Raw genomic sequence first — 57,671 nt, 5'->3', positions numbered from 1 at the left:
GGACGACCTCGTCGGCATGTTCGTCAACACCTTGGCATTGCGCCTCGACGTCGACCCGGACGCAACGTTCGGTGATCTCGTCGCCGCCGCGCGCAGCGTGGACCTCGCGGCGTTCGGGCACGCGGACGTTCCGTTCGAGCAGCTCGTCGAAGCGGTCGATCCCCGTCGCTCGACGGCCTACCACCCGATCTTCCAGGTCGGGTTCTCGTTCCAGAACCTCGCTCCGGTGAGCTTCGAGCTGCCCGACCTCACCATTGGTGACGTCGGCATCGAAGCTGCTGTGTCGCAGTTCGATCTGCACCTGATCGTCAGCGAAGACGCGAATACCGGAACCATGCAGGGTGTTCTGACGTTCGCGGAGGCGCTGTTCGACCGGTCGACCGCGGAGACCTTCGCGGAGCGTTTCGTGCGGGTCGTCGACGCTGTGGTCGCCGACCCGTCGGCTCGCGTTCGCGACATCGACGTGCTCGACTCCGACGAGCGGCGCTCGATCCTGCAGGGACGCAACGACACTGCGGTGTCCGGCTTCCCGGCCCGCCTGACCGACATGGTCGACGCCCGCGTGGCCGCGGCACCGGACACGACCGCCCTGGTGTTCGGCGACGAGTCCCTCACCTACGGCGAGTTCGGATCACGGGTGAACTCTCTCGCCCGCCACCTCATCGCGTCGGGCGTCGGTCCGGGTGATCTCGCCGCGGTGAAGATCGCGCGCTCGTTCGATCTGATGGTCGCGATGTACGCGGTGGTGACCGCCGGTGCGGCGTACCTGCCGATCGACCTCGATCACCCCGCCGAGCGCACCGAGTACGTCATGGGTGACGCAAAGCCGTCGCTGGTGCTCGACGCCGACTACCTTGCCGCGCTCGATCTCTCGGGTGTCTCGGGCGATCCCGTCACCGACGACGAGCGCACCCGCGCTCTCCTCGCCGACGACCTCGCGTACGTCATCTACACGTCCGGATCGACCGGTCGACCCAAGGGTGTGGCCCTCCCGCATCGTGCCGTCGCCAACCAGATGGCGTGGATCCAGGGCGAATTCGCGCTCACCGCAGACGATTCGATGATCCAGAAGACGCCGGCGACGTTCGACCTGTCGGTGTGGGAACTGTGGTGGCCGCTCACGTCCGGAGCGCGGCTGGTGCTCGCGACGCCCGAGGGCAACCGTGACCCCGCGTATCTCGCGCAGCTCACCCGCGAGCAGAACATCACCGTCGCGGACTTCGTCCCGTCGCTCCTCGGCGCCTTCACCTCGGTCGCGCAACCCGGCGACCTCGGCTCGCTGCGCGCGATCCTCTGCATCGGCGAGGCGCTTCCGCGCGAGACCGTCGAGGCTTTCGGCCGAGTCTGCGATGCGCCGGTCTTCAACCTCTACGGCCCCACCGAGGCGGCCGTCTCCGTCACGACGCACAAGACGGTGCTCGGCTCCCACGGGCCGGTGCCGATCGGTGCTCCCGAGGCCAACGTTCAGGTGTACGTGCTCGATTCCCGGTTGCGGCCCGTACCCGCCGGTGTCGCCGGCGAGCTGTACCTGGCCGGAACCCAGTTGGCGCGTGGTTACTTCGGCAACGCGGCGCTGACCGCCGAACGCTTCGTGGCCAATCCCTTCCCTGTGTCCGACACCCACAGCGGGGCACGCTTGTACCGCACCGGCGACGTCGTTCGCTGGAACTCCGACGGCGACCTGGTCTACCTCGACCGCTCCGATTCGCAGGTCAAGGTCCGCGGCTTCCGCATCGAGCTCGGCGAGGTCGAGGCTGCGCTGACCGCCGCCACCGGCGTCGGCTCGGCAGCGGCTGCGGTCGTGAAGACGGCGGGCGGTGAACTCCTCGTCGGTTACGTTGTCGCGGAAGCTGACTCGGTCGTCGACGTGGATACCGTCCGCGCCGAGGCCGGCGCGTCGGTCCCCGCGTACATGGTCCCGTCCCGCATCGTCGTGCTCGATGCGCTGCCGCTCAACGCGAACGGCAAGCTCGATCGGCGCGCGCTCCCGTCCGTCGATCTCGGCCCGGCGCGCGAGTACCGCGCGCCGTCGACGCCGGTCGAGGAAATCGTGGCCGACGCGTTCGCGTCCGTGCTCGGTGTCGACCGCGTCGGCATCGACGACGACTTCTTCGAACTCGGCGGCAACTCGCTGTCCGCCACCCAGGTCGTCGCCCGCGTCAACGCCCGGCTGGGAACGCGCATCGGTATTCGCGAGATGTTCGAGTCCGCGAACGTCGCGGCCTTCGCCGCGCACGCAGAATCGGCGACGCAGGACGGCCCGCGGGCACCGCTCGTTCCCGTCGAGCGGCCCGAGACCATCCCGCTGTCGCTTGCGCAGCAACGCATGTGGTTCCTCAACCAGTTCGACACCGCATCGCCGGCGTACAACGTTCCGCTCGCGGTCCGGCTCGAAGGAACGCTCGACGTGGCCGCGCTCGAACTGGCCGTGCGCGACGTCCTCGAACGCCACGAGTCGCTGCGCACCGTCTACCCGACCACCGACGACGGCCCGCACCAGGTCATCGTCCCCGCCCGCGACGTCCCGCTCGACCTGACCGTGGAACCCGTTGCGGCTGAAGGTGTCGCCGCGCGCCTGTTCGGGTTCGTCTCCGAGGGATTCGACGTGACCGCCGCGGTGCCCGTCCGCGGTCTCCTCCTGGAGATCACTCCGACTGATCCGGCCGGCCTCCGGCCTTCCCGCAGCCACCACGTGCTCGGCATCGTCATCCACCACGTCTCCGCCGACGGCTTCTCGCAGGGACCGCTGGCCCGCGACGTGATGGTCGCCTACACCGCTCGCGTTCGCGGAGAGAACCCGCAGTGGGCTCCGCTGCCCGTCCAGTACGCCGATTTCGCGCTGTGGCAGCGCACCGTGCTCGGCACACTGGACGATCCGTCGTCCGTCGTCAGTCGCCAGGTGTCGTTCTGGCGCAGCACACTTGCCGGGCTCGGCGATGCGCTCACGCTCCCGACCGACCGTCCGCGTCCGGCCGTGCAGTCGCTGCAGGGCGGGTCCGTCCGGTTCGAGATCTCACCCGAGCTCACCGACGCACTGACCGACCTGGCCAAGGATCGCCGCGCGACGCTGTTCATGGCGATGCACGCCGCCTGGGCCGTGCTGCTGGCCAAGCTCGGTGGCACGCGCGACATCGCGGTCGGCACACCGATCGCGGGCCGCGGCGAGCAGGAACTCGACGACATGGTCGGCATGTTCGTGAACACGCTGGCTCTGCGCCTGGACGTGAACCCGAACCTGACCTTCGCCGATCTGGTGGAATCCGCTCGATCGGTGGACCTCGCCGCCTTCGGCAACGCCGACGTCCCGTTCGAACAGTTGGTGGAAGCTCTGAACCCGGTGCGCTCCACGGCGTATCACCCGCTGTTCCAGGTGGGCTTCTCGTTCCAGAACCTGTCACCGGTGTCGTTCGAGTTGCCCGACCTCACCGTCGGCGACGTCGGTTTCGACTTCGACGTCTCGCAGTTCGATCTGCACCTCATCGTCAGCGAGCAGGCCGGCCACGGTCAGATCGCGATGCTCACCTACGCCACGTCCCTGTTCGACCGGGCGACGGCCGAGATCTTCGTCGAGCGTTTCCTGCGCGTGCTCGAAACCGTTGCGGCGCAACCGGCCACACCCGTGCGTCAGATCGACATGCTGTCCACGTCTGAGCGCACCGCGATCCTCGCCGAGCGCAACGCCACCGAATGGGTCGGCGTCCCGCGGACTCTGACGTCGATGTTCGACGAGCAGGTTACGGCGCACCCCGAGACGATCGCGTTGACGTCCGGCGACGAGAGTCTGACCTACGCCGAATTCGGTTCACGCGTGGCACGTCTCGCGCGTCACCTCGTGAGCCGAGGAGTCGGCACCGACAGCCTCGTGGCGCTGGCCCTTCCGCGCTCGGTCGACATGATGGTCGCGATGTACGCGGTCGTCACCGCCGGTGGCGCCTACCTGCCCATCGATCTCGACCACCCGGCCGAACGCACGCAGTACGTCCTGGACGACGCCAAGCCGGCGCTGACGCTCACCGCCGAGGAACTCAGCGGCCTCGATCTGAGCGGCTACTCCGACGCTCCGCTCACCGACGACGACCGATCGGGACCGCTCCGCGAGGAGAACCTGGCGTACGTCATCTACACGTCCGGCTCGACCGGTCGGCCGAAGGGCGTCGGTGTTCCGCACCGCGCCGTCGCCAACCAGATGGCGTGGATCCAGAGCGAATTCGCGCTCACCGCAGACGATTCGATGATCCAGAAGACGCCGGCGACGTTCGACCTGTCGGTGTGGGAGCTGTGGTGGCCGCTCACCGCGGGTGCGCGCCTGGTGCTCGCGAGCCCCGAGGGCAACCGCGACCCGGCGTACCTCGCGAAGCTCACGCGCGAGCAGAACGTCACCGTCGCGGACTTCGTACCGTCGCTGCTCGGAGCTTTTGTCTCCGTCGCCGAGCGGGACGATCTGCAGTCGCTGCGCGCGGTCCTGTGCATCGGCGAGGCGTTGCCGCGCGACGTCGTCGACTCGTTCGCCCGTGTCTCGGACGCTCCCGTGTTCAACCTGTACGGACCCACCGAGGCGGCCGTCAGTGTCACCTCGCATCGCACCGAGCGCGGCGGCGCCGGACCGGTCCCGATCGGCGTTCCGGAGTGGAACAGCCGGGTCTACGTGCTCGACGAGAGCATGAACCCGGTCCCTGCCGGCGTCGGCGGCGAGCTGTACATCGGGGGAGAACAGTTGGCGCGCGGCTACTTCGGGCGCGGCGGCTTGACTGCCGAACGCTTCGTGGCCGATCCGTTCTCCGCCGTCCCCGGTGCGCGTCTGTACCGAAGCGGTGACGCGGTGCGGTGGAACGCGAACGGCGAGTTGGTGTTCCTCGACCGCACCGACACCCAGGTCAAGGTGCGCGGTTTCCGAATCGAGCTCGGTGAAATCGAGTCCGTTCTCGCCGCACACGAGTCCGTCGCATCGGCAGCAGCTGCTGTCTCGTCGTCGGTCGGCGGCGAGATGCTCGTCGGCTACGTTGTCCCGGAACCGGATTCGACCGTCGACGTCGACGCCGTCCGAGACTTCGCCGGCACCCGTCTGCCCTCGTACATGGTGCCCTCGCGCATCGTGATCCTGGACGAGCTCCCGCTCAGCGTGAACGGGAAGCTCGACCGCCGCGCCCTGCCGAGCGTCGGATTCGAATCGGCCCGCGAGTACCGCGCACCGTCGACTCCGGTGGAAGAAATCGTCGCGGACGCGTTCGCCTCTGTGCTCGGCATGGAACGGGTCGGCGTCGACGACGACTTCTTCGCACTGGGCGGTAACTCGCTCTCGGCGACTCAGGTTGTCGCGCGGGTCAATTCACGACTGTCCGCACGGGTGGGGATCCGTGCGATCTTCGAGGCCCCGACGGTCAAGGAGCTGGCCGCTCGCGCCGAGAACGCCGACGGCGACAACCGGCCGCCGCTGGTTCCGCAGGATCGCCCCGCGCACATTCCGCTCTCGCTCGCACAGCAGAGAATGTGGTTCCTCAACCAATTCGACACCTCGTCGGCGGCGTACAACATGCCGCTGGGTATCCGTCTCACCGGCGACCTCGATGTCGAGGCGCTGACGACGGCCATCGCCGACGTGGTCGATCGGCACGAGACGCTGCGCACGATGTATCCCACCGTCGACGGCATCCCACATCAGCTGATCCTGAAGGGATCCGACGTTCCTCTCGCGGTCACCGTCGACGACGTCGAGCCCGAGAAGGTCGTGGGAACCCTGTTCGCCGCGGCGGCACGGGGATTCGACGTCACCGAGGCGGTGCCGCTGCGAGTCAGGTTGCTGCGCCAGTCACCCACCGAGCACGTTCTCATGATGGTCGTGCATCACGTGTCGGCGGACGGCTTCTCGTTGGCGCCGTTGGCGCGCGACGTCATGACCGCCTACACCTCCCGCACGGCCGGCAACGCTCCCGTGTGGACCCCGCTGACGGTGCAGTACGCCGATTTCGCGATCTGGCAGCGCCGCCTTCTCGGCGACGCGTCCGACAGCGAGTCCCTGCTCGCGCGCCAACTCGACTACTGGAAGAGCACACTCGCCGGGCTCGACGGACCACTGGACCTGCCGTTCGATCGACCGCGCGCCGACGTGCAGTCGATGACCGGCGCCAACGTGAAGTTCACGATTCCCGAGTCCGTGGCGCGGGCCGCGACAGCGGTGGGCGCACCGCGCTCGGCGACCCAGTTCATGGTGATCCATGCGGCGTTCTCCACGCTGCTCGCCGGCCTCGGCGCCACCCGCGACATCGTGGTGGCGACACCCATCGCGGGTCGCGGTGAGCCGGAGCTCGATCCGCTGGTGGGTCAGTTCGCGGGCACACTCGCCCTCCGGCTCGACATCGATCCGGCACTGACATTCGGCGAGCTCGTCGCGCAGGCGCGTTCGGTGGACCTCGACGCGTTCGCGCACTCGGACGTCCCCTTCGAGCAGGTCGTCGAAGCGGTCGATCCGCCTCGCTCCACTGCCTACTCGGCCATCGCGCAGGTCGGGTTCTCGTTCCAGAACCTCGAATCGACCTCGTTCGAGCTGCCCGGGCTCAGCGTCACCGATCTGGACGTCGATCCCGGAACGTCGCAGTACGACCTGCATCTCATCGTCGGGGCCGATCAGCAAGGCGCTCTCGACTGCGTTGTCACCTACTCGACCGCACTGTTCGACGAAGCGACGGTGACGTCGATCGTCGGCCGCTTCACCAGGCTGCTGACCGCCGTGGTGACGGACCCGGAGACCGCCGTCGGCGACGTCGATCTGCTGTCCGCACGCGAACGTGAACTCCTCGTCGCCACGCGCAACGACACGTCGGTGGCGGGTGCCCCCTCGACGCTCGTCGAGATGTTCGACGACGCGGTGTCCGCGAATGCCGATGCAATCGCACTCGTCGACGCCGACGGCGGCGAGATCACCTACGCGGACTTCGACGCCCGGGTCTCGGCCCTCGCCGGTGCGTTGATCGACGACGGCGTTGCGGTGGGCGACGTTGTAGGCGTGGCCATTCGGCGCTCGGTCGATCTGATGGTGGCCCTGTACGCCGTCGTGAAGTCCGGTGCCGCGTACCTTCCGATCGATCTCGACCACCCGGCCGAGCGCACCGAGTACGTGCTCGGCAGCGCGCAGCCGACGTTGGTTCTGACTGCGGGAGAACCGCTGTCGGTCGACACCGAGGTCCGGGTGCGCGACTTGTCGGACCTGTCCGACGCGTCGACTGCTACGCCTGCCCGGCAGCCTCGACCGGACGACATCGCGTACATCATCTACACGTCCGGATCGACGGGTCGGCCCAAGGGTGTCGCCGTTCCGCATCGCGCCGTCGCGAACCAGATGTGGTGGATGCAAAGCCGATTCGCACTGGCGAACGGCAGTTCGGCAAAACAGGACGCGATGATCCTCAAGACATCGGCGACGTTCGACCTGTCGGTGTGGGAACTGTGGTGGCCGCTGACCGCAGGTGCACGACTCGTGCTCGCGAGCGCGGAGGGTCACGGCGATCCCGAGTACCTCGCACGGCTGACCCGCGAACGCGGCGTGACGGTCGCGGACTTCGTTCCGTCGCTCCTGTCCGTGTTCGCCTCGGTGGCAACGGAAGACGACGTCGCCTCCCTGCGCCTGGTGCTGTGCATCGGTGAGGCGCTCCCGCGCGACGCCGTCACCGCGTTCGAGCGTGTGTCCGACGCACCGGTGTGGAACCTTTACGGGCCCACCGAAGCTGCGGTGTCGGTGACGGCACACCGAGTGTCGAGCGGCGGATCCGGACCGGTGGCGATCGGTACTCCCGAATCCAACGTTCGGGTCTACGTACTCGACGAGCGGCTGCGGCCGGTGCCTCCGGGCGTCCCGGGTGAGCTCTATCTTGGCGGAATTCAGTTGGCGCACGGCTACTTCGGACGCAGCGCGCTCAGCGCCGAACGGTTCGTCGCCGATCCGTACAGCACCGGCGACCGTCTGTACCGCACCGGTGACAGCGTGCGCTGGACCACGGACGGTGAGCTCGAGTTCGTGACCCGACTCGACGATCAGGTCAAGGTGCGCGGATTCCGCATCGAACTCGGCGAGGTGGCCGCCGCACTGTCCGCGTCGCCGTCGGTCGCGGCCGCCGCGGCTGCGGTGACGAACGACATGCTGGTCGGCTACGTGGTCCTCGAGGACAGCGTCGAACTCGACACCGACGCGATTCTGCGCACCGCAGCGGAACACGTGCCTGCCTACATGGTCCCGTCCACCGTCGTGGCGCTCGACGTGCTGCCGCTCAACGCCAACGGCAAGCTCGATCGTCGCGCGCTGCCGGCAGTCGATCTCGTCGGCGCGGCGGGTGCGCAGTATCGCGCTCCCTCGACGCCGGTGGAAGAGATCGTGGCCGGCGCGTTCGCCGCGGTCCTCGGAGTCGAACGAGTCGGCGTCGACGACAACTTCTTCGCTTTCGGCGGCAACTCGTTGTCGGCCACGCAGGTGATCGCGCGGGTCAATGCCGAACTGTCGGTGCGCATTCCGCTGCGTGACATCTTCGTCGCACCCACTCCGGCTCAGCTCGCTCAGCGAGCCGAGGTGGCGGAGAAGTCCGTCGAGCGGCCCCCGCTCGTGCGCCAGGAGCTGCCGGATCGGGTTCCGCTGTCGATGGCCCAGGAGCGCTTCTGGACGTTCAACCAGCGTGACACCAACTCGCGGTTCTACAACATCCCGCTGGCCATCCGCATGCGCGGCGAGGTCGACGTGGATGCGCTCGGCGCCGCGGTGAAGGATGTCGTCGGCCGGCACGAAGTTCTGCGGACCGTCTACCCCATGGGTGAGCACGAGCCGTACCAGGTCGTGGTGCCCGTGTCGGACGTCGTCCCGACCCTCGACCTGCGCGAGACCACGACCGCCGACGCCACCGACGTCGTCACCGAGTACGTCGGAGGCGGATTCGACGTCACGGTCGCTCCGCCGACGAGAGTTGCCCTGTTCCGGCTGACCGACACCGCCGACCAGTGGGTGTTCGCCATGTCGGTGCAGCACGTGTCGATCGACGGTGCGTCTCTGGGGATTCTCGCGGAAGACCTGATGGTGGCGTACATTTCGCGCACCCACGGCATGGAGCCGCAGTGGGCACCCGTCGAACTGCGGTACGCCGACTTCGTCGTATGGCAGCGAGCAGTCTTCGGCAGCGCCGACGACGAGAACTCGATCGTCGCGAAGCAACTCGACTACTGGCGCACTCAGCTCGCCGGTGTCAGCGCTCCGATCGAGCTGCCGCACGACCGCCCGCGGCGGGAGAATCAGTCGGTCGAGGCAGGCGTCGTCGAGTTCACCATTCCGGCGTCGCTGGCCACGAACTTGCAGGATGTCGGACAACGCCACGGCGCAACACAATTCATGGTCGTGCACGCTGCACTCGCAGTGCTGCTCGCCAAGCTCAGCGGCGGCCAGGACATCGTGATCGGAACCCCCGCGGCCGGTCGCGGTGAGGACGGTGTCGATCGCATCGTCGGCATGTTCGCGGGCATGTTGGCGCTTCGTCTGCAGGTCGATCCGGACGCCACGTTCGCCGACCTTCTGGCGCACGCACACGACACCGATCTCGAGGCGTTCGCGAACGTCGACGTGTCGCACGATCAGGTGATCGACGCCGTACTGCCGGCTCGACCGACTCGGCACGCGCCGTTGTATCAGGTCAGCCTGGCGTTCCAGAACCTCGGAGCGATGTCGTTCTCGCTGCCCGGCATCGAGATCTCGGGCTTCGACGTCGACCTCGCTGCAGCCCGCTACGACCTGCAGCTCATCATCGGCGGCGCGGTCACCACGGACAACGCCGACAACGCCGAGCTGGCCGCGAACCTGCGCTACTCCGCCGCGCTGTTCGATCGAGACACTGTCGATCGCATCGCCGATCGGTTCCTCGGCGTGCTGGACGCGGTTGCTGCGGATCCGACGATGCGCATCCGCGACATCGGCGTCCTGTTCGACGACGAACGCGCCGCGCTCGTTCGCACTCCGGAGCAGCTGCCCGAAGCCGGAACGTTGCCCGACCTGCTCTCCGGTTCCTACCCCGACGATTCGATCGCGCTGATCGTCCCGGTGCTCGCGCCCGGCGACGACCAGTACGGCCGCTACGCCCCGGGCTCGCGCGTCACCCGGCGTGAATACGACACGTACGTCCGTCGTCTGGCCCGGTTCCTGATCGCGAACGGCGTGAACACCGGTGACCTGGTGGCCGTGGCGATTCCGCGATCCGCCGAGATGGTCATGACCGTGCACGCCGTCGTGACGGCCGGTGCCGCGTTCGTGCCCATCGACCTCGCACACCCGGACGACCGAATCGAGTACGTACTACGGGACGCGAATCCGACTCTCGTCCTGACTCTCGACGGACTGAGTCTGCCCGAGGTCGATGCGCCCGTCATCGCTGTCGACACGGTCGATCTCGACCCGTTCTCCGACGAGCCGATCACCGACGACGACCGCACCCACCCGCTGCGACCGTCCAACCTCGCCTACGTGCTGTACACATCCGGCTCGACCGGACGGCCGAAGGGTGTCGCGGTGCCGCACCGCGCCGTGGTGCGGCACATCGAGAACATGCAGGAGCAGTACCGACTCGGGCAATCGGACGCGATGATCCTGCGGACACCCGTGACGTTCGACGTCTCTGTGTGGGAGGTCTGGTGGCCTCTGACCGTCGGAGCTCGCGTTGTCGTCGCGTCCGTGACCGGGCACCGCGATCCCGCGTACCTGGCGGCGCTGACCCAGCGGTACGCCGTCAGCGTCCTGGTCTTCGTGCCGTCGATGATGAAGGTCTTCGCCACCACCGCGAACCCGTCGCAACTCGACACGGTGCGACACGTACTGGTGGCGGGCGAAGCGCTTCCTCGTGACACGGTGGAGGCCTTCGGCACAGTGAGTTCCGCGGCCGTCGACAACCTCTACGGACCCACCGAGGCTGCGGTCACCGTGACCGCGCACCGCGTGCACGCCGACGCCGAGTCTCGCTCGGTCCCGATCGGGCGCGCGCAACGCGGCGTCGCAACGTACGTCCTGGACAGCCGGCTGGTACCTGTTCCGGACCGTGTGCAGGGCGAGCTCTATCTGAGCGGAGCGCAGCTGGCCGACGGTTACCGCGGTCGCCCCGGCCTGACCGCCGTGCGGTTCGTGGCGTCGCCCTTCGGCCCGCCGGGAGCGCGGATGTATCTGACCGGTGACGCCGTGCGCTGGACCGAGGATCTCGAAATCGATTTCATCGGTCGTGCGGACGATCAGGTGAAGATCCGCGGGTTCCGCATCGAACTCGGCGAGATCGAATCGGTTCTCGCCGCTGCACCCGGCGTCGTCGCCGCTGCGGTGGTACCCACGGCGAACGGTGCGCGACTCGTCGGGTACGTCGTCCCCGAACCGGGAGACTCGGTCGACGTCGATCGGCTGCGAGGCGCCGTCGCCGACGCACTGCCGGAGTACATGGTGCCGGCGTCGATCGTCGTTCTCGATGCTCTTCCGCTCGGAACGAGCGGCAAACTCGACCGCAACGCTCTCCCCGAGCCGGAGATCGACCTGAATCGGCAGATCGATCCGCCGGAGACCGACACCGAAGCCGTGGTGGTCTCGGCCTACGCCACCGCACTCGGATTCGACGCGGTGGGAGTGCAGGAGAACTTCTTCGAACTCGGGGGCACGTCGCTCGTGGCCACCGAGGTCGTCAACCTGCTGGTGAAGACGCACGGTCTGCCGGCCGAATCTGTGCGCCTGCCATGGCTTTTCGCCTACCCGACCGCACGTGAGCTCGCCGCTCGCATCGATCGGGGAGTGGACTCGGAGGACGAGCCCAGCGCTCTCGACGTCGTCCTTCCGCTACGTGCGGCGGGGTCCGCGACGCCGGTGTTCGCCGTGCACCCACTGGTCGGTATCGCAATCAGCTTCGCGGGGCTGGCCACGTACCTGCCCGCGGACGTCCCGCTTTACGGGATTCAGTCGCCGGCCCTGACGCGCGACGAGCCGCTCGCCGAGTCGATCGACGATCTGGCCCGGAAGTACCTGCAGGAGATCCGACGGGTTCAGCCGTCCGGTCCCTACCGGTTGATCGGATGGTCGCTGGGCGGCACCGTCGCGCACGCCATCGCGACGGTTCTCCAGTCCGAGGGCGAGCAGGTGGAACTGTTGGCCATGCTCGACAGCGCAGCCGGCGGCGTCGAGGACATCGACGAGTCGGAGGCGCCGCCGGTGTCACTGCTCGATCTGTTCGGCGCTCTCGGGACCGCTGCGGACGACGTGCCCGCGGCCGAACTGGGGTCCGTCGAGGAGACCGCGGCGTTCATCGCGGGCATCCCGGGGATCTCGGACGTCATCGACGAAGCCGGCGTGCGCCGAATGCTGGTCACCGCCGTGCACAACAACGAGTTGTTGCACCAGCACGTGCCCGGGGTGTTCGACGGGGACCTACTGTTCTTCGCATCCAGCGACGAGACGTCGGCGACCTTCGCGCAGGGCTGGGAGTCGCATGTGACCGGCACGGTCGAGCCGCACCGGATCGAGTCCTCGCACTGGAACATGACGAGCGAGTCGTCACTGACGGTGATCGGGCCGATCCTGGGTGGACGGCTGGAGGACGGCTCCTAGGCGAGACTGTCCATCGCGGCGCGGAGCAGGTCCATGTAGTGCTCGATGTCCGGCATGACCGAACGATTGGACGCCACCGAAATCGAGATGGAACTGCCGACGGAACGGATGGAGTGCGCCAGGTGCACCCCGCGCACGGTGGGGAGAACGCCGAGGCAGCCGACGACCGGGGCACCGCCCAGCTGCAGTGGACCGCGACCGTAGGTGACGTTGCTGATCAGCGTGTTGACGAAGGCCTGCGTCGCGTTCTTGGACGGCCCGCGCAGCGTCTTGCTGATCGGAGGCAGCAGGACGGACGGCAGCGAGTTGAGCGGGTTCGGTGGCTGCTTGTTCCTACCGAGGGTCGCGTCGGCGATGTACGCCTTCTCCACGAGCGCCGAATCGTGAATGGCCTGTAGTCGGGACACCGGATCGGCGATGTCGGTGTGCATGCTCATCACCATGATCGCGAGCTGATTCGCGGTGGTGGCGTCCTTCATGGCGCGGGTGTTCACGGGCATCGACATACGCAGAGATTCGGCCGGAGTCTCTCCGCGTTCGGCCAAATACGCGGAGTAGGCGAGCGACACGGCGGTGAGCATCACGTCGTTGACGGTTCCGCCGTCCACCGCGGTCTTGATCTCGCGAACTCGATCCAGATCGAACCACGCGACGTCCCACACCATGTCGGGTTCGACGTCGACGTTGAACCGGGTGGCCGGGCCCTTCCTGTGCGAGTCGGCACTCATGGGCAGCGGTCCGGTGGGCTGGGTTGCCGAGCGCTTCATGCGCGCGGCGGTCAGGGCAGTCTTGGCCAGGGTGGCGAAGCCGCGCGGCACGCCTCGAAGTGCTTTCGCCACACCGGGAACCGGAACCTCGGGCCGCGGCGGCGACGGTTGCGCCGGCTCGGGGGCCAGCATGCGCGAGACCAGGTCGGAGGCGCCGACACCGTCGATCGCGCTGTGGTGGAACTTGATGACGAAGAGCGACCCACCGTCGGGAACGCCCTCGATGCCGTGCAGATCGACGAGGAAATGAAGTTCCCACGCCGGGCGTGCGTCGAAGTCGAAGAAGGTGCGGGAGATGTCGACGATGGTGCGCCGAACCGCCATCGTGTCCCCCGCGGCCTGGGTGTGCACGAACACGTGCTGCGTCAGGTCGACGTCGGGATCGTGCACCCAATAGGGGAAGTCGAGATCGAGCGGCACGCGGTGCAGGCGTTTGGTGAAGATCGGATCGAGGTGCATCACCGACTTCGCGTAGGCGTACGCGTCGGCCCGGGTGCGCACCGCACCGGGGACGTCTCGCGCATCGAGAACGAACGCGTGCACCAGCAGTGCCGACGTGTGCGTGGACTCGAAATAGAAGTTCAGCGCATCTCGTGGGGACATCGGTTCGCCGCGAATCATGGTCGACCACCTCGTATATCGATCGATCAGAGCCCCGAAGATCAACACTACGCGACGACCCATTCCTGTCGCCTTGTTCGGGTTTTACGACTGTGAAACACTGTGGAATCGGCCTGATGGCATTGTGTGGGGCCACCACCGGTAATTGTTCGGAAGTAATGATTCGAACAAGCCGGACGACAGTTATTCGAGAGGCGGATCGGCTCCGCCCCGCGGGCGAGGGAAGGTTTTCAGTGCACGACACCGAGACGACCTCCCCGGCCGACGTCATTCCTCTGACCGCTGCGCAGCGCGGAATCTGGTTCGCGCAGCAGCTCGCCGGGAACGTTCCCGTCTCGATCGCCCACTACGTAGACCTGCGCGGATACATCGACGCGGATCTGCTCGAACGGGCGATGAAGGCCGTCGGGGCCGAGTTCGGTTCCGGTTACGTGCGGATGGTGGACGAGGCCGGAGTCCCGGCACAGCGGGTCGACACGTCCCTGACCGACACGTTCCGTACCCGCGACTTCCGCGACGCGGACAACCCGGTGGACGCCGCCATCGCCTGGATGCGCGACGAATGCAGTTCGCCCATCGACCTGACGACCGACCGGCTGGTGGTCACCTACCTGATCACCGTCGCCAACGACCGGTACTTCTGGTACAGCCGCATCCACCACATCGTGCTCGACGGCTTCGGCGCCATGACGATGATGCAGCGCGTCGCCGAGTACTACACAGCGCTGGTCGAGGGCCGCGAACCCACACCCTCGCGCGCGGAGAACCTGCGGGCGATCTACGAGGACGACGTCGCCTACCGGGAGTCCTCCCGCTTCGAGAAGGACCGGGAGCACTGGTCGGAAAAGTTCCGGACCTTGCCCGACCCGGTGTCGTTCGTCGATTCCGCGGCGCCGCTGGGTGTGCCCGCCGCGGCGGCCACCGGACCGACTCCGGTCGCCGTGTCCGAACTGCTGGCCAAGCGTGTCGACAGTCTGGGGTCGAGCACCGCGCCACTCGCGATCGCTGCCTTCGCGGCGTTCCTGTCCCGCATGACCGGAACCTCGCAGATCGTTCTCAGCCTGCCCGTGTCGGGTCGTACCAGTGCGGTGCTGCGGCGATCGGGCGGCATGGTGTCCAACGTCGTGCCGCTCGTGATCGACCTCGACGCGGATGTCACGGTCGCGCAGACCGTCGACCGGGTGCAGCGCGAGCTCACCGGCGCCCTGCGCCGCCAGCGCTACCGACACGAGGACATTCGCCGGGACGCGGGCGAGGCCACCAACACCCGCGGACTGTTCGGACCCGCCGTGAACCTGATGTTGTTCCAGAACGAGATCACCCTGGGTTCGGTCTCGGGTTCGTACCACGTCCTCACCACGGGACCCGTCGAAGATCTCGCGATCAATCTTTACCCGGCCGCCGGCGAGGACGAGTTGCGCATCGACTTCGAGGCCAACCCGAACATGTACTCGGCGCAGGACGTCACCGACCTTCGGGACCGGTTCCTCACGTTCATGGGCCGGTTCGCCGAACTCGACATCGACTCTCCGATCCGCGACATCGAACTGCTCAGCGCCGACGAGCGCACGGATCTCGTTCCGGCGACCGGACTTCCGGGTATGCCGCCGCGCCGATTCGTCGACCTCATCGACATGGCCGTCGCTGCTGCGCCCGACGCGATCGCTGTCGACACCATCGACAAGACGGTCACGTACGCCGAGCTCGACGCCGCCGTCAACCAGCTCGCGCGGGTATTGATCGGACACGGTGTCGGGCCCGAATCGGTTGTGGCCATAGCTCTTCCGCGTTCCCTGGAGATGTTGGTCTCGACCTGGGCGGTCGCGAAGACGGGCGCTGCGTTCCTGCCGATCGACCCGAAGTACCCCGAGTCGCGTATCGAATACCTCGTCGAGAACTCCGGTGCGTTCATCGGTCTCACCGACCGCCGGCACCGCGACCTGCTGCCGGATACCTCCGCGTGGCTCGTCGTCGACTCCGCCGAGCTGGACGAGCAGATGTCGGCGCACTCGTCGGCCACGATTCGTGAGGACGAGCGGCTCGAAGGCGTGCACATCGACACCTGTGCGTGGCTCATCTACACCTCCGGGTCCACCGGGCTGCCCAAGGGCGTCATGGTGGGCAGCCGCGGTGTCGTCGACCTCTGGCACCAACTGCCGATCATCATGGACATCGACCGCGACTCGCGCGTTCTCGCGCTGGCGTCCCCGAGCTTCGACGCGTCCATCTTCGAGCAGCTCATGATGCTCAGCCGCTCCGCCACGCTGGTCATCTCACCCGTCGATGTGTTCGGCGGCGAGGACCTCGCGGACTACATGAGCGCCAAGCAGGTCACCCACGCCGTCGTCACGCCCGGTGCGCTCGCGTCGGTGGACCCGACCGGACTCGATCACATTCGCCATGTCGTGACGGCGGGTGAAGCCTGCCCGCCCGATCTCGTCGCACGGTGGGCGCCAGGCCGCAGCATGTACAACGCGTACGGACCCACCGAGTTCACGATGATCTCGCACATGAGCGAAGCACTCGTCCCGGGTGCGCAGATCACCATCGGCGGACCTGTTCGCGGTGCGGCGTGCGTGGTGCTCGACCGACGGCTGCGCCCCGTTCCGGTCGGGGTCGTCGGCGAGCTGTACCTGATCGGCGGATCGCAGGCGCGCGGATACGTCAACGCCGCGGGCGTCACCGCGGCGCGATTCGTTCCGTGTCCCTTCGGCGAGCCCGGTCGGCGTATGTACCGCACCGGCGACCTCGTGCGATGGACCCGCAGCGGCGAGATCTCGTACGTCGGCCGGGCCGACTTCCAGATCAAGATTCGCGGAATCCGCGTCGAACTCGGCGAAATCGACGCGGCGCTGAGCATGCACGAGAGCGTGCGCTCGTCGGTGACCGTCGCACATCGGCAGTCGGCGGGGGTGCTGCTGCTGGCGTCCTACGTCATGCTCGAAGAGGGCCGCACCATCGACCACGAGGAACTGCATCGCTTTGCGGTACAGAATCTTCCGGCGCACATGGTGCCGCAGTCGGTGATGGTTCTCGACAGTCTGCCGCTCACCGTCAACGGCAAGGTCGACCGCGCGCGGCTGCCCGAGCCGGTCATCGAATCGCGCGAATTCCGTGCGCCCACCATGCCCGTCGAAGAGATCGTCGCGTCGGTGTTCGTCGAGCTGCTCGGCGTCGACCGGGTGGGGCGCGACGACGATTTCTTCGCACTCGGTGGCAACTCACTCATCGCGACCCGCGCCGTCTCGCGCCTCGGTGCGGCCCTCGGAACGACCGTCACCGTTCGGACCCTGTTCGAAGCGCCATCCGTCGCGGCACTCGCGGCCCGCCTCCAGGTCAACAGCGGCGGCGCCCGGCGCGCGCTGACGCACCGGCCGAGCGGTGATCCGGCCCCATTGTCATATGCGCAGCGCCGCATGTGGTTCCTCAACCGGTTCGACCCGGACTCGGCCGCGTACAACATCCCCTTCGCCGTGCGGTTGATCGGCGACCTGGACGTGCCGGCGCTCCAGGTGGCCATGCTCGACGTGATCGACCGTCACGAATCGCTCCGGTCGATGTACCCCGAGACCGAGCACGGTCCCGTTCAGGTGCCCATGATGGCCGAGTCCGTCGTACCCGACCTGACGCCCGTGGACATCGACGAAAGCGACCTGCGGTCGGCCGTGTTGGCGCTGGCGGCAACGACTTTCGACGTCACCGAGACCGTCCCGATCGCGTCGCGCCTGTTCCGGACGGCGCCGGGGTCGCACATTCTCGCGGTCGTGGTCCACCACATCTCCGCCGACGGTGCGTCGATGGCGCCGCTCGCGCGCGACCTCATGGCCGCCTACAGCGCGCGCATCTCGTGGTACGCGCCCACCTGGGCGCCTCTTCCGGTGCAGTACTCCGATTACGCGGTGTGGCAACGCGACGTCCTCGGCGACGAGAACGACCCCGAATCCGTTATCGCACAGCAGGAGCGATACTGGCTCAGCGCTCTTGCCGACCTGCCGGACGAACTGCAATTGCCCGCCGACCGGCCTCGCCCGGCGGAGCCCACCCACGCCGGGGCCACGTACGAATTCCACCTCGACGCCGAGCTGCACGAGCGGCTGCTCGAACTCGCCCGGCACAACTCGTCGACGCTGTTCATGGTCATGCACTCGGTGCTGGCCGTCGTGCTCGCTCGATACGGAAACACCGACGACGTCACGCTCGGTACCCCGATAGCGGGCCGCGGCGACGCCGCGATCGACGACATGATCGGCATGTTCGTCAACACGCTCGCCCTACGGACGCGCATCGACAGCAACCAGAACTTCACGTCGTTGCTCGAGCACGTCAGAGAGCAGGACCTCGCCGCCTTCGCGCACGCAGACGTGCCGTTCGAGCGCCTCGTGGAGGTCATCGATCCGCCGCGCTCGCGCTCCCGTCACCCCATCTTTCAGGTCATGCTGGCGTTCCAGAACCTGGAGCAGGCGCACTTCGAGCTCACCGATCTGCGGCTGGAAACTCTCGAATTCGACCTCGGCGTCGCCAAGTTCGACCTGCAGTTCACCCTCGTCGACTCGGTGTCGCCGCTCGGTGCGCCCGACGGGATGTCCGCCTCGATCGGATACGCCACCGATCTGTTCGACCGGAAAACCGTTGCGGCACTGGCGGAGCGATTCCTGATCGTCGCCTCGGAAGTCGCCGAGAATCCGGACAAGCCGGTCGGTGACATCGAGCTGCTCGGGTCGGTCGAGCAGGCGCGCCTGGTGCGGCCCGTGCCGGCCGAGGACGTCACCGACACCTCGCGCACCCTGCTGACCTCGTACGAACGCCAGGTTCTCGCCACACCCGACGCCATCGCAGTGGTCTTCGGCGACACCGCGCTCACCTACCGTGAGTTCGACTCCCGCGCAAACCGTCTCGCGCGTGCGCTGATCGACGCGGGGGTCGGCCCGGAGAAGTCCGTCGCCACCTCGCTGCCCCGGTCGATCGACGCCGTGGTCGCGGTGTACGCCGTTCTGAAGGCCGGGGGAGCGTACGTTCCGCTCGATCCGGATCAGCCGGCCGAGCGCAACCAGTTCATTCTCGACACCGCCCAGCCGGTCTACGTGTTGTCGGATCGCGCCGCCCTGGACGCACTGGACCCCGACGCGTACTCGGACGCGCCCCTGTCGAGCGGCGAGCTGCGCGGCCCCGTCCGCAGCGGAAACGCCGCGTACGTGATCTTCACGTCCGGGTCGACAGGAAAGCCGAAGGGCGTCAACGTCTCGCACGGCGCGATCGCGTCGCAGATCGAGTGGTTCCACCAGGAGTACGCACTCTCCGCCGACGACACGGTGTTGCTCAAGACTCCGATGACGTTCGACGTCTCGCTGTGGGAACTGTTCGGCGCACTCGCGGCCGGAGCCACGCTGGTGATCGCCGAACCGGACGGCCACCGCGACCCCGACTACCTCGTGCGCGTCATCGAGGAGCACCGCGTCACGGCAGTGTCGTTCGTGCCGTCGATGTTCACGCTCTTCACATCCCATTCCGATGCGCACACGTGCGATTCGCTGCGTGTGGTGTTCCTGGCCGGCGAGGCACTCTCCCGCGCGGTCATCGACGAGTTCCGTGCTCGGGCCCACAACAGCATCGACATCCACAACCTGTACGGACCCACCGAATTCTCCGTGCACGCAACCGAACACACCGTCGGACCGACCGGTGGCCCCGCCGTGCCCATCGGGCTTCCGGTCGGCGACACGATTGCGCTCGTGCTCGATTCGCGACTGCACGCGGTGCCCGACGGCGTCACCGGTGAGCTGTACCTCGCAGGATCGCAGATCGCTCGCGGATACGACGGACGGTCGGCGCTGACGGCGGACCGCTTCGTGGCCCGTCCGTCGGGGCGCGGCGAAAGGATGTATCGCACAGGCGATCTGGCGCGGTGGAACTCGGACGGTGAACTCGAGTTCGTGGGCCGCGCCGACTTCCAGGTCAAGCTGCGCGGCCTGCGCATCGAACTCGGCGAGATCGAGTCGGCCATGCTCGCGTCCGACCGCATCGCACAGGCGGTGGCCGTGGTGCGCGACGAGCGACTGATCGCCTACGTCGTTCCGCGCGAGGGCGCCACCGTCGACACCGACACCGTGCGCGCCGATGCGTCGCGCTTGTTGCCGACGTACATGGTTCCCGTCGTCGTCGTGCTCGAGGCCATCCCGCTGACGGCGAGCGGAAAGATCGACCGCGCAGCTCTCCCGGATCCGGTGGGGGACCCCCGTAGGTTCCGCGAACCTCGCACCGTCGAGCAGCGCGTCGTCGCCGAGGTGTTCGCCGACCTGCTCGGCGTCGAACGAATCGGGTTGGGCGACAACTTCTTCGCGCTCGGTGGCAACTCGCTGGTGGCAACGCAGGCGGCGTCGAGAATCGGCGCGGCGCTCGGCGTACGCGTTCCGTTGCGCTCGGTGTTCGACACGCAGACCGTGGCCGACCTGGCGGCGACACTCGACGCCGGTTCGGCCGGTGGACGGCGTCCCCTCGTCGCCGTCCCGCGGCCGCAGCTCGTTCCGTTGGCCCTTGCGCAGCAACGTATGTGGATCGCGAACCGGCTCGACCCGGCGTCGCCTATGTACAACCTCCCCCTGGGTCTGCGGCTGCAGGGCGAACTCGACATGGACGCCCTCAAAACTGCCGTGCGCGACGTCGTGGAACGCCACGAGACGCTGCGCACCGTCTACCCGGACGTCGACGGTGTGGGTCACCAGCAGATCCTCGACGCCGCGGACGTCCCTCTCGATCTCGACCCGATCGACGTGACGGAGGAGTCCCTGTACGGCGCCTTCGTCGAGATGGCGCTGCAGGGATTCGACGTCACCACGCAGGTTCCGTTGCGCGTGCGGCTCTTCCGGATCGCGCCCTCGGACTCTGCGCCCTCGGACTCTGCGCCCTCGGACTACGCACTGGGCGTCGTCGTGCATCACATTGCGGCCGACGGATTCTCGTTCGCCCCTCTCACGGGTGACGTGATGACGGCGTTCGCGTCCCGCGCCGGCGGAGCACTGCCGGCCTGGCAGCCGCTGAAGTTCCAGTACGCCGACTATGCACTCTGGCAGCGCGACGTCCTGGGGTCGTTCGAGGACTCGGACTCGCTCGCGAGCCGTCAACTCGACTACTGGCGGCAGACGTTGGCCGGCGTGCCGGACGAGATCGACCTGCCCCGGGACCGCCCGCGTCCGGCGGTCCCGTCGCGCCGAGGGGCGTCGCTGTCGTTCGAGATGCCCGCTGCGCGGTACGACAAGGTCCGGACCATCGCGCGTGAGCACCGAGCGACACCCTTCATGGTGATGCACGCAGCTCTGGCGGTCGGCCTGTCCCGACTCACCGGATCACAGGACGTTCCCATCGGTACCGCCGTGGCCGGTCGCGGCAACGCCGAACTCGACCCGATGGTCGGCATGTTGGTGAACACCCTCGTGCTGCGGTTGACGATCGACGAGGACGACAGTTTCGCCGACCTCGTCGATTCCGCTCGCGAGGTGGACCTGTCGGCGTTCGCCCACGCCGAGATTCCGTTCGAAGCGGTGGTCGACGCGGTGGCACCGACTCGGTCGACCAGCAGACCACCTCTGTTCCAGACGGCACTGGCGTACCAGAACACCGACCGCATGGACCTGGAGCTGCCCGGCCTTCACGTGCAGCAACTCGAGAACCCGTTCGAACCGGCCAACTTCGACCTGACGCTCACGATCGACGACCGGCCGGACCGGGACAGCGACTCCGCGGTCTCGGCCGTGCTGACCTACGCCGTCGACCTGTTCGACGAGGACACCGTGCGCGGCTTCGCGGACGTTCTCGGGTCCGTGGTCGTCGCCGTGACCGACGATCCGTCCAAGTCGTTGGGGTCGATCGCGATCCGGTCGGCTGCGTCGCAGGTCGAGGCACTACCCGCGACGCGTGAGCCTGTGCCGCCCGTGCCCGCGTCGGCAGAGTCGTCGGCCGCCGCTCCGTCGCTGGTCTCGCTGTTGCACACCAGTGTCGAAGCCGATCCGTCGGCGCCGGCGTTCGTCAGCGGCGAGGACGAGACGTCCTACGCACGACTGGACGCCCGATCGAACCAGTTGGCTCGGTTGTTGCTGACGTCGGGAATCGGGACCGGGGATCTGGTCGCGGTCGATGTCTCCGATCCGTTCCTGCGTCTCGCGTCGCTCTGGGGCGTGGTGAAGTCCGGCGCCGGCGTGGCCTCGACGCGCTCCTTGGCGGCTCTGGTGCTCTCGAACGGCCCCGACGCCGTCTCGAACGGACGGCGGGTGATCGACGTCGGCGACGCTGCGCTGGTGTCGTCGATGCCGTCTCGGGCGATCGCGGTGAGCGATCGCGAACGCCCCGTGGACAGAGCAGCGCCGGCGTTCGCGCCGGAGGGAGCGGATCCGGTGAGCTACGCGGACTTCACGGCCTCGATCACGGCCGCGGCAGCGCTGTTGGATACCGACTACGAGTCACGGGTCTACGCCGACCCTTCTCTGGGTACCGGGACCGCGTTCTTCGGTGCAATGGTGGCCGCACACGCCGGCGGCATCGTGGTGGACGGGGGAGCAGCCGCACTCGACGACGTGTTGGCCGACAACTGGGTGTCGCATGCGTTCCTGCCCGCGGAGTCGGTGTCACAGGTGGATCCGGAGGATGCCGCCGATCTTCGGGCGGTGGTGTCCGACGACTTCGGAGGCACCGATCTCGGTTCCGACGTCAAAGCGGTGTCTTCGGCCGATCTCGTTCCCTGGGCTCGAATCTAGCGCGTTCGGCACGACACAACATTCCATTCGAATGTTTACGAGCGTGTCGTAATACAATGGCTTGAAAAGGGCATAATTGCTGCCTTGAATGCCGGAAGAAATGCGCGGTACATTCAGTTCATGAATTCTTTGACGCTGTCCGTCGTCGTCCCGGCGTACAACGAAGAAGACACCGTCGGGGCATGCCTCGATTCGCTGTTCGCGCAGATAGACGATATCGACGAGATCATCGTCGTCGACAACAACAGCACGGACGGCACCGAGCGCATCGTGAAGGAGTACGCGGAGCGGATCGACTGCCTGCGGCTCGTCCACGAGCCTGTCCAGGGGATTCTTGCCGCGCGGAGCGCGGGATTCGGGGCAGCGACCGGCGATGTCATCGGCCGGGTCGACGCCGACTCCGTGGTGCGGCCCGGTTGGGCGCACGCCGTCAAGCGATTTCTCGGCTCGGACGAACGCGGCGATTACGGCGGCGTGACCGGAATATCCATTCCGTACGATTCGCCGTTCGGCGCATTCAAAGAACAGTTCGTGCGGACATTGATGAAGCTGAAGATGGTTGGCAACGATATGCCGATCGACAATTTGGCGGGCGCCAACATGGCCATTCGAAAGTCGACGTGGTTGCAGGTTCAAGGATCGGTGTCCACCCGCAGCGACATCCACGAGGACGTCGACCTGGCGCTCACCATCAACGATCACGGACTGAAGATCGCCTGGCTCGGCGACATGTGGGTCGACACGTCACCGCGCCGCCGGCTGACACCACCCACCGAGTTCACGAAGTACGTGCGCGCCGGCGTCGAGACGTTCGCGCTCCACGGCAAGGCCACCCGCCAGGTCCGCTACATCGTCGCGCCCGTCACGTGGGGAATGCACGCGCTGACCTGGCTGCCCTACCGCGCGTACGACCCCGAACTGGGCCGGCTCTCGCTGCGGGCGCTGCTGCGGTCCGGTGAGGTACGGAGCTCACCGGTGCACAGCAGTTAGACCGGTCAGACCGACTCGGCGGCCTTTCGGTATCCGCGAATGGCCGGCAGGGCGAAGACGAGCATGAGCCCGAAGGCCCAGCACAGAGCCTGAATCAGCGGCCACTGAACCGGCCCACCGAGTGTGAGTCCCTTCATCGCGTCCACGGATACCGAGATCGGGTTGTGCGCGACGACAGGCTGCAACCACGTCGGGTAGGCCTTGGTCGGCACGAAGCCCGAGTTGAAGAACATCAGCAGTGTGAAGAGCATGCCGACGCCTTCGACGATGGGAAACGTGGTCGTGACGACCGCGGCGGCAGTGATGAACACCGCGAAGCCGATGCCGAACGCCAAGGGAATCCCCATCGCTGCGATGCCGGGAGCGACTCCCTGATCGAAGCCGAACCCCAGCAACAGACCCACGACGACCATCAGGATCGTGGTGCCCAGAATGCGCACGGCTTCGGCGAGCAGTCGGCCCACCAGACCTGCCGCCCGGTGCACGGGCAGCGTCTGGAAGCGGGCGAGCAGACCGGCCTGCCGTTCGCGGCGCAGTCCGATGGCGCTGGCGAGCGAGCCGGACATGGCTGCCACCAGCGTCATCAGGGGAACCGTGCCGTAGATGCTGTCGACGCCGGTCGCTGCCGAGATCGAATTGCCCAGCACCGTGCGCAGCATCAGCAGGAACAGCACCGGGTAGACCATCGCCTGGATGATCGTCAGCGGGTCACGCGCCCACCGGCGGAGCAACCGTCCGCAGTGCAGCACGCTCTGGCTGTACAGCGCGACCGGACTGCGCTCGCTGAGGTGACGCGTCGTCTGCGGAAGGGGACGGAGATCGAGTTCGGTCATGATCGCCTCACGCTCGCCCACACGGCCAGGGGTACCAGAACGACGATGAGCCCCACGGCCCACGCCAGCGCCGGCCACAGCGTCGACGGATTGATGCCACCCTCCGCCATGTCACGCATCGCCTTCGAGAACAGCGAGATCGGCTGATTGCGCACGAACGGGCGAATCCACTCCGGAAAACCCGTCTCCGGAACGAACCCGGACGACAACATGCCGAGGATGAGTTGGGGGAGTGTCAGCGCCTGGCTGGTGGCCTCCGGGCTCCGCGACAGCGACCCGATCGCGTCACCGCCCGTCGTGAGGGCTCCGCCGACGAGAAGGGCGAACCCGCAGAAGACCACCGCGTCGACGAAGCCGGCGGTGAAGCGGAACCCGATGATCGAGCCGTAGACGATCGCGGCTATCAGCGACAGCGACGCGTGGACGAAGTTCGCGGTTGCTCTGGCGAGCAGCGGCACCCAGACCACCACCGGCATCGTCTGTAGGCGCGAGGTCATTCCCGACTGGCCTTCGATGGCCGACCTCTGCGCCGCGGAAATGGCGGTGAACGCCATTGCCTGCAAGCAGATGATGGGCATCAGGAATTGCGCGTAGTTGATGCCCTGAAACTGCATGACCAATTTCAGTGGCAGGTAGAAACCGACGGTGTAAACAGCCGGCGCGAGCACCGCGACGAGGAGTCCGCCGGATCGGATCATTCCGCCGAGCGCGCGGCCCGACAGGCTGCTCCACTGCTTGAACGCGGTGGGGGTGGGGGCGCGATGGGACTTGCGGGTGCCGTCCGCGACGGCCGTCATACGGCTTTCACCTCGGCGGCCTCCGTGGCCTCGGCGGACGGGCTGCTCTGTCCGGTGAGGGCCAGGAACACGTCGTCCAGAGACGGCCGTCGCAGGCCGATGTCCGACAGGACGATGCCCGCGTCGTCGAGCCGCTTGAGCGCCTCGGCCAGCACCGCGGGACCGTCGGCGGCCGGGATGGAGATGCTGTCGGCGGTGAGGTCGGCCTTGGAGAACGTCGGCGGAAGGAGGCCGTCGAGCGCGCTCGCGGCCCGCGGAACGTCGGCTGGGTCCTGCGGGACGATGTGGCAGTAGCTGCCGCCGGTGGTCGATTTCAGCTCGTCCGCGGTTCCCTGCGCGATCACCCGGCCGTGGTCGATCACGATGATGCTGTCGCTGAGCACGTCGGCTTCTTCGAGGTACTGGGTGGTCAGCAGCGTCGTGATGCCTTGTGTCCGAAGCGAATCCACGAGCGACCACACGGCCTTGCGGCTGCGCGGGTCCAGACCGGTGGTCGGCTCGTCGAGAAAGACGACGTCCGGCCGGACGACGAGTCCGCACGCGATGTCGATGCGGCGGCGCATGCCGCCCGAGTACCCGCGGACAGGCCGATCGGCCGAGTCCTCGAGGTCGAAGTCGGTGAGGAGGTCGTTCGCGCGCGCCTTCGCGGCCTTCTTCGTCAGCCCCATCAGACGACCGAAGAGAATCAAGTTCTCACGGCCGGTCAGAGCGTCGTCGAGCGCTGCGTACTGGCCGGTCATCAGGATGGACCGTCGGACGGCCGCCGGGTCCTGCGTCACGTCGTGACCGGACACCACCGCGCGACCCTTGTCGGGCCGGATCAGCGTCGAGAGCACCTTGACGGTGGTCGTCTTACCAGCGCCGTTGGGACCGAGAACACCGAGAATGGAGCCGGTCGGGACGCTGAAGCTGACGCCTTGCAGGGCAGCAACCGTCCCGAAGGACTTGTGTACGTCCTCCACGAGTACGGCTGTGTCGTGTGATGGCATGAGTCTCCACGGTCGCAGGGCGTCTTCCTCGTTCGGTCGTACTGTCCGACCGAACGAGAAAGATGTTACGCACCGTTACCTTCGTGGGTTGTGACGCGCCACGGACTCAGGCCGTGTTCTGCGAAGCCTCCGCAAGTCGACGTTCGACGGCGACCGGCTCCACCGCGGCCGTGTCGGACGCGGCTTCGAGGCGGTCCACGGCTCGTCGAAGCAGCTCCACGTACCGCCCGGTGTCCGGCATCAGCGCGCGGTTCGAGGTCACCGAGAGCCACATCGTGGGCCCGTACGACGCGATGCAGTGGGCGAGCTGAATCCCCTCGGCAGTCGGGAGCGGTCCGAAGACGCCGACCATCGGAGCGCCGCGGAACTCGAGCGGGTCCCGGACGTACGACAGGTTGGTGATCATGGTGTTGATCAGCGCTGTGTCCGGGTTCTTCTTGGGATGTTTCATGAACTTCGACAGCAGGGCGAGCAGCGGGGCAGGAGCCGCGAAGAGGGGATTGGTCGGCAGCTGCGTGGTCTGAGTGGTGCCCCGATTCTTCGCCGCCTCGGCCGAGGCGTGAATCGCGCGCAGACGGGCCACCGGGTCGTCGATGTCGGTGTGCAGGCTGAGCATGACGACGGCGATCTGGTTCGCGTTGCCCGCTTCGTTCTTGTTCATCGACCGCGTGCTCATCGGGATGGACGTGCCGAGCGATTCCGCGGGAAGCTCGCCCGCGTCGCGGAGGTAGTCCGACAGTGCCAGGGAGATCACGGTCATCATCACGTCGTTGACCGTGACGTTCCCGAACCCCGACTTGATCCGGCGGATGCGTGCGAGATCGAAGGGCGTCTGGTCGTAGATCATGGCCGGAGGAAGGTTCCGGTTGAACCGCGTCGCCGGACGCTTGACGGGCTTCGACCCACCCGACCCGGCCTTACGGCGGGCACGCATGGCGCGTGAGTGCGTACGGAACGTGGAGACGAAGCGGCGGGCGTCGCCGGGAACCCGTCGCAGTGCCTGCGGTGCGGTGGGTACCGACACCAGCCGAGCGTCGGAGGGTGCGGTGCGAGGCGCGGTGCCGAGGATCTGCGTGCACAGCTTCGCGAGGCCCATTCCGTCGATCGCGCTGTGGTGGGTGTGCATGATCATGAGCATTCCGCCCTCGGGAATGCCGTCGACTCCGTGGACGTCGAGCACGAAATGTATTGCCCACGGCGGGATGTCGAAGCGCGGCTGCGTCGATGCGAGCGCGGCGATCTTGTCGTTGATGTAGCGGCTGTGGTCCGCGATGTCGGGCGTAGTGGTGAACACGTGCCGGTCGAGGTCGACCTCGCAGTCGATCCACACCGGGAACGACAGGTGTCCGGGGACCGTCCGCAACCGGCGCCGGAACATGGGGTCGACGTCGAGGAACTGGGCGACGAACTCCTTGGCGTCCGCGTGAGTGTGGATCGGCGCCGTCGCCTTGGCCGCGTCGATCACCCAGGTCGCGATGACGGCGGCGCTCGTCTTCGGAGACTCGAAGTAGTAGTTCAGGGCGTCGCGACCGGTCATGGGCGTTCCGGACTCAGGGCGCTTCTGTGTAGCGATCAATCGCTTGGAAATCATGGAGATCCTCCCCGGCGCTCGCCGCCCCGAATCGATGAGCGCGCCCGGTACATTCCGATTTCGGATAAAAGTACCGCTAGGGCAACGTCACAACAAGCCTTTTGCCGGTTTTTCATTCGAAACAAGACACTGTGTCATTCGGTCGATTGACGGCGTCGACTAACGGTGTGGTCACCGAAACGACGTTGTTCGGAACGCGTCGAGCGGGCCGTGCGATATTTGTGCGCATGGGCACCCCATTCCCGAGACGTTCTCTGTCCGTCGTGCTGTCGAGCGCGTTGGCGATCGCGACCGCCGCGGTGATCACCGCCGCTCCTGCCGCGGCCGTTCCCGTCTCCTCCGCGCCGGCCACGGGAGTCACCTCCGCCGACGGCACCCGCGTGGTCTCCGTGACCGAGGTCCCCGGCGTACGGCGCTACGACGTCACCGTCTACTCGCCGTCGATGGACCGCACCGTGGACCTGCAGGTGTTCCGTCCCGTCGACACATCCGTTCCGCGGTCGACGGTCTACCTGCTCAACGGCGCCAGCGGCGGCGAGGACTCGGGCAGCAACTGGCCGGATCAGGCCGACGTCCAGGGCTTCTTCGCCGACAAGAACGTCAACGTCGTGATCCCTCGCGCCGGCGCGTTCTCGTATTACACGGACTGGCAGCGCGACGACCCCGAGCTCGGGCGCAACAAGTGGACCACCTTCTTCACCAAGGAGCTGCCGCCGGTTCTGAACGAATCGTTCGGGGCGACCGGGAAGCAGTCGATCGCCGGAATCTCGACGTCGGGCAGCTCGGTGTTCATGCTGGCGGCCAACGCGCCCACGCTGTACTCGTCCGTCGCAGCGTTCAGCGGGTGCGCACGCACCTCCGACGAACTGGGCCAGGCGTACGTGAAGCTGGTCGTCGAGGCCCGCGGGGGCGGCGAGACCGTCAACATGTGGGGCAAGCCCGACGACCCGGACTGGGCAGCGAACGACGCTGTTCTGCAGGCCGATCGGCTCCCGCGGATTCCGTACTACATCACCTCGGGCAACGGCCTTCCCGGCTTCGACGAGAACCTGCAGAGCCCGCGGATCAACGGCAACGTCAGCACGCTGGTCGACCGGATCGTCCTGGGCGGCGGCATCGAAGCCATCACCAACTCGTGCACGCACCAGTTGGCCGACCGGTTCTCCCAGCTCGGGATACCGGCGACCTTCGACTTCCGCCCCAACGGCACCCACTCGTGGGCGTACTGGGAAGAGGATCTGCACAACGCGTGGCCGATGATGCGGGATTCGATCGGCGCCTGAACCCTCTGTCTAGCGGGGCGTCACCCAGATGGTGATGTCGGCGTGCACGACCTCTCGGCCTGTTTTGTCCGCGATCGAGACGGGCACGATCACCTCTTGACCCTCGGACGTCCAGTCCACCCCTGACAGTTCCGCGGTGGCCCGCAGTCCGGTCGTGGCCGGCGCAAGGTAGGCGACGTTCATGCCCTTCGGAATCCACCGATGGGTGGACGGGACCGTCGCCTCGGCCAGCATTCCCATCGCGATCTCGGCGATGTTGCAGGCCGCGATGGCGTGAAACGTCTTCAGATGGTTGTTCACCCCCCACCACTTCGGCGCCGTGACGACGCAGCGGCCGGGCTCGAGTTCGACGACGCGGGGGAGAACGGTCCGGAAGTACGGCACCCGCACGCACATACCGAGTGAGAAGGCGATGCTCTGAACAGGGCCTTTCGGCAGCTTGTTCCACATGGCGTAAGTCGACGATGTCATGAGGCCCTACCTTACTTCTCGGTAAGTTCCCGCGATACGAGGTGGATTTGAACTCGGACCCTCTCGTGGTCCATACTGTTCGGGTTGCCTTGACCAAGGTGAGGGATTCGTGCGGCCTCCGCATGGTTCCACCGAGGCGGGGTTGATGCAGTTGCTCGATGAAGGATGTACAGCAGCGCCTGTGCAAGTAGGCGCATCCGGACAATCATGCGTGGGTTTGAGACACACCCGACCGCGTGGACCGGAGAACCATGACAGATGAACAGTGGCAACGAGATGCGTCAGTGCTTTCGAGCGCGCCCGCACCCCGCCTTGTTCGTTCGTCGTGAACCGCTTACGCCTCCTCGAGTCGAGTGAGTGCAGCGAAGTACCGAAAGAACAGCCGATATTCACCGGGCAAGGAAGAGGACATAAGCGTGGCGGGACAAAAGATCCGCATCAGGCTCAAGGCCTACGACCACGAGGCGATCGACGCGTCAGCGCGCAAGATCGTCGAGACCGTGACCCGCACCGGGGCACGCGTGGTCGGACCTGTGCCGTTGCCCACCGAGAAGAACGTGTACTGCGTCATTCGTTCGCCGCACAAGTACAAGGACTCGCGCGAGCACTTCGAGATGCGTACACACAAGCGGCTCATCGACATCCTGGACCCGACGCCGAAGACGGTCGACGCGCTCATGCGCATCGACCTCCCGGCAAGCGTCGACGTCAACATCCAGTGAGCGCGGAGAAGACATTGACTGACAACAAGAACCGTCCGGCCAAGGGAATTCTGGGCACCAAGCTCGGCATGACCCAGGTCTTCGACGAGAACAACCGCGTCGTTCCGGTCACCGTCATCAAGGCGGACCCGAACGTCGTCACCGCAATCCGCACCGAGGAGCGCGACGGCTACAGCGCCGTGCAGGTCGCCTTCGGCGCCATCGATCCGCGCAAGGTGAACAAGCCGGTCACCGGTCAGTTCGCCAAGGCCGGCGTGACCCCGCGTCGCCACCTCGCCGAACTGCGTGTCGCCGACACGTCCGTGTTCGAGGTCGGCCAGGAGCTCACCGCGTCCGAGTTCGAGGACGGCGCATTCGTCGACGTCACCGGAATCAGCAAGGGCAAGGGCTTCGCCGGAACCATGAAGCGTCACGGCTTCAAGGGTCAGGGCGCGAGCCACGGCGCACAGGCCGTGCACCGTCGTCCCGGTTCCATCGGTGGCTGCGCGACCCCCGGCCGTGTCTTCAAGGGCATGCGCATGTCGGGCCGCATGGGTAGCGACCGCATCACGACGCAGAACCTCTCGGTCCACAAGGTGGACGCCGAGAACGGTCTCCTGCTCATCAAGGGCGCGATCCCGGGCCGCAAGGGCGGCGTCGTGATCGTCAAGAGCGCAGTGAAGGGTGGTGCGCGAGCATGACCAGTCTCGAAAAGAGCAGCACGAAGCTGACTCTCGATGTCAAGGAAGCCGGCGGCAAGACCAACGGCACCGTCGATCTCCCCGCGGAGCTCTTCGACGTCACCGCGAACATCGCGTTGATGCACCAGGTCGTCGTCGCGCAGCTCGCTGCCGCACGGCAGGGCACGCACTCGACCAAGACTCGTGGCGAGGTCCGCGGCGGCGGCAAGAAGCCGTACCGCCAGAAGGGCACCGGCCGCGCACGTCAGGGCTCGACCCGCGCGCCGCAGTTCGTCGGCGGTGGAACCGTCCACGGACCGCAGCCGCGTGACTACAGCCAGCGGACCCCCAAGAAGATGATCGCCGCCGCCCTGCGCGGAGCGCTCTCGGACCGGGCACGCAGCGAGCGCATCCACGTGATCACCGAACTCGTTCCGGGTCAGGTCCCGTCCACCAAGGGCGCGCAGGCCTTCCTGTCCGAGCTGCACGATCGCAAGAAGACGCTTCTGGTCATCGGTCGTGAGGACCTCGCTGCATGGAAGTCCGTGCAGAACCTCGAGGGCATCCACCCGATCGCTCCCGATCAGCTCAACACGTACGACGTGCTCGAAGCCGACGACGTTGTCTTCAGCGTCGAGGCCCTGAACACGTACATCGCCGGCAAGACCGGTAGCAAGGAGGAGGGCAAGTGAGCACCATTGCCGATCCCCGCGACATCCTGCTGGCTCCGGTCATCTCGGAAAAGTCGTACGGACTGATCGAGGAAGGGACCTACACGTTCATCGTGGCGCCCGACTCGAACAAGACGCAGATCAAGATCGCCGTCGAGAAGATCTTCGGTGTGAAGGTGACCAGCGTCAACACGATGAACCGGCAGGGCAAGCGCAAGCGGACCCGTTTCGGCTACGGCACGCGCAAGAGCACCAAGCGCGCGCTCGTGACCCTTTCGGCTGACAGCAAGCCCATCGAGATCTTCGGGGGCCCGGTCGCTTAGGCGGCCGGCGCACCGAGGGTCCTCGAGGATCAAGGGACGAGAAAAACATGGCAATTCGTAAGTACAAGCCGACCACTCCCGGTCGTCGTGGCGCGAGTGTCTCCGATTTCGCGGAGATCACGCGCTCGACACCGGAGAAGTCGCTCATCCGACCGTTGCACGGACGCGGTGGGCGTAATGCCCACGGCCGCATCACCACTCGGCACAAGGGTGGCGGTCACAAGCGCGCATACCGTCTCATCGACTTCCGTCGCAACGACAAAGACGGCGTGCCGGCCAAGGTCGCTCACATCGAGTACGACCCCAACCGCACCGCGAACATCGCCCTCCTGCACTTCGCGGACGGCGAGAAGCGCTACATCGTTGCGCCCAAGGGCATCTCGCAGGGTTCGCCCATCGAGACCGGTCCGACGGCCGATATCAAGCCGGGCAACAACCTGCCGCTGCGCAACATCCCGACGGGTACCACCATCCACGCGATCGAACTGCGTCCGGGTGGCGGAGCCAAGATGGTTCGTTCCGCCGGTGCCGGTGCTCAGCTCCTCGGCAAGGAAGGCACGTACGCCACGCTGCGTCTGCCCTCCGGTGAAATCCGCCGTGTCGACGTGCGCTGCCGCGCCACCGTCGGCGAGGTCGGCAACGCCGAGCAGTCGAACATCAACTGGGGCAAGGCCGGCCGTATGCGCTGGAAGGGCAAGCGCCCCACCGTCCGTGGTGTCGTCATGAACCCGGTCGACCACCCGCACGGTGGTGGTGAGGGCAAGACCTCCGGTGGTCGCCACCCGGTCAGCCCGTGGGGACAGCCGGAAGGCCGCACCCGCAAGAACAAGCCGAGCGATCAGCTCATCGTCCGCCGCCGCCGCACCGGCAAGAACAAGCGATAATCAGGAGGGAGTAGCAGATGCCACGCAGTCTGAAGAAAGGCCCGTTCGTCGACGACCACCTCCTGAAAAAGGTGGACGTTCAGAACGACAAGGGCACCAAGCAGGTCATCAAGACCTGGTCACGCCGTTCGACCATCACCCCCGACTTCATCGGTCACACCTTCGCCGTCCACGACGGTCGCAAGCACGTGCCGGTGTTCGTCTCCGATGCCATGGTCGGACACAAGCTCGGTGAATTCGCACCGACACGGACCTTCAAGGGTCACATCAAGGACGACCGGAAGGCGAAGCGGCGATGACCAACTACACCGAGACCGCGAACCCGACCGCTCGGGCCACGGCCAAGCACGTTCGTGTGACGCCGATGAAGGCGCGACGCGTCGTCGATCTGGTCCGCGGCCGCAGCGTCACCGACGCACTCAACATCCTCAAGTTCGCACCGCAGGCGGCCAGCGAGCCGGTTGCGAAGGTCGTCGCCAGCGCGGCAGCCAACGCGGAGAACAACCTGGACCTCGATCCGAGCACGCTGATCGTTGCTGCTGCCTACGTCGACGAGGGTGCAACCCTCAAGCGTTTCCAGCCGCGTGCACAGGGTCGCGCGTTCCGCATTCGTAAGCGCACGTCTCACATCACGGTCATCGTGGAGAGCATCCCGAAAACGGGCGGCTCGACACGTGGTCGCCGGAAGGGAGCTCAGTAGTGGGCCAGAAGATCAACCCGCACGGCTTCCGCCTCGGCATCACGACCGACTGGAAGTCGCGCTGGTACGCAGACAAGCAGTACTCGGAGTACGTCGGTGAAGACGTCGCCATCCGCAAGCTCCTCGCCACGGGCATGGAGCGGGCCGGCATCGCGAAGGTCGAGATCGAGCGCACGCGTGACCGCGTTCGCGTCGACATCCACACCGCACGCCCCGGCATCGTCATCGGTCGCCGCGGCGCCGAGGCCGATCGCATCCGTTCCGAGCTCGAGAAGCTGACCGGCAAGCAGGTTCAGCTGAACATCCTCGAGGTCAAGAACGCCGAGTCCGAGGCGCAGCTCGTCGCACAGGGTGTGGCCGAGCAGCTCTCGAACCGCGTCGCGTTCCGTCGCGCCATGCGCAAGGCCATCCAGTCGGCCATGCGTCAGCCGAACGTCAAGGGAATCCGAGTCCAGTGCTCGGGTCGTCTGGGCGGCGCGGAAATGTCGCGCTCGGAGTTCTACCGCGAAGGTCGCGTTCCGCTGCACACGCTGCGTGCGGACATCGACTACGGCCTCTACGAGGCGAAGACCACCTTCGGCCGCATCGGTGTGAAGGTCTGGATCTACAAGGGCGACATCGTCGGTGGCAAGCGTGAAGCCGTTGCCGCCGCTGCTCCGGCAGGCGATCGTCCCCGTCGCGAGCGTCCGACCCGTCCGCGTCGCAGCGGTGCCTCGGGCACCACGGCGACCAGCACCGAGGCCGGCCGCGCAGCAACCGCAACAGCTGAGGCTCCTGCTTCGGCCGAGCCCACGAAGGAGGGCTGACGCATGCTGATCCCCCGCCGGGTCAAGCACCGCAAGCAGCACCACCCGGGTCGTAGTGGCGCCGCCAAGGGCGGCACGCAGGTCACGTTCGGCGATTACGGCATCCAGGCTCTCGAGCCCGCCTACATCACCAACCGTCAGATCGAATCGGCTCGTATCGCGATCACCCGCCACATCAAGCGTGGTGGCAAGGTCTGGATCAACATCTACCCGGACCGCCCGCTCACCAAGAAGCCTGCCGAGACCCGCATGGGTTCCGGTAAGGGTTCGCCCGAGTGGTGGATCGCCAACGTCAAGCCGGGACGCGTGCTCTTCGAGCTCAGCTACCCCGACGAGCAGATCGCGCGAGAGGCACTCACTCGCGCAATCCACAAGCTGCCGATCAAGGCACGCATCATCACGAGGGAGGTGCAGTTCTGATGGCTACCGGTACCCCGGCTGCTGAGCTCCGCGAGCTCACAGAAGAAGAACTGATCACCCGCCTTCGTGAATCGAAGGAGGAGCTGTTCAACCTCCGCTTCCAGATGGCCACCGGCCAGCTGGACAACAACCGTCGTCTGCGTGTGGTTCGCCACGAGATCGCGCGGATCTACACAGTGATGCGCGAGCGTGAGCTCGGGCTTGCCGCCGGACCGGCCGAGGACACGGCAGGTGACGCCGCATGAGCGAGGAAACAGTGACCAGCACAGAAGCACGTAACAGCCGCAAGGTTCGTATCGGCTACGTCGTCTCCGACAAGATGGAGAAGACGATCGTCGTCGAGCTCGAGGACCGTGTGAAGCACGCCCTCTACGGCAAGATCATCCGCCGCACCACCAAGGTCAAGGCCCATGACGAGAACGGAGTCGCCGGCGTTGGCGACCGCGTTCAGCTCATGGAGACTCGTCCGCTGTCCGCCACGAAGCACTGGCGGCTCGTCGAGGTCCTCGAAAAGGCCAAGTAATTCTGGTCGTTCCGCAGGCTCTACTCCTGTAGCAACAGTCGAAGCCCCGGTCACTCAGCGTGACCGGGGCTTCGTGCTGTCCGGACCTCGCTACACGTCCACCTTCTCTTTGCCCTTGCGCATCGCCATGTACTCGCGCAGTTCCGTCCGTACCACCGGCAGCAGGATGTACAGCCCGATGATGTTCACGAAGGCAAGTGCGAACAGCGCTGCATCGGCGAAGTCGAGCACCGAACCGAGGGACAGAACGGTGCCGACTACGGTGAAGACGCAGAAGATGACGTTGAAGCTGTGCTTGGCGAGCGCGCTGCGACCGAACAGCGACGTCCACGCCTGCGACCCGTAGTACGCCCACGTGATCGCGGTCGACAGCGCGAACAGCGCCACGGCCAGGGTCAGGATGTAGGGGAACCAGGGGAGCACGGTTTCGAATGCGTCGGAGGTGAGCGTGACGCCTCCCGCGGGGAGCTCCCCGGTGTCGGCGACGATCTGGCGCTGGTCCTGCCAGGTCTGGGTGTTGGCGATGACGATGGTGAGGGCGGTGGCGGTGCAGATGACGACGGTGTCGATGAAGGGCTCGAGCATCGCGACGAAGCCCTCCGTCACCGGGTGCCGCGTCTTGACGGCGGAGTGTGCGATCGACGCGGATCCGAGGCCGGCTTCGTTGGAGAAGGCGGCGCGCTGGATGCCGATGATCATGACGCCGAGGACGCCGCCCGCGACACCGGTGGGGGAGAACGCTCCCTCGACGATTGCGGCGAAGGCACTCGGGACCTGCTCGACGTTCACGCCGATGACGACCGCGCACGCGAGGATGTAGATGATGGCCATCGACGGCACCAGCTTGGCGGTTACCGCGGAGATCGACTTCATGCCGCCGATGATGACGAGCCCGATCACGACGGCGACGACGAGTCCGAAGGCGAACTTCGCTCCGTCGGAGCCGAGGAATCCGTCTTCACCACCGGTGACGCTGCGGACCTGTGCGTAGGTCTGGTTGGCCTGGAACATGTTTCCGCCGGAGATACCGAAGAAGATGATGATGACGGCGTAGACGCCGGCCATGATCTTGCCCAGCCTGCTGAACCCTCGCTCGGCGAGGCCCTTCGTCAGGTACTTCATCGGACCGCCGGACACGGTGCCGTCCTCGTGGACGTCGCGGTACTTGACTCCGAGTGTGCACTCGACGAACTTCGTGGCCATGCCCAGGAAGCCGGCGAGGATCATCCACAACGTCGCTCCGGGCCCGCCCAGCGTCACGGCGACCGCGACGCCGGCGATGTTGCCAAGCCCGACCGTGCCGGACACTGCTGCCGTGAGCGCGCGGAAGTGGCTCACTTCGCCCGGCGCATCCGGGTCGTCGTGCTTGCCGCGGACCAGTTCGAGGGAATGTTTGATCCCGCGGACCTGCAAGAACTTGAACGTGGCGGTGAAGATGATCGCGCCCGCGAGGAGCCAGAGGACGACGAGCGGCACGGAGGCGCCACCGATGTCGATCGAGTAGAAGACGACGGTGGTTGCTGCCTCGGTGATCGGCTCGAACGCGCTGTTGATGGCGTTCTCGAGGGACGTCAGCACTCCACCGTCGGCGGCAAGGTACATCGGTGAGGAGTTCATGGATCAAGGAAAGCCGTAAATCGGACATCGTGCGACCACAATGGCTGCAATTGACCCACGATTTACCAAATATTGACTCGGAAGCTCTGTCCTACGATGGTCTGACGGATCGATCGAGGGGACGTGAATGGATCAGCTGCTCGACTTCGCCGGGAACTACTGGTGGCTGGTGTTCGTGTTCGGCGGCTCGATCGCCGGCGCTGTGAAGGGCATCGGCGCGGCCAACGAGCGTCGCGCCGAGCGCCGGCTCGAGCGCTATCGGATCAAGCAGGAAGCGAAGGTGAAGCGACTCGAGCTGGCCAACGCGACGAAGGTGGACGAGGAGACGCAGCGCCGCGGCATCGAGAAGACGCTCGCCGAGCACGACGACGTGAACACCCGCTGGTTCGCGTACGAGACGGACGTCATCAACCTGCTCGACTTCCCGATGATGACCAACATGCGTGACCCGATGACTCAGGCGTTCCATCGCGCGAAGCTCGAGGCGGATTCCCTGCGGCCCGCCAGAGCCGACGATCTGCTGGGCAAGCTGGAGGCGCAGTCGTCGTATCGTGCTGCGGTGCACGACTTTTCCGTCGCTTTCGCGGCCGCCGAGTCCGAGGCTCGACGCCGCCGGCGCGGTGATTTCAGCGAGGCGGAGCAGAACCGGCTGAACCGCGCGCAATCGCTGCTCCGGATGGCGATGGACGGCGGCGCGACCCCGGCCGAGCGCCAGGCGGCCTACCGTAAGGCACGCGCCGAACTCGAAGGGCTCGTCTCGCTGCCAACGATGGCGTACGCCCAGATCGAGCAGCGCATCGCCGGCGCGCTCGAGGCCTAGTCGGCCCGGGCGATCGCCAGCACTTCCTCTTCGGTCGGCGGGCTCTTCGGGTGGTAAGTCAGGCACAGCGGCGTCGCCGTTCGCCGGAACTCCGATCCCTCCACCGCGGCGTAGAACTGACCCGCGGTGAGACGCCCGACGTCGGGCACCGACCCACCCTTGGCTCGGGCCATCTCCTGCGCCGCCGCAATCTGCGCGGGACTGTTGAGAAGTCCGTAGAACTGAGTCGACGCGTTCCCGGCGATGCGGTTGTGCAGGCCCTTCGGTGCCTGCGTGGCATACACCAGCCCGAGCCCGTACTTGCGTGCCTGCGACGCCAGCGCCAACGTGCTGCGGGTCGCTGCCGTGGTGCGGTCCGACGGCGCGAAGTTCTGCGCCTCGTCCATCACGAAGAGCCCACCGAGTGGACGGTCACCCGCGGGGTTCTTCTTGATCCACGCGAACAGGCCCATCTGCAACTGGTTGACGAAGTTGTGCTTCTGGTCCTCCGTCGTCAGGCCCGACAGGTTCACCACCGACACCCGAGCCTTCTTCCCCGGCGCGGGTGTGAGCAGAACCGCCGGGTCGACGGGTGTTCCCGCTCCCGCGAACATCGGGTCGTTGGTCATCGCGGCCTTGAGGTTCTCGGCGAGGCCCGCGGCGATGCGAATGGCGTCGCGCATCTCCGAGACGTCCTCCGGAAGGTCCTCGAGCAGGTCGACGAACTGATCCAGCGTGCGTCCGCCGGAACGACCGAAACTGTCGACGGCCCTTCGCAGCACCGCTTCTCGGTGCGACGCCTTCTCCGATCCGCCCTTGATGCCCGCTGCGGGGGCCAGTGCGGCCATGGCTGACTCGACCGACTCGTCGAACTCGTCCTTGTCGCCGAGTACCGACGCGAAGTCGGGGAGCGGCTGGAAGCTCAGCGGGCGGCCCGCCGATTTACGGGGCGTCCAGACGACGACGTCCGTATCACGGAGGTATGCAGCCGCTTTGGACTCGTCGCCGGGCGGCCAGGTGCGCTCGTCCTCCGGCCACGCGGTCCCGAGGCGAGCGAGGTCGTTGTTGATGTCCAACACGATCGACGAGACACCGTGCAGCGCAGCCTCTTCGACCAGTCGACGGATCAGGACGGTCTTGCCGGAACCGGAGCCGGCGAAGATGGCAGTGTGCTTGCGCAGCGCTTCGAGTGCGATCTGCACCTCTGCGTTGGTGGTGACGTCGCTGCCGACCACGATGGTCGGTGACGGCGATGTCCCCGAGTGTTGCACGGCTGCCGCGGGTTCGGCGGCGATGAGCGCGGTGTCGTCGTCGACGACGCTGACGGCGGGAAGCACCTCGCGGAACAGTTCGACGTCGTGTGCGGGTTTGCGTGCGAGCAGCCACGAGGTCAGGGCCGGCGAGTTCTCGGACAGCAGCGTGCCGATCGCGGACAGCGACCGCCGGTCGTCGTCGGACAACGATGCCTGCACGCCGCCGGCACGCCGGAACGCTGCCAGAGTCTGCTCGGTCTTGGCGCCGCGGGGCCAGTCGCTGTTGCGGATCAGAATCAGCTTGCGCCGCGGCATGTCGATGTTCAGTCCTGCTGCGGTGACTGCCTTTTCGACGCGCGCGAGTGCGGCGCGGGCGTTCAGGCTGGTGACGGCCCGGAAACACCAGTGCTCTTCGTCGTCGGTGTCGGTGTCGACGGTGTGCCGCAGGCGGGCGTGCAGTGCCGGTTTGCCGCTGGGAGGCGGATCCTGCGCGAGGCTGTCGTCCGAGGACTGGTGTTCGTGGATCCACGCCGTGAGGCCGGCGGCGAGGAGCGCGGGGACAACCGTGTCCTCGGTGAGACCCCTGATCGGCTCGGACAGATCTGCGGCCGCACGGAGTTCGGCGTAGCGACGGTCGAGTTCGTCCGTCTCGGTCTGCGCGATCGGAAGCAGCACGGGCTTCTCGGACGGCCCGCTGCTCTCGCGGAAGTCGACGAGCTCCCGTGCTTCACCGATGTCCAGGCAGTGCCGGATGTGTCGGTCGACCGCGATGAGCAGCTGGCGCGGGGTGAAGTCCGGCGCCTGCTCGAACGCCTCCTTCGCCACCGGCCACGTCGCGTGCGGGGGAACGAAACCGACCTCACGGAAGCATGCCTGCAGGCGCCGTCCGAGCAGAAGTCGTCCCACCTCGGACGACGGGATGCGCTCGAGATCCTGGGTGATGCGGAAGCGATCCTTCACCGGACCCGTACCGCGGGTGGCGATGAGGTCCCATGCGCTGGACAGCGCAGACAACACGGATGCCGTACGCGGCAACGTCTCTCGCAGTGACATCAGTCCGTGAGCGAGATGCTCGACGACCTTGTCCTCCTGTGCGTCGGCAGCAACCTTGTCCGCGCCCGTGCGGGCCTGGGCGACGAGGGTGTCGATCTGGTCGATGGCCAGGATCGTCGGTCCCGTGATCGCGAGCAGCCGCGAGATGTTCTCCGCGATGCCCTGGTGTCCGAGCTCGGCCCGGCGAATTCCCCACGGCTCGAACTCCTCCGGGGAGACGTCGTCGATGGACTGGAGGTACGCGTCGCCGATGTCCTGGACCGTCGGGTCCGGTGCGATGGAGAGTACGAGGGCGCGCAGCGTGTGCTGCGATGTGCGCCTGTGCCGGGGATGGACCTTGTAGACGGCCGTCACGAAGTCGTTGAGCGCGTCGAGGTCGATCATGGACTCGCCCAACACCTTCGCGCGACGGTCACCGTCGATGCCGCCGAGTTCGCACATGCGCGTGAGCATCAGACCGAGCTGGCTGACGCCGGCTCGGCCGGACGGGCGCGTCAGGTCGTCGAGCATGCCCATCAGTGTCGAGCGCCAGAACCCGGCCGCGTCGAGCAGCCTGATCAGGAAGAAGTAGCCTCCGCGATCCTGCACCTCCTCGCGAACCTGTCCGAGCAGGTGTGTCTTGCCCGAGCCGGCCGGTCCGCGGACCACGACACCGAGAGGGCTTGCGTCGTCGGACTTCTCGGCGTCGGCGTACGCGTTCATCACGTCGGAGAAGACTCGATCGTGCAGGCCCGGAACGTGGACGTCGGACTGTGAACGCCACACGTCGTCGGGTGTGGGAGCCCAACTGAGGCGGACGGATTCGAGTGCACGGATCTGTTCGGCAGCGGTGTTCACGACGTTACCTATCACGAGTGGATCGCCAGGAGGTGGTTGTGCTGGTTGCCGACGACGACCGCAGCGTCGCGGTCCTCGTCGGTGAGCGTTTTCTGGTTCTCTTCCGGAATCAGAGTGACGCCGGGCTGTCGTTGCAGAGCGGAGACGGCGGCGTCGAACTCGGCACGGGGGACCGCGTCGAGCGCTGGACGCAGCCGGGAAAGGCGCACGTACGCACCAGGTTCCGACGCCAGCGACGCGTAGGCGTCGCGGACCTGCTGCTCGACATCGACGGTCGGGGCGATGACGATCGGCGCCTGCGCGGGCGGGACCGAGATCACGGCCGGGGTGTCGCGGGGGAAGAACACCTCGGCGGGACGAATGTCGTCGCGGTGGAACCACCGTCCCAGCCCTGCCATGACGGTGAAGAGCGCCTTGCTCGGCCCCGCTGCGCCCTTGGGTGCCTCGGTTCCCATGAGGTCGGCGCAGAACTTCCAACCCTTGTCGGTGAGTTCGAGCGACATCGGACGGTTCCCCACGATCTCGATCAACCCCTTGGCGCGTAAGCGGTCTCGCTGAGGCTTCTTCAGTTCCGGGCCCAACAGGGCCAGGTCGGGGTTGCGCACCGCCCGCGCCTCGGCCATCAGCACCATCAGCACGGCGATCTCCGTACCGGTCAAGTCGTCTGCGCTCATCCGAGTGCCCCCTTCGATCGTTGTGCCACAGCCTTGTGAATTGTCGCCAACACGCGTTCGTGGTCGGCCTGGACGTCCTCGTTGGTGAAGCGCAGAACGATGTACCCGTGCGTCTGCAGGGCGTTGTCGCGCGAGCGGTCGGCGGAGAACTTGTCCCGTGCGCGGTGTTCCGGACCGTCGATCTCCACGACCACTTTCTCCTCGGCCCACAGCACGTCGACGGTGAACGGCTCGGAGAGCTCCGTCAACTTCACGACACGGTTGTGACCGCGGCCCGTGGCCCACTCACGGGCAGAGAGCAGCCGGTGGAGCGTGCCCTCCGCAGCGGACGCCGCGTGAGGCCGACCCTCGACCGGAGGGAAGCTCGACGGACGAAAGCGATCGACGATCGTGGCGGCGTCGGGCGGCGCACTCGGCGCGGCCACCCTGATGCGGGGGAATCGCTCGACTCGGTGTCCGCCGGTCAGCCATACGCCGATGCCGTTGCCACACAACCACTCCGCGGCGGCGGCCACCTCGTCGGGGTCGGCGTCGTCCTGCACGTCGAGGATCAGGACGGTCGACGATCGGCCGTACGCAGCGGCGATCACGCGAGCGACCTCCGTCGCCCTCGTCTCGCGAGCGAACGCGTCGCTGCTCGGAGTCCGCTCGGCCAGTCGGGCGTCGACGAGATGTGCGAGGTACGGGCCGTAGAGCGCCGAGCCGGCCGCGACGTCGTGAGCGCGGACCCGCGCGGCCGCACGCGCCAGCGTCGACCGATCACCGTCGTCGAACCCCGGAAGCCACATCGGCACGAGGTCCGTCGCCGCGTGCTCGAGCGCGTCGAGCACGAAGGTCACCATCTGGGAGGACGGACCGTCGGTGAGCGAGACGAACAACGGAGCGGGGGCGTCGGCAGGAAGGGGATCGACGGATTCGGCGAGGTCGCGCAGCGGCGCACCGTCGAGGCGGATCACCCGGTCCAGCGGTAGCCGCTGCCACCACGGCGGCGCGTCGACACGGACGTCGGTCACAGCGGCGGCACCCCCATTTCGCCCGGTTCCATCCCCCGAAACCGTACGCGGGAGCAATGAGCCGCGTCGGGCGGGTTCACCGTCCGAGCAGACCGCCCAGCGCGCCGCCGACACCGGACTGCTGCCCACCACCGGTTCCGCCGATCATGCCGCCCGGCGGCTCCTCGGACGGCTGCACGACGACGAAGCCCTGACCCGAGAACGACAGGGTGAAGCGCTCGCCGGTGCTCCGGCCGATCAAGGTTCCGAAGTTGAGTTGGTCGTTGCGCTTGACGCCCGTCTGCAGCCTCGACGACCAGCACACTGCTGCCTGGGGATCGGCGAACGTGGGCTGGTCGACGTTCAGCACCACCGGAACGCCGTCGGTGGTGATGGCGATCCGTCCGCGACCGGTGAAGACGCAGTTGAACAGGCCGGCGTTGCTGCCCATGGCCGCGCCCTGCACTCGGCCGATCTTGTAGGACAGCGTCGTGTCGAACGCGAGCACGTTGGCGCCGTTGATCGTGAGCCCGTCACTGCCGTCGAGGTCGATGATGTGCACGTCCTGAGCAGCGTTCGCCAGGAACAGGTCGCCGCGGCCGCTGACCTTCATGAGGGGCACACCCTCGCCGGACAGCTTCTGGCGCACGATGTTTCCGATGCCGCCGGCGCCGAGGGCCTCGAATTTCAGATCGCCCTGATAGGCGACCATCGATCCGGCGCGCGCCATGACCTCGCCGTTCATCCCGACCTTGGCCATCTTGCTGCCCTGCTTCTGAATACCGATCCCGGCGCTGGACTCGGCGTAGTTCGGGGCGAACAGTTCGCTCTGCATGGGTAGCGCTCCCTGGGTCGGTGCCGGCGGTGGTGGGGGTTGGTGAACAGGCTGCGCGGGCGCCGGTTCGTCGTCGATCGAAATTCCGTAAGCCGTTGCGATACCGGCCAATCCGTTGTCGAAGCCCTGCCCGACGGCGCGAATCTTCCACGCTCCGGCGCGGCGGTAGATCTCGAGGCAGACGACGGCCGACTCGGTGCTCAGACCGGTGATGTCGAAGTGCACCAGTTCCTGGCCGCTCGAGTCGGCGACACCGATCGCCAGGAAACCGGCTCCTGCGAAGGTCGCCGGGCCGGTTCCGTCGAGGCTGGCGGTGATGGCGATGGTCTCGACGTCGGGCGGAACCTGCGCGGTCTGTACGTGCACGATCCGGCCGTCATACCGGACTCCGGGGCCGGACGGATTGTTGAAGAACACGAGGTCGGCGTCCGATCGGACCTTGCCGTCGGTGCCGAGCAACAGGGCGGAGACGTCGAGGGCGGATGCCCCTGCCACCGTCACACCGAGGGTGTCCGACGGTGCGGGACAGTTCTCTCCGCGCGCGAGGGTCTTCACGGCGTCCAGTGTGCACGGTTTCCCGGGATGCGGCCAGATCGTGAGCTACCCAGCGGCGCTCACCGCATCGTCGAATCGGGCCCTGACCTCCGACGGCGGAACCAGCCCCCAGGCCTCGAACTGCGCGCGAACCTGCTCGGCCGAATCGATGTTCAGCGGTCCGCTGGTCCACAGCGCGTACGGCAGGTTCAGGAACCGCCGGTCGCGGACGGCGGGAATGGCGGAGATTCCGGGACGTGCTTCGAGCAGCGCCACCTTCTCCTCGAAGGTCTGCGGCGGGTAGTCGACGAAGAGGAAGGCGTCGGGGTTCGCGGCCGCGACTCGCTCCCACGACACTGCCGTCCACGTGTCGTCGAGGTCGGCGAGCGCATTCACTCCGCCCGCGGCGTCGATGATCGCCTGCGGGGCACCGAACTTCCCGCTGGAGTACACGGTGTCGCTGGCACTGTCGAACAGGAACACCACCGGCGGGCGCTCGGCCTTCGGCGCGGACGTGAGGGCGGCCAGTCGAGTGTCGAGGTCGGCGACCACGCGGCCCGCGTCGTCGGTGTGGCCGATGATGGCGCCCAGATTGGTGAGATCGGTACGCAGGGCGTCCCACGGGGCAACGACGCCGCGAGCCCGTTCCCCGTCCTGCTGCCTGCAGCTCTCGGTCAGGATGTAGGGCGCGATGCCGTCCTCCTGCAGCGATGCCGGGGTGAGGTTCTTCTCCTCGCTGTAGCCGTAGTTCCACCCGGCGACCATCACGTCGGGGTCCTGCGCCAGCACCGTTTCACGCGACGGATATTCCGGCGCCACGGACTTCAAGGAGTCGACGGCGTCGCCGTAGTGGCGGCGCAACGTCTCTTCGTCGCGCTGGATGCTCGACACCGCAGCCACGGAATCCTCCGCCTCCAGCGCGAGAACCATCGACACCATGTTCCCGTCGTTGACGAACATTCGCTGGGCCGGCGAGGGGAAGCCGACCTCGGCGCCGCAGTTCTCGAGTGAGATCGACGTGGTGTCGGACGCGGCCGGGGCGGTGCAGCCCGCCAGGCCGAGCACGAGCAGGACGGAGACGAGCTTCTTCATGTGCGGTCCTCGAGGGTGGTGATGAGCAGGTGGGTTTCGCCGGTGTCGGGGTGGATCACGGGCGTTGCCTTGACGCCGAACACGTCGGCGAGAACAGAGGGGGAGAGGGCGTCGGCCGGCGGTGCGACCGGACGGGTGGTGCCGCCCTGCACCACGACGATCCGGTCGCAATGGGTTCGCGCGAGCGCGAGGTCGTGCAGAGCGACGACGACCGTGCGGCCCGAACCGCGGATCAGGTCCATCACGTGCAGCGAGTGCCCGACGTCGAGGTGGTTGGTCGGTTCGTCCAGCAGCAGAATGTCGGTGTCCTGCACCAGGGCTCGCGCGAGCAGAACCCGTCGACGCTCGCCGCCGGACAGTTCCGTGACGCGACGCTCGGCGAAACCGGCCAGGTCGACGCGCGCGAGTGCGTCGCCGATCGCCGCGGACGGAGGTGCACCCCAGGGAGGCAGGTAGGGAGTGCGTCCCAGAGCGACGACCTCGCCGGCCGTGAGGTCCGCGTCGGGGTGCTCGTCCTGGGTGAGAAGCGCGACCGCGCGTGCACGGCGGCGAACCGAGAGCCCGTGCAGGTCACGGTCGCCGACGGTCACTGTTCCCGCTACCGGGCGAGTGAGTCCGGCGAGGGTCCGCAGCAGCGTCGACTTTCCACTGCCGTTGGGTCCGACCAGGCCCAGTACCTCGCCGTCGGTGGTGGCGAGGTCGACGTCTCGCAGGACGGTACGGCGACCGACGCGACACGTCAGGCCCGTCGCGACCAGGCGGGTCACGTCGCTCCGCCGAATCGATAGCGACGACGCCCCATGACGACGAGGAAGATCGGTGCGCCGATCAGTCCCGTCAACACACTGACGGGAATCTCCGCGGGGCGAGCCAGGATTCGCGTTGCGATGTCCACCCACACGAGAAGCAGCGCTCCGCAGAGCGCCGCCGTCGGCAGCAGCACTCTGTGCGTCGGACCGACGAGCAGACGGGCGATGTGGGGAACCACCAGCCCGACGAAGCCGATCCCGCCGGACACCGCGACCAGGACGCCGACGAGTACCGCGAGCAGGAGGAACAGCCCAAGCCGCAGGTACCGCACGGGAACACCGAGCGAGCCGGCCGAGTCGGGGCCCAGCATCAATGCGTCCAGCCACCCCGACGCGGCGAGGAGAACGACTCCGCAGACCAGGACCGTGACAGTCGGTAGCAGCAGGCGACTGCGGTCTGCTCCCGCGAGTGAGCCCAGTAGCCAGAACAGAACGGACTGGGCCGCTGCCGGGTCGCTGCTCCGAAAGACCAGATAGCTGCTCAGCGACGAGAACGACGCTCCCAGAACGGTTCCCGTCAGCACTAGTCGCAGCGGGGTGAGGCCGCCCTGTGCGAGCGCCACGAGAAGGACGAGCGCGCCCGCCGCGAGTGCGCCCACCAGAGCGCCGGCGGACAGCGCCCACACCCCGGCTGCAGCGAATGCGCCCGTGGTCAGTACGGCGGCTGCGCCCACTCCGGCTCCGGAGGAGACGCCGAGCAGATAGGGGTCGGCCAGTGGATTACGCACCAGCGTTTGCATCGCGGCCCCGGCGAGGGCCAGTCCCGCACCGACGACGGCAGCAAGGATCGTGCGCGGCAGTCGCAGTTCCCAGACGATGGTGTCGAGTGATCGAGAGACCGAACCGGCGCCGGTGATCCGCGAGGCGAGAACGTCCAGAACCGTCGCGACCGGAATGGGCTCGGCGCCGAACGCGGTGCCCAGCGCAAGACTCGGAACGAGCAGCGCCGGCAGAATCAGGAGAACGACGGTGGCGGGCGGTCGCCGCCGCGAGGTCAACAGGTGCAGTCGGGTGGACGCGAGGGTGTCGAAACGATCATGCGGCGGCCTCCATACGGGCGGTGCGCGGCCCGTGATCGGTGCGTCGGCGACGAGTGAGGTCTGGCTCCCGTTGCCCACGAATGTCCTTGGGCAACGGTCACAGTGGCGCGACCGCTCCGAATTCGCATCGGATTCTCGGGTTCGTCGCCCGGAATGCGCAGAATGCTAGCCGGTCGACGATTTTGTGTTCCACCGGCGTGTTCCCTACACTTGACCGGTTGCCTGCGGTAGAGGCGTGCTTCGAGCACGCCCCGGTCCGGGCAGCAGACCACGCGTATCGGGTCGGAATCCGCTACGTACTTTCATCCAGGTCTGAGGAGATCAGAGTGATTCAGCAGGAGTCGCGAGTACGCGTCGCTGATAACACTGGTGCAAAGGAAATCCTGTGCATCCGTGTTCTCGGTGGTTCGTCACGCCGCTACGCCGGGATCGGCGACATCATCGTCGCCACCGTCAAGGACGCCATCCCCGGTGGCAACATCAAGAAGGGCGAGGTCGTCAAGGCGGTCATCGTCCGTACCACCAAGGAACGTCGCCGTCCGGACGGTTCGTACATCAAGTTCGACGAGAACGCTGCCGTGCTCATCAAGCCCGACAACGATCCGCGCGGAACCCGCATCTTCGGCCCGGTCGGCCGCGAGCTGCGCGAGAAGAAGTTCATGCGCATCGTGTCGCTTGCTCCGGAGGTGTTGTAAATGAAGGTGCACAAGGGCGACACGGTTCTCGTCATCTCCGGTAAGGACAAGGGCGCGAAGGGCAAGGTCATTCAGGCCTACCCCGACACCTCCAAGGTCCTCGTCGAGGGTGTCAACCGCATCAAGAAGCACACCGCTGTCTCCGCCAACGAGCGCGGCGCATCCTCGGGCGGCATCGTCACCCAGGAAGCTCCCATTCACGTGTCGAACGTGGCCGTGGTGGATTCCGACGGCAACCCCACGCGTATCGGTTACCGCCGCGACGAAGAGTCCGGCAAGAACGTGCGCATCTCCCGTAAGAGCGGGAAGGACATCTGATGACAACCACCGAAGAGAAGACTGCTCCTCGCCTCAAGGCGCGCTACCGCGCCGAGATCAAGGACGCGCTCAACAACGAGTTCGCCTACGACAACGTCATGCAGATCCCCGGCGTCGTCAAGGTCGTCGTGAACATGGGTGTCGGCGACGCCGCCCGTGACGCGAAGCTGATCAACGGTGCGGTCGCAGACCTCGCCGCGATCACCGGCCAGAAGCCGGAAATCCGCAAGGCTCGCAAGTCCATCGCGCAGTTCAAGCTCCGCGAAGGAATGCCCATCGGCGCGCGCGTCACGCTGCGTGGCGACCGTATGTGGGAGTTCCTCGACCGCCTCGTCTCCATCGCGCTTCCCCGCATCAGGGACTTCCGCGGGTTGTCGGGCACCCAGTTCGACGGAAACGGCAACTACACGTTCGGCCTGAACGAGCAGTCGATGTTCCACGAGATCGACGTGGACTCCATCGACCGCCCGCGCGGCATGGACATCACCGTCGTGACCACGGCAACCAACAACGAAGAGGGCCGCGCGTTGCTCAAGCACCTCGGCTTCCCGTTCAAGGAGATCTGAGCGTATGGCAAAGAAGGCACTGATCAACAAGGCCAACAAGAAGCCGAAGTTCGCGGTTCGCGCGTACACGCGCTGCCAGAAGTGCGGCCGTCCGCACGCTGTGTACCGCAAGTTCGGTCTCTGCCGCATCTGCGTCCGTGAAATGGCGCACCGCGGCGAGCTTCCCGGAGTGCACAAGAGCTCCTGGTGATCTGAAGAGTTCGAAAGGCCCGAGTCGTATGGCTCGGGCCTTTCGGCATTTCGTAGGTAGTTTTCTGCACCCAACTCGTTCGGAAATGCGGAAACCCGCCGGTTCGGCCGAGTTGGGTGCAGTTCCGAGGATCATGGTTCACATGACCAGCCCAACCGCCGACATCGATTTCTACTTCGACCCCGTGTGCCCCTTCGCCTGGATGACCAGCAAGTGGGTGCGCATCGTGCAGTCCCAGCGCGACTACTCGGTCGACTGGAAGTTCATCTCGCTGCGATTGATCAACTCGCACATCGATTACGACGCGCATTTCCCGCCCGAGTACGAAGCCGGCCACACCGCTGGGCTTCGACTGCTTCGCGCCGCCGCCAGCGTGCGCGCCGACCGCGGGCGTGAGGACGTCGCGCGTCTGTACTCCGCGTTGGGCGCGCGGATCTTCGACTCGCCGCCGGACCCCGACGAGCACCCCGGCTTCCGCGGCACGGCCGACTTTCTCGCGCCGATCCTGGCCGACCTCGGCATTCCCGACGTCCATCTCGCCGCGCTGGACGACGACAGCTGGGACACCGTGATCCAGGGCGAGACCGACGCCGCGCTGGCGCTGACCGGCAAGGACGTCGGCACGCCGATCCTGCATTTCCAGCCACCCGAGGGCGTCGCATTCTTCGGCCCGGTCATCTCGCGGTTGCCGAGCGAGGACGAGGCGGCAGAGCTCTGGGACCACGTGATCGGGCTGGCGACATTCCCCGGCTTCGCCGAACTCAAACGCAGTCTGCGCGAGCAGCCGCAGCTCAGAGGCCTGGGTGTCGCCGATGACGAGGTGGGAGTGCAGGAGGACTGGCACGGCGGCAGTCGGCGCCAGAAGAAGTAACCCGGCTGTCCTGTTCGCCCGGCATGCGCGGCTCGACGGGTTTACTGTCTCTCCCATGACGGATGTGGCGCACACAGAAAAGACCGAGTCGCCCGAGCTCAAGCGGGTCCTCGGGCCCGGTTTGCTGCTCCTGTTCATCGTCGGCGACATCCTGGGCGCAGGTGTCTACGCCGTCACCGGCGACATGATCGAGAACGTCGGCGGAATGGCGTGGCTGCCATTCATCCTCGCGTTCGTGGTGGCGACGCTCACCGCGTTCTCCTACCTCGAACTCGTGTGCAAGTATCCGCAGGCCGCCGGGGCCGCGCTGTACACGCACAAGGCGTTCGGCATTCACTTCGCGACATTCCTCGTCGCGTTCGCGGTCATCTGCTCCGGAATCACGAGCGCGTCGACGTCGTCGAACGTGGTTGCCGGAAATCTGCTCGCCGGCTTGCACGAAACCTTCTCCAGCGCAGACGGAGTGGGGTGGTTCGACGTTCCGACGGGCGACACCGCGCAGCTCGTCGTCGCCCTGCTCTTCATGTGCCTGCTCGCCGCCATCAACCTTCGCGGTGTCGGAGAATCGGTGAAGTTCAACGTGATCCTGACGATCATCGAGATGGCGGCTCTTGCCATCGTCATCGTGATCGGATTCGTCGCGGTCGGAAGTGGTAGCGCGGAGGGCGATATCGCCAACCTCGTGGTCTTCGAGGACGCGAACGAAAAGGGGTGGTTCCTCGCGGTGACCATCGCGACCACCATCGCGTTCTTCGCCATGGTCGGCTTCGAGGACTCGGTCAACATGGTCGAGGAGACGAAGAACCCCGAGAAGATCTTCCCGAAGATGATGCTGTCGGGCCTTGGAATCGCCTGTCTGATCTACGTTCTGGTGGTCGTGGCGGTGATCGCCGTGCTTCCGCTCGACTACGACTCGGGCAGCGAGGGCATCCTCCTGCACGTGGTGCGGCTCGGAGCGCCCAGCCTGCCGATCGACGAGATCTTCCCGTACCTCACCGTGTTCGCGGTCGCCAACACCGCGCTGATCAACATGCTGATGGCCAGCCGGCTGATCTACGGACTCGGCCGTCAGCGCATCCTGCCCAAGGGGCTCAGTTCCGTTCTGCCCAAACGTCGTTCGCCGTGGGCGGCCATCGCCTTCTCGACGCTGCTCGCGATCGTGCTGATCGTGGTCGTCAACCGGTTGTCGGGCAATTCGGTGGTCAGCGCACTCTCCGGGACCACCGGCTTGTTGTTGCTCTGCGTGTTCGCCGTGGTGAACATCGCGAACCTCGTGCTCAAGCGCAAGAAGGAGACGACCGGCTTCAACGCACCGCTCTGGGTTTCGGTGGCCGGCGCCACGCTGTGCTTGTTTCTCGTCGGCCCCTGGGCACGCACCGACGCTCAGATGATTCAGTACCGCATCGCCGGCGCCATGTTGCTGCTCGGCGTCGCGCTGTGGGTGGTCACGTACTTCGTCAATCGGGCGACGATGGGGAAGTCGCGCTTCATCGACGTCGAAGCGCTCGACCGGGACGAGAAGGCCAACCTCGGTGACCGGGTGCGGGATCGCGGGGACTCGCTCTGAATCGGCGGTGCGTACAGCGGCCAGAACTGCACGATCGGTCTCGGTAAGCGAGACAGATCGTGCAATAACGACGGCCGACGGCCAGTTGGCGCCCAGTCCAACCCGATTTGGTCCTCACCAGCGCATTGCCTACACTTGCAGGGTTGCCCGGGTTCCGTCGTGCCTGCACGCGGACCCGCTGCACCCGAACTCGGTAGAGCGTCACCCACTTGGCAGTGCCCCCGGCACTGGCAGGAGCTACCACCCCTGACCTGCAACAGCCGGTCAGGACAAGTTACTTCGCTGTAGGCCCACGATGTGACGAGCCAGGCCCCTTCGAACGGGGCACCAGCCCGCGCGTGTTGCATGGGAACCGCTGCGAGAAAGGGCCATGACTTCTGCCATGACCATGACCGACCCGATCGCAGACTTTTTGACGCGTCTGCGCAACGCCAATTCGGCGTACCACGACGAGGTGAAGCTTCCCCACTCGAAGATCAAGGCGAACATCGCCGAGATCCTCAAGCGTGAGGGCTACATCTCCGAGTACCGCACCGAGGACGCCGAGGTGGGCAAGACCCTCATCGTCGACCTCAAGTACGGACCCAGCCGCGAGCGCAGCCTCGCCGGTGTCCGCCGGGTGTCCAAGCCCGGACTGCGTGTCTACGCAAAATCCACCAATCTGCCCAAGGTCCTCGGCGGGCTGGGTGTGGCGATCATTTCGACGTCCACCGGCTTGCTCACCGATCGCCAGGCGGCTCAGCAGGGCGTCGGCGGCGAAGTCCTCGCGTACGTCTGGTAAGGGAGGCCACCACTATGTCGCGTATCGGAAAGCTGCCTGTGACGGTCCCCGCGGGCGTCGATGTTGCCATCGACGGCCAGGACGTCACGGTCAAAGGCCCCAAGGGCACACTGAGTCTCACGATTGCCGAGCCCATCACCGTCGCCAAGAACGACGACGGATCGATCTCGGTCAGCCGGCCCGACGACGAACGTCGTAGCCGCTCACTGCACGGACTGTCGCGCACCCTCGTCGCGAACCTCATCACGGGTGTCACCACCGGTTACACCACCAAGATGGAGATTCACGGCGTCGGCTACCGCGTGGCGTTGAAGGGAAGCGACCTCGAGTTCGCTCTCGGATACAGCCACCCGGTGCCGATCTCGGCGCCCGACGGCATCACCTTCACGGTCGAGACCCCCACCCGTTTCTCGGTGTCGGGTATCGACAAGCAGAAGGTCGGACAGATCTCCGCCAACATCCGTCGCTTGCGTCGTCCGGACCCGTACAAGGGCAAGGGCGTTCGCTACGAGGGTGAGCAGATCCGCCGCAAGGTCGGAAAGACAGGTAAGTGATGAGCAATCCCGAAACAACCCAGAAGAAGCGCATCCCGCTGGGCAAGGACGTCTCCACGCGTCGTCGCCTGTCGAAGACACGTCGCCACTTCCGCCTACGCAAGAAGGTCTCCGGCACGCCGGATCGGCCTCGGCTGGTCGTGAACCGGTCGTCGCGTCACCTGCACGTGCAGCTGATCGACGACCTGGCCGGCCACACGCTGGCCTCGGCGTCGAGCATCGAGCCCGACGTTCGTGCGCTCGACGGCGACAAGAAGGCGCGTGGCGCCAAGGTCGGCGCACTCATCGCCGAGCGTGCCAAGGCTGCCGGTGTGGACGCTGTGGTCTTCGACCGCGGCGGCCAGAAGTACGCCGGACGCATCGCGGCCCTCGCCGATGCGGCTCGCGAAGGCGGGTTGAAGTTCTGATGATGACTCTTACGAACGGAAGGACAGCCTGATGCCGGGACGTCAACGGCGTGACGGCGGAAGCGGCCCCGCCGGACCCAACACTGGAGGACCCAACGCGGCCGGAGGTGACAACCGCGGCGGAAACGATCGCGGCGGTCGCGGCGGTCGCGATTCTCGGGGCGGCAACGCTCAGGAGAAGAACAACCTCGAACGCGTAGTCGCGATCAACCGCGTCTCGAAGGTCGTGAAGGGTGGTCGTCGCTTCAGCTTCACCGCCCTCGTGATCGTCGGTGACGGCAATGGTCTGGTCGGCGTCGGCTACGGCAAGGCCAAGGAAGTTCCTGCGGCCATTCAGAAGGGTGTCGAGGAGGCTCGCAAGAGCTTCTTCCGCGTCCCGCTGATCGGTAGCACCATCACGCACCCCGTTCAGGGTGAGGCTGCGGCCGGCGTCGTGATGCTGCGTCCGGCCAGCCCCGGTACCGGTGTGATCGCCGGTGGCGCCGTGCGCGCCGTGCTGGAGTGCGCCGGAGTTCACGACATCCTCGCCAAGTCGCTCGGTAGCGACAACGCGATCAACGTCGTCCACGCAACCGTTGCAGCGCTGAAGGCTCTGCAGCGTCCGGAAGAGGTTGCGGCTCGTCGTGGCCTGCCGATCGAGGACGTTGCTCCCGCCGGCATGCTCCGCGCTCGCGCTGCAGCAGCAGGGAGTGCAGCTCATGGCTGACCTGAAAGTTACCCAGATCAAGAGCTCCATCGGTCAGAAGAAGAACCAACGCGACAGCCTGCGTACGTTGGGCCTCAAGAAGATCCGCCAGACGGTGACTCGCGAGGACAACGAGCAGAACCGCGGTCTGATCAACGTGGTGCGTCACCTCGTCACCGTTGAGGAGGTCACCAAATGACCATCAAACTGCATCACCTTCGCCCGGCTCCGGGTTCGAAGAGCGCCAAGATCCGCGTCGGTCGCGGTGAAGGCGGCAAGCGAGGCAAGACCGGTGGTCGCGGTACGAAGGGCACGGGTGCTCGCAAGAACACGCCGGCCGGCTTCGAGGGTGGACAGATGCCGCTGCACATGCGGCTTCCCAAGCTCAAGGGCTTCACGAACCGCAACCGCGTCGAGTACCAGGTCGTGAACCTGGTCGACATCGAGCGTCTGTTCCCCGAGGGTGGCGAGATCTCCAAGGACGATCTGGTCGCCAAGGGTGCAGTGCGCAAGAACCGTCTGGTCAAGATCTTGGGCGACGGCGACTTCTCGGTGAAGGCCAACATCACCGCCGACAAGTTCACCGGCAGCGCCAAGGAAAAGATCAGTGCAGCCGGCGGAACCGTCACCGAGCTGTAAGAACACCGCGTGAGTTGATGGCCGCGGCACGACCACACCGTCGTGCTGCGGCCATTGCCTTTCGTAGATCGCCCGACTGGCCAGGTCGGTCGCCGATCGCCCGCTGTTAGAGTGCTTAACGGCGGTCCCGGTGCCTCGCACCGGGCTCCTTTACTTCTTTTCAGATACCCGTCCCAGGAGGATCTTTGCTTTCCGCCCTCGTGTCGGCCCTCAGGACTCCTGACCTGAGGCGGAAGATCCTCTTCACGCTCGGCCTGATCGCCCTGTACCGCTTCGGCGCGACGCTTCCGTCGCCCGGCGTCGACTACGGCAACGTCCGTCAGTGCATCGACCAGGTTTCCGGCGGATCGTCGGCCGGTATCTACTCGCTGATCAACCTGTTCTCCGGCGGCGCGCTTCTGCAGCTCTCGGTGTTCGCGATCGGCATCATGCCCTTCATCACCGCCAGCATCATCGTGCAGCTGCTGACCGTCGTCATTCCGCGGTTCGAGGAACTCCGCAAGGAGGGCCAGGCCGGTCAGGCGAAGATGACGCAGTACACGCGGTACCTGTCGATCGCGCTGGCCGTGTTGCAGGCCACCGGTCTCGTCGCTCTCGCGTCGCGCGGCCAGCTGCTGCAGGGCTGCAACCTCGACATCATCGCCGACAGCTCCATCTTCGGACTCGTCATCATCGTGCTCGTCATGACCGCGGGTGCTGCCCTGGTCATGTGGTTCGGCGAGGTCATCACCGAGCGCGGCGTCGGCAACGGCATGTCGCTGCTCATCTTCGCCGGTATCGCCTCGCGCATCCCGTCCGAGGGCAAGTCCATCCTCGACAGCCGCGGCGGCCTGGTGTTCGGCCTCGTGTGTGTGGCGGCGTTGCTGATCATCGCCGGTGTCGTCTTCGTCGAGCAGGGCCAGCGCCGCATTCCGGTGCAGTACGCCAAGCGCATGGTCGGCCGGAAGATGTACGGCGGATCGTCGACGTATCTCCCGCTGAAGGTCAACCAGGCCGGCGTCATCCCGGTGATCTTCGCGTCGTCGCTGCTGTATCTGCCGAACCTCATAGCCCAGCTCACCAACGCAACCACGGCGGCGGACCCGAGCTGGTGGCAGAGGGCCATCAACACGTATCTGGTGAACCCGGCCAACCCGGTGTACATCCTCATCTACTTCGGCCTGATCGTCTTCTTCACCTACTTCTACGTCGCCATCACGTTCAACCCCGAAGAACGTGCCGACGAGATGAAGAAGTTCGGCGGCTTCATTCCGGGTATCCGGCCGGGTCAACCCACGGCCGACTACCTGAATTTCGTTCTCAGTCGCATCACGCTGCCCGGAGCCATCTACCTCGGCACCATCGCTGTTCTCCCGAACCTGTTCCTCGACATCGGTAGTTCCGGTGGCGCCGCGCAGAACCTGCCGTTCGGCGGCACGGCCGTGCTCATCATGGTGAGCGTCGGCCTGGACACGGTGAAGCAGATCGAGAGTCAGCTCATGCAGCGCAACTACGAAGGGTTCCTCAAGTGAGACTCGTTCTCCTCGGTCCTCCCGGTGCCGGCAAGGGCACCCAAGCCAAGCTCCTGTCCGAGAAGCTGGGCATCCCGCACGTGTCGACCGGAGACCTCTTCCGCGCGAACATCGGCGAGTCCACGCCGCTCGGAATCGAAGCGAAGAAGTACCTCGACGCGGGCGATCTGGTCCCCAGCGAGTTGACCGTGGACATGGTGCGCAGCCGCGTCTCCGAGCCCGACGCCACCGGCGGCTTCATCCTCGACGGTTTCCCGCGGTCGGTCGGTCAGGCCGATTCGCTGACGGAGATCCTGGCCGACATGGACCAGAAGCTCGACGCCGTCGTCTCGTTCGTCATCGACGAGGACGTGGTGGTGGAGCGGATGCTGGCGCGTGGTCGTGAGGACGACACCGAAGACGTCATTCGCAACCGCATGAAGGTCTACCGCGCCGAGACGGCTCCGTTGCTCGACTACTACAAGGATCACGGCCGCCTGGTGACCATCGACGCCGAGGGCGACGTCGACGAGGTCAACCGGACTGTGCTCGACGCGATCAAGTAAGCATGGGTTTCGGACGTAAGCGCAAGGTCGTCCCGTTCAAGACTGCGGGCGAGCTGGACGCCATGGCCGCGGCGGGCGAGATCGTCGGCCGGGCTCTGGTCGCGGTCAGGGAACACGCGAAGCCCGGCGTCTCGACGCTCGAACTCGACCAGGTTGCCGAGTCCGTCATTCGTGATGCGGGCGCGGTGCCGTCGTTCCTCGGCTACCACGGATTCACCGGCAGCATTTGCAGCTCGGTGAACGAAGTTGTGGTGCACGGGATTCCGAGCTCGTCCGTGGTCCTTGCCGACGGTGATCTCGTGTCCATCGACTGCGGTGCGATCCTCGACGGGTGGCACGGCGATTCGGCGTGGACGTTCGGAGTCGGCGACATCATCGAGGCCGACGCACTGCTCAGCGAGGCGACGCGGTTGTCGATGGAAGCCGGCATCGCAGCGATGCTGCCGGGAAATCGGTTGACGGACGTCTCCCACGCCATCGAGCAGGGCACGCACGCTGCCGAGAAGGCGCACGGACGCTCGTACGGAATCGTGGACGGGTACGGCGGCCATGGGATCGGCCGCGAGATGCACATGGATCCGTTCCTCGCGAACGAAGGTGCACCGGGAAAGGGTCCCGAACTGGTGGTGGGTTCGACGCTGGCCATCGAGCCCATGCTGACCCTCGGAACCTACGAGACCGACGTTCTCGACGACGGGTGGACCGTGGTCACCACCGACGGAACCCGCAGTGCCCATTGGGAACACACCGTCGCGGTCACCGAGGACGGCCCGAGAATTCTCACGGCGAGGCCCTGACCGCTGTGCGCGATTTCATGCCCTGGAGGGCATGAAATCGCGCACAGCAGGGGTCAGGCCGAGTGATCTGCGGGAACCGTCTCCGACTCCTTCGGCGGCGGCGGAGGCGTTCCGTCTCCGAACGGCCTGCCGCCCAACGCCTCTCGGCCGTGCGGGGAAAGCCAGTTCGACAGGTCCGGGCCCTTGGGCACGATCTGCGTCGGATTGATGTCCTTGTGCACGATGTAGTAGTGCTGCTTGATCTGGACGAAATCGGTGGTGTCACCGAAACCGGGAGTCTGGAACAGGTCTCGGGCGTAGCCCCACAGCGCCGGCATCTCGATCAGCTTGCTGCGGTTGCACTTGAAGTGCCCGTGGTAGACGGCGTCGAAGCGGGCGAGGGTGGTGAACAGTCGCACGTCGGCTTCGGTGATGGTGTCGCCCACCAGGAATCGCTGTCGTGACAGTCGCTCCTCGAGCCAGTCGAGCCGCCCGAACAGTTGGTCGTAGGCCTTCTCGTATGCCTCCTGCGATCCCGCGAACCCGCAGCGGTAGACGCCGTTGTTGACGTCGGTGAACACCAGTTCGGCGACTTCGTCGATCTCGCTGCGCAGCGCCTCGGGGTAGAGGTCGGGTGCGCCGTCG

General features: G+C 66.5%; 46 protein-coding genes (2 of these 46 only partly in view). 31 read left to right on the top strand and 15 right to left on the bottom strand.

Going from position 1 to position 57,671, the window contains the following annotated elements; translation table 11 throughout:
- A protein-coding gene (locus tag AC59JP_RS15755) for a non-ribosomal peptide synthetase (protein ID WP_497326742.1) crosses the window boundary here: on the top strand, nucleotides 1-12,592 show its final stretch. Its footprint begins 13,775 nt before the window's first position; the window shows 12,592 of its 26,367 coding nt (coding positions 13,776-26,367); its start codon lies beyond the left edge, outside the window; its stop codon occupies nucleotides 12,590-12,592.
- On the opposite strand, the gene AC59JP_RS15750 is transcribed toward AC59JP_RS15755, so the two are convergent.
- Nucleotides 12,589-13,980 (bottom strand): wax ester/triacylglycerol synthase domain-containing protein, encoded by a 1,392-nt coding sequence (locus tag AC59JP_RS15750; protein ID WP_497326741.1) that lies wholly within the window; start codon nucleotides 13,978-13,980, stop codon nucleotides 12,589-12,591. The genes AC59JP_RS15755 and AC59JP_RS15750 overlap by 4 nt on opposite strands.
- A 233-nt stretch (nucleotides 13,981-14,213) precedes the next feature.
- Here AC59JP_RS15750 and AC59JP_RS15745 point away from each other — a divergent pair, with 233 nt between their 5' ends.
- On the top strand, nucleotides 14,214-22,724 hold the full coding sequence (locus AC59JP_RS15745) for an amino acid adenylation domain-containing protein (protein ID WP_497326740.1): 8,511 nt from the start codon (nucleotides 14,214-14,216) through the stop codon (nucleotides 22,722-22,724).
- A gap of 120 nt (nucleotides 22,725-22,844) precedes the next feature.
- Entirely contained in the window at nucleotides 22,845-23,714 is an 870-nt protein-coding gene (locus AC59JP_RS15740) for a glycosyltransferase family 2 protein (protein ID WP_497326739.1), read from the top strand.
- Between the two features lie 5 nt (nucleotides 23,715-23,719).
- Here the strand turns inward: AC59JP_RS15740 and AC59JP_RS15735 are convergent, their stop codons facing one another.
- The 4 genes from AC59JP_RS15735 to AC59JP_RS15720 all read right to left on the bottom strand — a co-directional run bounded on the left by AC59JP_RS15735 (nucleotide 23,720) and on the right by AC59JP_RS15720 (nucleotide 27,870).
- Nucleotides 23,720-24,547 (bottom strand): ABC transporter permease, encoded by an 828-nt coding sequence (locus AC59JP_RS15735; RefSeq protein WP_497326738.1) that lies wholly within the window; start codon nucleotides 24,545-24,547, stop codon nucleotides 23,720-23,722.
- Nucleotides 24,544-25,344 (bottom strand): ABC transporter permease, encoded by an 801-nt coding sequence (locus tag AC59JP_RS15730; RefSeq protein WP_497326737.1) that lies wholly within the window; start codon nucleotides 25,342-25,344, stop codon nucleotides 24,544-24,546. The genes AC59JP_RS15735 and AC59JP_RS15730 overlap by 4 nt, the downstream gene beginning before the upstream one ends.
- On the bottom strand, nucleotides 25,341-26,333 hold the full coding sequence (locus AC59JP_RS15725) for an ATP-binding cassette domain-containing protein (RefSeq protein WP_497326736.1): 993 nt from the start codon (nucleotides 26,331-26,333) through the stop codon (nucleotides 25,341-25,343). Before AC59JP_RS15725 ends, AC59JP_RS15730 begins: the two co-directional genes overlap by 4 nt.
- Nucleotides 26,334-26,439: 106 nt before the next feature.
- Nucleotides 26,440-27,870 (bottom strand): wax ester/triacylglycerol synthase domain-containing protein, encoded by a 1,431-nt coding sequence (locus AC59JP_RS15720; RefSeq protein ID WP_497326735.1) that lies wholly within the window; start codon nucleotides 27,868-27,870, stop codon nucleotides 26,440-26,442.
- 281 nt (nucleotides 27,871-28,151) lie between these two features.
- Between AC59JP_RS15720 and AC59JP_RS15715 the strand changes: the two genes are divergently transcribed.
- Nucleotides 28,152-29,207: an alpha/beta hydrolase gene (locus tag AC59JP_RS15715; protein WP_497326734.1), complete on the top strand. Its 1,056-nt coding sequence runs from the start codon at nucleotides 28,152-28,154 to the stop codon at nucleotides 29,205-29,207.
- Between the two features lie 9 nt (nucleotides 29,208-29,216).
- Here AC59JP_RS15715 and AC59JP_RS15710 read toward each other — a convergent pair whose 3' ends face one another.
- Nucleotides 29,217-29,678, bottom strand: coding sequence for a hotdog fold domain-containing protein (locus AC59JP_RS15710; RefSeq protein WP_497326733.1), 462 nt, complete (start codon nucleotides 29,676-29,678; stop codon nucleotides 29,217-29,219).
- Between the two features lie 416 nt (nucleotides 29,679-30,094).
- Here AC59JP_RS15710 and rpsJ point away from each other — a divergent pair, with 416 nt between their 5' ends.
- The 11 genes from rpsJ to rpsQ are packed head-to-tail and all read left to right on the top strand — an operon-like array spanning nucleotide 30,095 to nucleotide 35,386.
- A complete protein-coding gene (rpsJ, locus tag AC59JP_RS15705; RefSeq protein WP_003938093.1) occupies nucleotides 30,095-30,400 on the top strand; it encodes a 30S ribosomal protein S10 in 306 nt (101 codons plus the stop codon).
- A 14-nt stretch (nucleotides 30,401-30,414) separates the two neighbouring features.
- Nucleotides 30,415-31,080, top strand: a complete 666-nt coding sequence (rplC, locus tag AC59JP_RS15700; protein ID WP_497326732.1) for a 50S ribosomal protein L3 — start codon at nucleotides 30,415-30,417, stop codon at nucleotides 31,078-31,080.
- On the top strand, nucleotides 31,077-31,751 hold the full coding sequence (gene rplD, locus AC59JP_RS15695; RefSeq protein WP_497326731.1) for a 50S ribosomal protein L4: 675 nt from the start codon (nucleotides 31,077-31,079) through the stop codon (nucleotides 31,749-31,751). The genes rplC and rplD overlap by 4 nt, the downstream gene beginning before the upstream one ends.
- Nucleotides 31,748-32,053 (top strand): 50S ribosomal protein L23, encoded by a 306-nt coding sequence (gene rplW, locus AC59JP_RS15690; protein WP_188543468.1) that lies wholly within the window; start codon nucleotides 31,748-31,750, stop codon nucleotides 32,051-32,053. The genes rplD and rplW overlap by 4 nt, the downstream gene beginning before the upstream one ends.
- Nucleotides 32,054-32,100: 47 nt before the next feature.
- Nucleotides 32,101-32,937, top strand: a complete 837-nt coding sequence (gene rplB, locus AC59JP_RS15685; RefSeq protein WP_188543469.1) for a 50S ribosomal protein L2 — start codon at nucleotides 32,101-32,103, stop codon at nucleotides 32,935-32,937.
- Between the two features lie 17 nt (nucleotides 32,938-32,954).
- Complete coding sequence (gene rpsS / locus AC59JP_RS15680) at nucleotides 32,955-33,236, top strand: 30S ribosomal protein S19 (RefSeq protein ID WP_027504650.1); 282 nt, start codon at nucleotides 32,955-32,957, stop codon at nucleotides 33,234-33,236.
- Nucleotides 33,233-33,637: a 50S ribosomal protein L22 gene (gene rplV / locus AC59JP_RS15675; RefSeq protein WP_188543470.1), complete on the top strand. Its 405-nt coding sequence runs from the start codon at nucleotides 33,233-33,235 to the stop codon at nucleotides 33,635-33,637. The genes rpsS and rplV overlap by 4 nt, the downstream gene beginning before the upstream one ends.
- Nucleotides 33,637-34,443 carry a 30S ribosomal protein S3 gene (rpsC, locus tag AC59JP_RS15670; protein WP_497326730.1) on the top strand — a complete coding sequence of 269 codons (807 nt, stop codon included), beginning with the start codon at nucleotides 33,637-33,639 and terminating at the stop codon, nucleotides 34,441-34,443. The genes rplV and rpsC overlap by 1 nt, the downstream gene beginning before the upstream one ends.
- A gap of 3 nt (nucleotides 34,444-34,446) precedes the next feature.
- The gene (rplP, locus tag AC59JP_RS15665) at nucleotides 34,447-34,863 is read left to right on the top strand and encodes a 50S ribosomal protein L16 (protein ID WP_497326729.1); all 417 of its coding nucleotides are present in this window, start codon (nucleotides 34,447-34,449) and stop codon (nucleotides 34,861-34,863) included.
- The gene (gene rpmC / locus AC59JP_RS15660) at nucleotides 34,863-35,108 is read left to right on the top strand and encodes a 50S ribosomal protein L29 (RefSeq protein ID WP_188543473.1); all 246 of its coding nucleotides are present in this window, start codon (nucleotides 34,863-34,865) and stop codon (nucleotides 35,106-35,108) included. Before rplP ends, rpmC begins: the two co-directional genes overlap by 1 nt.
- The gene (gene rpsQ / locus AC59JP_RS15655) at nucleotides 35,105-35,386 is read left to right on the top strand and encodes a 30S ribosomal protein S17 (RefSeq protein ID WP_497326728.1); all 282 of its coding nucleotides are present in this window, start codon (nucleotides 35,105-35,107) and stop codon (nucleotides 35,384-35,386) included. Before rpmC ends, rpsQ begins: the two co-directional genes overlap by 4 nt.
- Before the next feature lie 90 nt (nucleotides 35,387-35,476).
- On the opposite strand, the gene AC59JP_RS15650 is transcribed toward rpsQ, so the two are convergent.
- Complete coding sequence (locus AC59JP_RS15650) at nucleotides 35,477-37,003, bottom strand: alanine/glycine:cation symporter family protein (RefSeq protein WP_497326727.1); 1,527 nt, start codon at nucleotides 37,001-37,003, stop codon at nucleotides 35,477-35,479.
- A 127-nt stretch (nucleotides 37,004-37,130) separates the two neighbouring features.
- On the opposite strand from AC59JP_RS15650, the gene AC59JP_RS15645 reads away from it, so the two are divergent.
- Nucleotides 37,131-37,823, top strand: a complete 693-nt coding sequence (locus AC59JP_RS15645; RefSeq protein ID WP_497326726.1) for a hypothetical protein — start codon at nucleotides 37,131-37,133, stop codon at nucleotides 37,821-37,823.
- Here the strand turns inward: AC59JP_RS15645 and AC59JP_RS15640 are convergent.
- The 7 genes from AC59JP_RS15640 to AC59JP_RS15610 form a co-directional block, all read right to left on the bottom strand.
- Complete coding sequence (locus AC59JP_RS15640; protein ID WP_497326725.1) at nucleotides 37,820-40,945, bottom strand: ATP-binding protein; 3,126 nt, start codon at nucleotides 40,943-40,945, stop codon at nucleotides 37,820-37,822. The two genes, AC59JP_RS15645 and AC59JP_RS15640, sit on opposite strands and share 4 nt — an antisense overlap.
- A gap of 11 nt (nucleotides 40,946-40,956) precedes the next feature.
- Nucleotides 40,957-41,619: a hypothetical protein gene (locus AC59JP_RS15635; RefSeq protein WP_497326724.1), complete on the bottom strand. Its 663-nt coding sequence runs from the start codon at nucleotides 41,617-41,619 to the stop codon at nucleotides 40,957-40,959.
- On the bottom strand, nucleotides 41,616-42,632 hold the full coding sequence (locus tag AC59JP_RS15630) for an endonuclease domain-containing protein (RefSeq protein WP_497326723.1): 1,017 nt from the start codon (nucleotides 42,630-42,632) through the stop codon (nucleotides 41,616-41,618). Before AC59JP_RS15630 ends, AC59JP_RS15635 begins: the two co-directional genes overlap by 4 nt.
- 76 nt (nucleotides 42,633-42,708) lie before the next feature.
- Nucleotides 42,709-44,010 carry an AIM24 family protein gene (locus AC59JP_RS15625; RefSeq protein ID WP_497327085.1) on the bottom strand — a complete coding sequence of 434 codons (1,302 nt, stop codon included), beginning with the start codon at nucleotides 44,008-44,010 and terminating at the stop codon, nucleotides 42,709-42,711.
- Nucleotides 44,011-44,046: 36 nt separating this feature from the next.
- On the bottom strand, nucleotides 44,047-45,072 hold the full coding sequence (locus tag AC59JP_RS15620; protein WP_497326722.1) for an ABC transporter substrate-binding protein: 1,026 nt from the start codon (nucleotides 45,070-45,072) through the stop codon (nucleotides 44,047-44,049).
- Nucleotides 45,069-45,839, bottom strand: a complete 771-nt coding sequence (locus AC59JP_RS15615; RefSeq protein ID WP_497326721.1) for an ABC transporter ATP-binding protein — start codon at nucleotides 45,837-45,839, stop codon at nucleotides 45,069-45,071. Before AC59JP_RS15615 ends, AC59JP_RS15620 begins: the two co-directional genes overlap by 4 nt.
- Nucleotides 45,836-46,837: a FecCD family ABC transporter permease gene (locus AC59JP_RS15610; RefSeq protein WP_497327084.1), complete on the bottom strand. Its 1,002-nt coding sequence runs from the start codon at nucleotides 46,835-46,837 to the stop codon at nucleotides 45,836-45,838. Before AC59JP_RS15610 ends, AC59JP_RS15615 begins: the two co-directional genes overlap by 4 nt.
- Before the next feature lie 410 nt (nucleotides 46,838-47,247).
- Here AC59JP_RS15610 and rplN point away from each other — a divergent pair, with 410 nt between their 5' ends.
- The 15 genes from rplN to map all read left to right on the top strand — a co-directional run bounded on the left by rplN (nucleotide 47,248) and on the right by map (nucleotide 57,047).
- On the top strand, nucleotides 47,248-47,616 hold the full coding sequence (gene rplN, locus AC59JP_RS15605; protein ID WP_497326720.1) for a 50S ribosomal protein L14: 369 nt from the start codon (nucleotides 47,248-47,250) through the stop codon (nucleotides 47,614-47,616).
- On the top strand, nucleotides 47,617-47,934 hold the full coding sequence (gene rplX / locus AC59JP_RS15600) for a 50S ribosomal protein L24 (RefSeq protein ID WP_497326719.1): 318 nt from the start codon (nucleotides 47,617-47,619) through the stop codon (nucleotides 47,932-47,934).
- A complete protein-coding gene (rplE, locus tag AC59JP_RS15595) occupies nucleotides 47,934-48,500 on the top strand; it encodes a 50S ribosomal protein L5 (RefSeq protein WP_497326718.1) in 567 nt (188 codons plus the stop codon). Before rplX ends, rplE begins: the two co-directional genes overlap by 1 nt.
- Before the next feature lie 4 nt (nucleotides 48,501-48,504).
- Nucleotides 48,505-48,690 (top strand): type Z 30S ribosomal protein S14, encoded by a 186-nt coding sequence (locus AC59JP_RS15590; protein WP_497326717.1) that lies wholly within the window; start codon nucleotides 48,505-48,507, stop codon nucleotides 48,688-48,690.
- Nucleotides 48,691-48,832: 142 nt separating this feature from the next.
- On the top strand, nucleotides 48,833-49,561 hold the full coding sequence (locus AC59JP_RS15585; protein ID WP_497326716.1) for a mycothiol-dependent nitroreductase Rv2466c family protein: 729 nt from the start codon (nucleotides 48,833-48,835) through the stop codon (nucleotides 49,559-49,561).
- A 55-nt stretch (nucleotides 49,562-49,616) separates the two neighbouring features.
- A complete protein-coding gene (locus AC59JP_RS15580) occupies nucleotides 49,617-51,128 on the top strand; it encodes an APC family permease (protein ID WP_497326715.1) in 1,512 nt (503 codons plus the stop codon).
- 382 nt (nucleotides 51,129-51,510) lie between these two features.
- Nucleotides 51,511-51,909, top strand: coding sequence for a 30S ribosomal protein S8 (rpsH, locus tag AC59JP_RS15575; RefSeq protein WP_497327083.1), 399 nt, complete (start codon nucleotides 51,511-51,513; stop codon nucleotides 51,907-51,909).
- Nucleotides 51,910-51,923: 14 nt separating this feature from the next.
- Nucleotides 51,924-52,463, top strand: a complete 540-nt coding sequence (rplF, locus tag AC59JP_RS15570; protein WP_497326714.1) for a 50S ribosomal protein L6 — start codon at nucleotides 51,924-51,926, stop codon at nucleotides 52,461-52,463.
- Nucleotides 52,463-52,870 (top strand): 50S ribosomal protein L18, encoded by a 408-nt coding sequence (rplR, locus tag AC59JP_RS15565; RefSeq protein ID WP_497326713.1) that lies wholly within the window; start codon nucleotides 52,463-52,465, stop codon nucleotides 52,868-52,870. The genes rplF and rplR overlap by 1 nt, the downstream gene beginning before the upstream one ends.
- A 31-nt stretch (nucleotides 52,871-52,901) precedes the next feature.
- The gene (rpsE, locus tag AC59JP_RS15560) at nucleotides 52,902-53,576 is read left to right on the top strand and encodes a 30S ribosomal protein S5 (protein ID WP_497326712.1); all 675 of its coding nucleotides are present in this window, start codon (nucleotides 52,902-52,904) and stop codon (nucleotides 53,574-53,576) included.
- A complete protein-coding gene (rpmD, locus tag AC59JP_RS15555) occupies nucleotides 53,569-53,754 on the top strand; it encodes a 50S ribosomal protein L30 (RefSeq protein WP_497326711.1) in 186 nt (61 codons plus the stop codon). The genes rpsE and rpmD overlap by 8 nt, the downstream gene beginning before the upstream one ends.
- The gene (gene rplO / locus AC59JP_RS15550) at nucleotides 53,751-54,194 is read left to right on the top strand and encodes a 50S ribosomal protein L15 (protein ID WP_497326710.1); all 444 of its coding nucleotides are present in this window, start codon (nucleotides 53,751-53,753) and stop codon (nucleotides 54,192-54,194) included. The genes rpmD and rplO overlap by 4 nt, the downstream gene beginning before the upstream one ends.
- A 185-nt stretch (nucleotides 54,195-54,379) precedes the next feature.
- A complete protein-coding gene (gene secY / locus AC59JP_RS15545) occupies nucleotides 54,380-55,705 on the top strand; it encodes a preprotein translocase subunit SecY (RefSeq protein ID WP_497326709.1) in 1,326 nt (441 codons plus the stop codon).
- Entirely contained in the window at nucleotides 55,702-56,250 is a 549-nt protein-coding gene (locus tag AC59JP_RS15540) for an adenylate kinase (protein WP_497326708.1), read from the top strand. The genes secY and AC59JP_RS15540 overlap by 4 nt, the downstream gene beginning before the upstream one ends.
- Nucleotides 56,251-56,252: 2 nt before the next feature.
- On the top strand, nucleotides 56,253-57,047 hold the full coding sequence (gene map, locus AC59JP_RS15535) for a type I methionyl aminopeptidase (RefSeq protein ID WP_497326707.1): 795 nt from the start codon (nucleotides 56,253-56,255) through the stop codon (nucleotides 57,045-57,047).
- A gap of 53 nt (nucleotides 57,048-57,100) precedes the next feature.
- Here map and AC59JP_RS15530 read toward each other — a convergent pair whose 3' ends face one another.
- Nucleotides 57,101-57,671: the 3' portion of a glutathione S-transferase family protein gene (locus tag AC59JP_RS15530; RefSeq protein WP_497326706.1), read on the bottom strand. Its footprint extends 440 nt past the window's final position; the window shows 571 of its 1,011 coding nt (coding positions 441-1,011); its start codon lies beyond the right edge, outside the window; its stop codon occupies nucleotides 57,101-57,103.

It is taken from the genome of Rhodococcus sp. 320_ES (genome assembly GCF_059691855.1).
This window is presented reverse-complemented; position numbering and strand designations above follow the sequence as displayed.

Coding starts and splice junctions, on each gene's coding strand:
- rplE (WP_497326718.1), top strand. CDS start 47,934: ATGACAACCACCGAAGAGAAGACTGCTCCTCGCCTCAAGGCGCGCTAC.
- rplP (WP_497326729.1), top strand. CDS start 34,447: ATGCTGATCCCCCGCCGGGTCAAGCACCGCAAGCAGCACCACCCGGGT.
- AC59JP_RS15730 (WP_497326737.1), bottom strand. CDS start 25,344: ATGACGGCCGTCGCGGACGGCACCCGCAAGTCCCATCGCGCCCCCACC.
- rpsS (WP_027504650.1), top strand. CDS start 32,955: ATGCCACGCAGTCTGAAGAAAGGCCCGTTCGTCGACGACCACCTCCTG.
- AC59JP_RS15735 (WP_497326738.1), bottom strand. CDS start 24,547: ATGACCGAACTCGATCTCCGTCCCCTTCCGCAGACGACGCGTCACCTC.
- AC59JP_RS15620 (WP_497326722.1), bottom strand. CDS start 45,072: ATGAAGAAGCTCGTCTCCGTCCTGCTCGTGCTCGGCCTGGCGGGCTGC.
- rpsH (WP_497327083.1), top strand. CDS start 51,511: ATGACCATGACCGACCCGATCGCAGACTTTTTGACGCGTCTGCGCAAC.
- AC59JP_RS15645 (WP_497326726.1), top strand. CDS start 37,131: ATGGATCAGCTGCTCGACTTCGCCGGGAACTACTGGTGGCTGGTGTTC.
- rpsE (WP_497326712.1), top strand. CDS start 52,902: ATGCCGGGACGTCAACGGCGTGACGGCGGAAGCGGCCCCGCCGGACCC.
- map (WP_497326707.1), top strand. CDS start 56,253: ATGGGTTTCGGACGTAAGCGCAAGGTCGTCCCGTTCAAGACTGCGGGC.
- rpsQ (WP_497326728.1), top strand. CDS start 35,105: ATGAGCGAGGAAACAGTGACCAGCACAGAAGCACGTAACAGCCGCAAG.
- rplR (WP_497326713.1), top strand. CDS start 52,463: ATGAGCAATCCCGAAACAACCCAGAAGAAGCGCATCCCGCTGGGCAAG.
- rpmC (WP_188543473.1), top strand. CDS start 34,863: ATGGCTACCGGTACCCCGGCTGCTGAGCTCCGCGAGCTCACAGAAGAA.
- AC59JP_RS15650 (WP_497326727.1), bottom strand. CDS start 37,003: ATGAACTCCTCACCGATGTACCTTGCCGCCGACGGTGGAGTGCTGACG.
- AC59JP_RS15715 (WP_497326734.1), top strand. CDS start 28,152: ATGGGCACCCCATTCCCGAGACGTTCTCTGTCCGTCGTGCTGTCGAGC.
- AC59JP_RS15580 (WP_497326715.1), top strand. CDS start 49,617: ATGACGGATGTGGCGCACACAGAAAAGACCGAGTCGCCCGAGCTCAAG.
- rplO (WP_497326710.1), top strand. CDS start 53,751: ATGACCATCAAACTGCATCACCTTCGCCCGGCTCCGGGTTCGAAGAGC.
- rpmD (WP_497326711.1), top strand. CDS start 53,569: ATGGCTGACCTGAAAGTTACCCAGATCAAGAGCTCCATCGGTCAGAAG.
- AC59JP_RS15720 (WP_497326735.1), bottom strand. CDS start 27,870: ATGACCGGTCGCGACGCCCTGAACTACTACTTCGAGTCTCCGAAGACG.
- rplD (WP_497326731.1), top strand. CDS start 31,077: ATGACCAGTCTCGAAAAGAGCAGCACGAAGCTGACTCTCGATGTCAAG.
- AC59JP_RS15740 (WP_497326739.1), top strand. CDS start 22,845: ATGAATTCTTTGACGCTGTCCGTCGTCGTCCCGGCGTACAACGAAGAA.
- AC59JP_RS15635 (WP_497326724.1), bottom strand. CDS start 41,619: ATGAGCGCAGACGACTTGACCGGTACGGAGATCGCCGTGCTGATGGTG.
- rplX (WP_497326719.1), top strand. CDS start 47,617: ATGAAGGTGCACAAGGGCGACACGGTTCTCGTCATCTCCGGTAAGGAC.
- AC59JP_RS15710 (WP_497326733.1), bottom strand. CDS start 29,678: ATGACATCGTCGACTTACGCCATGTGGAACAAGCTGCCGAAAGGCCCT.
- AC59JP_RS15590 (WP_497326717.1), top strand. CDS start 48,505: ATGGCAAAGAAGGCACTGATCAACAAGGCCAACAAGAAGCCGAAGTTC.
- rplV (WP_188543470.1), top strand. CDS start 33,233: ATGACCAACTACACCGAGACCGCGAACCCGACCGCTCGGGCCACGGCC.
- rplB (WP_188543469.1), top strand. CDS start 32,101: ATGGCAATTCGTAAGTACAAGCCGACCACTCCCGGTCGTCGTGGCGCG.
- AC59JP_RS15585 (WP_497326716.1), top strand. CDS start 48,833: ATGACCAGCCCAACCGCCGACATCGATTTCTACTTCGACCCCGTGTGC.
- AC59JP_RS15725 (WP_497326736.1), bottom strand. CDS start 26,333: ATGCCATCACACGACACAGCCGTACTCGTGGAGGACGTACACAAGTCC.
- rplF (WP_497326714.1), top strand. CDS start 51,924: ATGTCGCGTATCGGAAAGCTGCCTGTGACGGTCCCCGCGGGCGTCGAT.
- AC59JP_RS15750 (WP_497326741.1), bottom strand. CDS start 13,980: ATGATTCGCGGCGAACCGATGTCCCCACGAGATGCGCTGAACTTCTAT.